This is a genomic window from Streptomyces sp. NPDC055966 (genome assembly GCF_042269865.1).
In the GTDB taxonomy this organism is placed as follows: Bacteria; Actinomycetota; Actinomycetes; order Streptomycetales; family Streptomycetaceae; genus Streptomyces.
Genome location: NZ_JBHJYK010000002.1, coordinates 551723 through 594936, shown reverse-complemented (window position 1 = coordinate 594936; position 43214 = coordinate 551723). Strand labels below are relative to the sequence as shown.

Genomic DNA, 43214 nt, shown 5'->3' with positions numbered 1-43214 from the left:
CACCGTGAGGTGTGGAGGTGACCGGTACTAATAGGCCGAGGGCTTGTCCTCAGTTGCTCGCGTCCACTGTGTTGGTTCTGAAACCACGAACAGCCAACGGTTGTTGATTGTTTCATAGTGTTTCGGTGGTCATAGCGTGAGGGAAACGCCCGGTTACATTCCGAACCCGGAAGCTAAGCCTCACAGCGCCGATGGTACTGCAGGGGGGACCCTGTGGGAGAGTAGGACGCCGCCGAACAATTCTTCCAAAAAGGTCGGATCCTGAACTTCGGTTCGGGGTCCGACCTTTTTACGTTCTGCTTAACGTGTCGTTCACCCTGCGCGCCGAACATCCAGCACATGGGAACTGCTGCAATGCTCAGGGCCGCGGGTGTCGGAGTCGGTGACGAGGTCGTCGTACCGGCCTTCGGGAACGTCGAAGTCGCCGAGGCCGTGACCCTGGCCGGCGCGCTCCCGGTGTTCGCCGACATAGACCCGTTGACGTACTGCATCGATCCCGGTGCCGTCGAGGCGGCCGTAACTTCGCGTACTGCGGCGGTCGTTGCCGTGCATCGCTTCGGACGGCGGGCCGACATCGGGCGGTTGCACGCGTTGGGGCAGCGGCAGGGCCTGCTCATGCTGGAGCAGGGCGAGTCCGAGGCGCCGCACGACGAGATAGCGCAGCGTCGGCAGCGGGCCGCCTACCTGGACGCCAAGCTCAAGGGCGTACGGACGCCGGACGGGGGCGACGGGCACACGTATCAGCAGTACGTGGTGCGGGTGCCGGGGAACGGCCGTCCGGACCGGGACGCCTTCGCACGAGCCCTGCGAGCCAAGGGAGTTGAGTGCCGGGTGCCCGTGAAGACACCGGTGCACCGGTTGCCGGAGTTCCGGCGGTGCGTGTCGCTGCCCGAGACCGAGCTCGCGGCCGACGAGACGCTCGCGCTGCCCGTCGACGCCACGCTCACCAAGCGGGAGATGCAGCGCATCGTTTCGGCGTGCAACGCGCTCGGAGGTCTGCTCCAGCCCGCCTTCTGAACGGCTCCCGAACGAATTTGGGAACCCGGGCCGGTTCGGGGTACAGTTTCTTCGTCGCCGCGAGGGAAACCTCGAAAACGACAGGCCCCTATAGCTCAGTCGGCAGAGCGTCTCCATGGTAAGGAGAAGGTCAACGGTTCGATTCCGTTTGGGGGCTCCAGCAGAAAAGGGCTCCACCCTCTCGGGTGGGGCCCTTTTTCATGCCCTCAAGTTCATGCCCTCAAGGCCTTGAGACCTCAAGGCCTCATGCCTCCTTGTGGATTCCCGGAACCCGCATCGCCAGAATCGCCATGTCGTCCGACGGAGCGTCGGACGCGAAGCGTTCCACGGCGCGCATGATGCGGGCCGCGACCGCTCCGGCCGTCAGGCCCGTGCACGTGGTGAGGACGTCGGCGAGGCCGTCGTCGCCCAGCATGCGCGTGCCCTCGCGGCGTTCGGTGACGCCGTCCGTGACGCAGAGCAGCACGTCGCCCGGATCGAGGGTGACGGTCTCCTCGTACAGCTCCAGGTCCTCGATGACGCCGAGCAGCGGCTGGGGTTCGGCTGCCGCGACCACCGTGCCGTCCTGACGCAGGCGCAGCGGGAGCGGGTGGCCGGCGCAGACCACCTTCAGCTCCGCGCTGCCGTCCTCCTGAAGGCGCATCTCGCCGTAGAGGAGGGTCAGGAAGCGGCTGCGGTCGCCCTCGTCGAGGATGGCCGAGTTCAGGCGCTCCAGGACCGCGGGGCCGGAGAGGCCTTCGCGCGCGAGCAGGCGCAGGGCGTGCCGGGCGAGGCCGGTGACCGCCGCGGCGTTGGGGCCCGTACCGCAGACGTCGCCGATGGCGAAGCCGTAGGCGCCGTTGCCGATCGGGAAGAGGTCGTAGAAGTCACCGCCGACCTCGTTGCCCTCGCCGGCCGCGCGGTAGATGACCTCCACCTCGACGCCGTCGATGTGCGGGGTGCCGGGCGGCAGGAGGCTGCGCTGGAGGGCCTGGCTGATGGCCGTGCGCTCCGAGTACAGGCGGGCGTTGTCGAGAGCGAGTGCGGCCCGGCGGGACAGATCCTCGGCCAGTTCCAGGATTTCCTGGCGGAAGTGTTCGTCGGTGGGCTTGCCGAGGACGAGCATGCCGATGACGCGGTTGCGGGCGACGAGCGGCAGGACGACCGTCTCGCCGCCGACCGCGGAGGCGGTGGCCAGGGTCGGGCCGATGCTGGAGGAGATCCGGTGGGTGGGGCTGCCGGACAGACCGAGGGTGCGCATGGAGGTGCGCAGGGCCGCTTGGTGGGCCACCTCGGCGGGGACCGTCCACACGCGGGCGCCGGGGGTCGGCACCGGGTCGGGCGGGGCGATCTTCGAGAGCAATGACTTGATGCCGTCGATGAGTTCCTCGTCCTCGTGCAGGACGTAGGACAGATAGGGGTCCGAGGCCTGGTCGGCGATCGTGTAGACGGCGCACCAGGTGGCCAGGGTCGGGACCGTCATCTGGGCCATGAGGGCCAGCGTCTGGTCGCGGTCGAGCGTGCCGGCCAGCAGGTCGGAGGCTTCGACGAGGAAACTGAGGGAGCCGCGGCGCAGGCGTTCCAGTTCGCCGAGGCGGGCCGACTCGACGGCCAGGGCGATGCGGTCGGCGGCGAACTGGAGGCGCAGCGCCTCCTCGTTGGAGTATCTGCCGGCTCCCTCGGCGGCGACGCCGAGGGAGCCGGTGAGGCGGCCTTCGACCTTCAGCGGGACCGTGACGACCGAGCGCATGCCGGTGCCGGACAGGAGGGGTACGGCGCCGGGTACGGTCGTCAGGTCGTCGTGGACGGCGGGCATGCGCGCGGAGCCGTAGCGTCCGGGGCCGGCCTCGACGGGCACGCGCGCGAAGCGCTGGCGGGCGGAGGGCAGGCCGGTGGAGGCGCGGACCTCCAGCTCGGTCTCGTCGTCGGTGGCCAGCAGCAGGAAGGCGGAGTCGCCGTCGAGCATGTCACGCGCGCGTTCCACCGTGCGCTGGAGCAGACCGTCGAGGTCGTCCGGGGCGGGGGAGCCGATGAACACCTCGAAGGGGTCGGCGTTCGGGCCGTCGGAGGGCTGATTCTGGTCGCTTGCCGGGACGCGCAGCGGCGTCTGGAGGACGGCGCGCTCGTGGTCCCGTACCAGGAGGCACACGGTGGAGGGCTCGCCGCCGGTGTCGCGGACCCGGAGGTGTGAGGCGTAGACCGGGGCCACGCGGCCGTCGGCGCCGCGGATGCCGTAACTGCCCTCCCAGCGGGAGAGCTGGAGGGCCTCGGCGACGCCGGTGCTGGTGCCCGGGGTGTGCGGCCAGGCCGCGAGTTCGGTGAGGGGCCTGCCGATGACCTCGGACGCGGGGTAGCCGAAGAGTTCCTCGGCGTCCTCGTTCCAGGCGGTGAGGGAGCCTTTTCGGTCGACCTGGAGGACGGCGACGCGGACCCGGCCGTCGGCCAGCGGCAGCAGCTCGGCGGGCAGGGACGGCCCGGCGGAGCGGGTGCCGACCGGGCGCTGGGGGAGATTGAGCTGGAACCAGACGTTCTTGTGGGTGGGGGTGTAGTCCACGCCCCAGCGGGCGGCCAGGGCCGCGCAGAGCTGGAGGCCGCGGCCGCCCTCGCGGTCGGGGCTGCCCATCGTGGCGGCGGCGCTCTGAAGGGGGACCTCGCGCTCGGGGTAGTGGTCGGAGACCTCGATGCGCGCGCCGTCGTCGGTGCGCAGGCACAGGACGTCCGCGTGTGTGCCCGCGTGGACGACCGCGTTGGTCACCAGTTCGCTGGTGAGGACGACGGCGTCGTCGACGATGTCGGCGAAGCCCCAGCCCTGGAGCGTGTCGCGGACGAAGGACCGGGCGGTCGCGACGGACCGCCCGACGGGCTCGAACGTGGCGGCCGCACGCGCGGTGATCACAGAACTCCTCGGCCGGTTGTCGACGTGCAGGGCAGCATGGCCGGCCGGCTCGCTTCGCTGCTGGGGCAGCAGCTCGCCCGTCGGCTGTGGCTCCGGGGGCTGTCCCCCGGGGATGACTCCGGTGGTCATGGTCTGCGGCCGCCCCTCCGATGCCCCTCGTGCTCGTGCCACCGCCCAGGCCGGTCGGACCGGTGCGGCTGGACAGCCGGATGCAAGGTTACTTACCTTCGCCGTCCGTGCGGATGCCGGTCGCCGGTGTTTACCCCCCACGGTGTGCGGGCGATGTGCGAAGCTGCCGAACTGTTATGGCCTGGTTCGGCCCGGGTGAAACACTGGGCAAGCTTCTGATGAAGGTCGGGTCGGGCTGCGTGTGTTCCGTGTACGGCGGGCAGCAGCCTCTGGTGCGGCCGGATCTCGTCTGGCAGAAATACGCAGCAGTAATGGGTACGCGGAAGTATCCGGTATGCCGATGACCGGCGACCGGTGCCGAAGCGGCAGAGCACGGCAGTAGCGGTCTACCCCTCCGGGAGGGACACAGTGGAGTCTGGCGCGGCGACGCGTGGCACGAAGACGCGCGCGAAAGGCGGACCGTCCCTGGGCAGGAGCGGCGGCACCACCGCCGTGGACACGGCTGCCCTGAACCGGCTGCTGGCGGCTCTCGTATCGATGCGTGACGGAAACTTCCGCAAACGGCTCACTGTGTCCGGTGACGGCGTGATGTCGGAGATCGCCGCCGTCTTCAACGAGGTGGCCGACCGGAACATGCATCTGACCGGGGAGCTGTCCCGGGTACGGCGCATGGTGGGGCGTGAGGGAAAACTCACGGAGCGGCTGGAGACGGGGGCGTGCGAGGGCTCGTGGGCGACCGCCATCGACGCCTCCAACGCGCTGGTCGACGATCTCGTCTGGCCGGTGTCGGAGGTCAGCCGGGTGCTGACGGCGGTCGCCGAGGGTGATCTGTCGCCGCGGATGGAGCTGCGCACGCAGGCGCCTGACGACGGTGCCGGGCATCCGCTGCGCGGCGAGTTCCTGAAGGTCGGCCGTACCGTCAACAACCTGGTGGACCAGCTGTCGACGTTCACCGACGAGGTCACGCGCGTGGCCAGCGAGGTCGGCACCGAGGGCAAGCTCGGCGGGCAGGCCCGGGTGCGCGGGATGTCGGGTTCGTGGAAGGACCTGACGGAGTCCGTCAACACGATGGCCGACCGGCTGACGGCGCAGGTGCGGGACATCGCGCTGGTGACCACGGCGGTCGCCAAGGGTGATCTGTCACGCAAGGTGACCGTCCACGTGGCCGGCGAGATGCTGGAGCTGAAGAACACCGTCAACACGATGGTGGACCAGCTGTCGGCCTTCTCCTCCGAGGTCACGCGCGTGGCCCGGGAGGTGGGCACCGAGGGCATCCTGGGCGGTCGGGCGCAGGTGCCCGAGGTGGCCGGTGTGTGGAAGGAGCTGACCGACTCCGTCAACACGATGGCGGGCAACCTGACCGCGCAGGTGCGGGGGATCTCGCAGGTCACGACGGCTGTCGCGAACGGTGATCTGTCGCAGAAGGTGACGGTTCCGGCGCGTGGTGAGGTCGCGCAGCTGGCCGAGACGATCAACCAGATGACCGAGACGCTGCGTATCTTCGCGGACGAGGTCACGCGCGTGGCGAACGAGGTCGGCGCGGAGGGGCGGCTCGGCGGTCAGGCGAACGTGCCGGGCGCGGCCGGGACCTGGAAGGACCTGACGGACTCGGTCAACACGGTCTTCCGGAACCTGACGACTCAGGTGCGGGACATCGCCGCCGTGACGACCGCCGTGGCCAGTGGTGATCTGTCGCAGAAGGTCACGGTGGACGTGGCCGGCGAGATGCTGGAGCTGAAGAACACCGTCAACGGGATGGTGGACCAGCTGTCGGCGTTCGGTGCCGAAGTGACCCGTGTCGCGCGGGAGATCGGTGTCGAGGGTGAACTGGGCGGTCAGGCACAGGTGCCCGGTGCCGCCGGTGCATGGAAAGACTTGACGGACTCCGTCAACACTGCATTCCGCAACCTCACCGGCCAGGTGCGCAACATCGCCCAGGTGACCACGGCGGTGGCGAACGGCGACCTCTCGCAGAAGGTCACCGTCGACGTCTCCGGCGAGATGCTCCAGTTGAAGAACACCGTGAACACGATGGTGGACCAGCTGTCGAGCTTCGCCGACCAGGTCACGCGGATGGCCAGGGACGTGGGCACGGAGGGCCGGCTGGGCGGTCAGGCCCGGGTGGACGGCGTGTCGGGCACGTGGAAGGAGTTGACGGACTCCGTCAACTTCATGGCCGGCAACCTGACCTCGCAGGTACGGCAGATCGCCCAGGTGACGACGGCGGTGGCGCGGGGTGACCTGTCGCAGAAGATCGACGTCGACGCGCGCGGTGAGATCCTTGAGCTGAAGAACACGATCAACACGATGGTTGATCAGCTGTCCGCCTTCGCCGACCAGGTCACCCGGGTGGCCCGGGACGTGGGTACCGAGGGGCGCCTCGGCGGCCAGGCGCAGGTGCCCGGTGTGGCCGGTGTGTGGCGGGACCTGACGGACTCCGTGAACGGCATGGCCGGCAACCTGACGGCCCAGGTGCGCAACATCGCGCAGGTCGCCACGGCGGTGGCCCGCGGTGACCTCTCCCAGAAGATCACCGTGGACGCGCGCGGGGAGATCCTGGAGCTGAAGAACACCCTGAACACGATGGTCGACCAGCTGTCGTCGTTCGCGGAGGAGGTCACCCGGGTGGCCCGTGAGGTGGGCACGGAGGGCATCCTCGGCGGTCAGGCCGAGGTGCAGGGCGTCTCCGGCACCTGGAAGGACCTCACGCAGTCCGTGAACTTCATGGCGAACAACCTGACGATCCAGGTGCGCAACATCGCCGAGGTCACGACGGGGGTGGCCAAGGGCGACCTGTCCAAGAAGATCACTGTTGACGCCAAGGGTGAGATTCTTGAGCTGGTCACGACGGTCAACACCATGGTTGATCAACTGTCCAGCTTCGCCGAGCAGGTGACCCGGGTGGCCCGTGAGGTGGGCACCGAGGGCATCCTGGGCGGTCAGGCGCACGTGCCGGGCGTCACCGGCATCTGGAAGGACCTGAGCAACAACGTCAACCTGATGGCCAACAACCTGACCATGCAGGTGCGCAACATCTCGCAGGTGTCCGCGGCCGTCGCCAACGGCGACCTGACGCGGCAGGTGACGATCGAGGCGCGCGGTGAGGTGGCGCAGCTCGCCGACACCATCAACACCATGGTGAAGACCCTGAGTTCGTTCGCCGACCAGGTCACCAAGGTGGCCCGCGAGGTGGGTACGGACGGCATCCTGGGCGGCCAGGCCCACGTCCCGGGTGTGGCCGGCACCTGGAAGGACCTCACCGAGTCCGTGAACCAGATGGCGTCCAACCTGACCGGCCAGGTGCGCAACATCGCCATGGTCACCACGGCCATCGCCAAGGGTGACCTGACCAAGAAGATCGACATTGACGCCCGCGGCGAGATCCTTGAGCTGAAGACGACGATCAACACGATGGTTGATCAGCTCTCAAGCTTCGCCGAGGAGGTCACGCGCGTGGCGCGTGAGGTGGGCACCGAGGGGCAGCTGGGCGGTCAGGCACGCGTGCGTGACGTCGACGGCACCTGGCGGGACCTGACCGAGTCGGTGAACGAGATGGCCGGGAACCTGACCCGGCAGGTGCGGGCCATCGCGCGCGTGGCGACCGCGGTGACCCGCGGCGACCTGAACCTGAAGATCGACGTGGACGCGTCCGGCGAGATCCAGGAACTCCAGGACTACATCAACAAGATGATCGCCAACCTGCGCGACACCACGATCGCCAACAAGGAGCAGGACTGGCTCAAGGGCAACCTGGCCCGGATCTCCGCCCTCATGCAGGGCCGCCGCGACCTGGAGGACGTCGCGTCGCTGATCATGAGCGAGCTGACGCCGGTGGTGTCCGCGCAGCACGGCGCGTTCTTCCTCGCGATGCCGATGGTCGAGGGCAAGGCCGTGGGCAACGGCGAGGACAACTACGAGCTGCGGATGCTGGGTTCGTACGGCTACTCGATGGGCTCGATGCCGACGTCGTTCCGGCCCGGTGAGGCGCTGGTCGGCACGGCCGCCGAGGAGAAGCGCACGATCCTGGTGTCGGACGCGCCGAGCGGCTATCTGAAGATCTCCTCCGGGCTCGGCGAGGCCCCGCCCGCGCAGGTGATCGTGTTGCCGGTGCTGTTCGAGGGCAAGGTGCTCGGCATCATCGAGCTGGCCTCCTTCACGCCGTTCACGCAGATCCAGAAGGACTTCCTCAACCAGATCGCCGAGATGATCGCGACGAGCGTCAACACCATCTCGGTCAACACCAAGACAGAGCTGCTGCTGAAGCAGTCGCAGGAGCTGACCGAGCAACTGCGCGAGCGGTCGGCCGAGTTGGAGAACCGGCAGAAGGCGCTGCAGGCCTCCAACGCCGAACTGGAGGAGAAGGCCGAGCTGCTGGCCCGGCAGAACCGCGACATCGAGGTGAAGAACACCGAGATCGAGGAGGCCCGCCAGGTCCTGGAGGAGCGCGCCGAGCAGCTCGCGGTGTCGATGCGCTACAAGAGCGAGTTCCTCGCCAACATGTCGCACGAGCTGCGCACCCCGCTCAACTCGCTGCTGATCCTGGCGAAGCTGCTCGCCGACAACGCCGAGGGCAACCTCTCGCCGAAGCAGGTCGAGTTCGCCGAGACCATCCACGGCGCCGGTTCGGACCTGCTCCAGCTCATCAACGACATCCTCGACCTGTCGAAGGTCGAGGCGGGCAAGATGGACGTGTCGCCGACGCGTATCGCGCTCGTGCAGCTCGTGGACTACGTGGAGGCCACCTTCCGCCCGCTGACCGCGGAGAAGGGCCTGGACCTGTCCGTACGGGTCTCCCCGGAGCTGCCCGCGACCCTGCACACCGACGAGCAGCGGCTGCTTCAGGTGCTGCGCAACCTGCTGTCGAACGCGGTGAAGTTCACCGACTCGGGTTCGGTGGAGCTGGTGATCCGGCCGGCCGGCGCGGACGTGCCGGTGGGCATCCGGGAGCAGTTGCTGGAGGCCGGTGCGCTGACCGATCCGGAGGCGCCGCTGATCGCGTTCTCGGTGACGGACACGGGGATCGGCATCGCGGCCAGCAAGATGCGGGTGATCTTCGAGGCGTTCAAGCAGGCGGACGGCACGACCAGCCGCAAGTACGGCGGCACCGGCCTGGGCCTGTCGATCTCGCGGGAGATCGCGCAGCTGCTCGGCGGTGAGATCCACGCGCAGAGCGAGCCGGGTCGCGGCTCGACGTTCACCCTGTACCTGCCGCTGCACCCGAGCGAACTGCCGCCGCAGGGCTACCAGCAGTCCGTGCCCCCGCTGGGGGCGGGCGAGCTGCTGGCCTCGGAGGCGAAGCCGTCCTCGGAGCTGTCCGCGGTGGAGATCGAGACGCCGGCCGAGGTGAAGTCGTACCGCGAGACCCAGAACGGCCCCGCGGCGCTCTTCCGGCGCAGGCGGCGCGCCCTGCCACAGGGTGAGCTGCGGGCGGAGCGCTGGTCGGCCCTCGAACACGACGGCACGGCGCACCCCGCGCACGTGGTGCGGTTCGGCGGCGAGAAGGTACTGATCGTCGACGACGACATCCGCAACGTGTTCGCGCTGACCAGCGTGCTGGAGCAGCACGGTCTCTCGGTGCTGTACGCCGAGAACGGCCGCGAGGGCATCGAGGTGCTGGAGCAGCACGACGACGTGGCGGTCGTGCTGATGGACATCATGATGCCGGAGATGGACGGGTATGCGACGACCACGGCGATCCGCAGGATGCCGCAGTTCGCCGGCCTGCCGATCATCGCGCTGACGGCGAAGGCCATGAAGGGCGACCGGGAGAAGGCGATCGAGTCGGGTGCCTCGGACTACGTGACCAAGCCGGTCGACCCGGACCACCTGCTGGCCGTGATGCAGCAGTGGATGGGCGCGAGGTGACGCTCGGACGCGAGGTGACGCGAAAAGAGGTTCTCCGGGATGTGAACACCCGGGGAACCTCTGGCGGGCGTCGGGAGTTGCCCCTGTGGGGTGGCTGCGAAGGTAGGGCCCGAGAGGGCTGTGCGCGTATGGGAATGCCGGATTCCGGGAACCATCCGGGCCTCCGAGGCGTTTCCGCTACGTGCACAGTGACATCGCGGTGACAGGGTGTGGCGACGGGCGGGGTGCGGCTACGATGACCGGCACAAGGACGGGCGGCGATAGGGAGTCGTCCCCTGGGGCGGCGCCCGGTGTACCGCCGGGGCGAGGAGGGCGGGCCATGGTGCAGAAGGCCAAGATCCTCCTGGTCGATGACCGGCCGGAGAATCTGCTGGCGCTGGAGGCGATCCTCTCGGCGCTCGATCAGACGCTGGTGCGGGCATCGTCCGGGGAGGAAGCGCTCAAGGCACTGCTCACGGACGATTTCGCGGTCATTCTGCTGGACGTCCAGATGCCTGGCATGGACGGTTTCGAGACGGCCGCACACATCAAGCGGCGGGAGCGGACGCGGGACATCCCGATCATCTTCCTCACGGCGATCAACCACGGCCCGCACCACACCTTCCGGGGCTACGCGGCAGGCGCGGTGGACTACATCTCCAAGCCGTTCGACCCGTGGGTGCTGCGCGCGAAGGTCTCGGTCTTCGTCGAGCTGTACATGAAGAACTGCCAGCTGCGCGAACAGGCGGCGCTGCTGCGGCTCCAGTTGGAGGGCGGCGGCAAGGGCGCGGTCGGCGGCGGCAAGGAGTCGGCCGGGCTGCTCGCGGAGCTATCGGCGCGGCTCGCGGCCGTCGAGGAGCAGGCCGAGGCGCTGTCCAAGCAGCTGGACGACGACTCGGCGGACGCGGCCGCGGTGGCCACGGCGGCCCATCTGGAGCGCAAACTCACCGGGTTGCGCCGTGCACTCGACGCCCTGGAACCGGGCGCCGGGGCCGGCGGTCCGTCGGTGCCGGCGCAGAACTGACGTGATCCCGGGCGCCGGTTGCCCATGAGCACACGTCAGTTCCGAGTCCCCGTAAGGGCGACACGAACGGGTGAAGCTGTGGGCACACGTGTCCCCTGTCGTCTCCCCCGGTAACCTCACACCCATGGCCTCACGTCCCTCCGCAGCCAAGAAGCAGACCGCCAAGAAGGCGGCGGCTCCCGCGAAGGCTCCGGCGAGGAAGGCCGCCGCGAAGAAGACCCCGGCCAAGAAGGCGCCCGCCAAGAAGAAGGCGCCGGCGAAGAAGGCCGTGCCGCCGAAGCCGGCACCCAGCCCCACCGGGGGCGTGTACCGGCTTGCGCGCGCCCTGTGGCTCGGCGTCGCGCACGCCGTCGGCGCCGTCTTCCGCGGCATAGGGCGGGGCGCGAAGAACCTCGACCCGGCGCACCGCAAGGACGGCATCGCGCTGCTGCTGTTCGGTATCGCGCTGATCGTCGCCGCCGGCACCTGGGCCCACCTGAAGGGCCCCGTCGGCGATCTCGTGGAGATCCTCGTCACCGGCGCCTTCGGCCGGCTCGACCTGCTGGTGCCGATACTGCTCGCGGTGATCGCCGTACGGTTCATCCGGCACCCGGAGCAGCCGGAGGCCAACGGGCGGATCGTGATCGGTCTGTCCGCGCTCGTCGTCGGCGTGCTCGGGCAGGTCCACATCGCCTGCGGCTCGCCTGCGCGCGCCGACGGCACGCAGGCGATAAGGGACGCCGGCGGCCTCATCGGCTGGGCGGCGGCGACCCCGCTGACGTACACCATGACCGACGTGCTCGCCGTACCCCTGCTGGCGCTGCTCACGATCTTCGGTCTGCTGGTGGTGACCGCCACCCCCGTCAACGCCATCCCGCAGCGCCTGCGCACGCTCGGCGTACGCCTGGGCGTGCTGCACGACCACGAGGCCGAGGACTTCACCGAGGACGACGAGCGCTACGACGAGCAGTGGCGCGAGGCGCTGCCCGCGCGCCCGCGCAGGCGCTCTGCCGCCCCCCAGCCATACGACCCCGACGGCGCCGAGGAAGAGGCCCTCTCGCGGCGTCGCGGGCGTCCCAGGCGTTCCGCGGTGCCCCAGCCGGATCCGCAGCGCCAGATGGACGCTGTGGACGTCGCGGCGGCCGCCGCTGCCGCGCTCGACGGCGCGGTGCTGCACGGCATGCCGCCGTCCCCGCTGGTCGCCGACCTCACCCAGGGCGTCGGCACGGGCGGGCGCGAAGAGACCACCCCGGTGCCCACGCCGACGCCCACGCCCGAGCCCGGGCCCGCCGCGGCTCCCGCGCCCTCGCCGGTGCCGGCCGCGCGCCCCAAGCAGGAGAAGCTCACGGCCGGGACCGTCCCGGACCTGACCAAGAAGGCCCCCGAGGAGCCCCGCGATCTGCCCCCGCGCGCGGAGCAGCTCCAGCTCGCCGGGGACATCACGTACGCGCTGCCCTCCCTGGACCTCCTCACCCGCGGCGGCCCCGGCAAGGCGCGCAGCGAGGCCAACGACGCGGTCGTCGCCTCGCTCACCCAGGTCTTCTCCGAGTTCAAGGTCGACGCGGCCGTCACGGGCTTCACCCGCGGCCCGACGGTCACCCGCTACGAGGTGGCGCTCGGCCCCGCCGTGAAGGTCGAGCGGATCACCGCCCTGACCAAGAACATCGCATACGCGGTCGCCAGCCCGGACGTGCGGATCATCAGTCCCATCCCGGGCAAGTCCGCGGTCGGCATCGAGATCCCGAACACCGACCGGGAGATGGTCAACCTCGGCGACGTGCTGCGGCTCGCGGAGTCCGCCGAGGACGACGACCCGATGCTGGTCGCCTTCGGCAAGGACGTCGAGGGCGGGTACGTGATGCACTCGCTGGCGAAGATGCCGCACATGCTGGTCGCGGGCGCCACCGGCTCCGGCAAGTCGTCCTGCATCAACTGCCTGATCACCTCGGTCATGATCCGGGCGACCCCGGAGGACGTCCGGATGATCCTGGTCGACCCCAAGCGCGTCGAGCTGACCGCGTACGAGGGCATCCCGCACCTGATCACGCCGATCATCACCAACCCCAAGCGGGCCGCCGAGGCGCTCCAGTGGGTCGTCCGCGAGATGGACCTGCGCTACGACGACCTCGCGGCCTACGGCTACCGGCACATCGACGACTTCAACCAGGCCGTGCGCGACGGCAAGGTCAAGCCGCCGGAGGGCAGCGAGCGCGAGCTCCAGCCGTATCCGTACCTGCTGGTGATCGTGGACGAGCTGGCCGACCTGATGATGGTCGCGCCGCGGGACGTCGAGGACTCGATCGTGCGCATCACGCAGCTCGCGCGCGCGGCCGGCATCCACCTGGTGCTCGCCACCCAGCGCCCCTCGGTCGACGTGGTCACCGGTCTGATCAAGGCCAACGTGCCCTCCCGGCTGGCCTTCGCCACCTCCTCGCTGGCCGACTCCCGGGTCATCCTCGACCAGCCGGGCGCCGAGAAGCTGATCGGCAAGGGCGACGGCCTGTTCCTGCCGATGGGGGCGAACAAGCCGACCCGTATGCAGGGCGCGTTCGTCACCGAGGCCGAGGTCGCGGCCATCGTGCAGCACTGCAAGGACCAGATGGCGCCGGTCTTCCGGGACGACGTCACCGTGGGCACCAAGCAGAAGAAGGAGATCGACGAGGACATCGGCGACGACCTCGACCTGCTGTGCCAGGCGGCCGAGCTGGTCGTCTCCACGCAGTTCGGGTCGACCTCCATGCTCCAGCGCAAGCTGCGCGTCGGCTTCGCCAAGGCCGGGCGGCTCATGGACCTCATGGAGTCCCGCAACATCGTGGGGCCCAGCGAGGGCTCCAAGGCGCGTGACGTTCTCGTGAAGCCCGACGAGCTGGACGGCGTGCTCGCGCTGATTCGCGGGGAGTCTTAGGGGCAAGGGCGTGGGGCCGCCCGCCCGATGCGGGTTGGTCCGGGTGGCGGCCACGCCGTGATCCACCCGTTAGAGATCGGCGGGCAACCGTTTCCCTTTGCGGTACGTCAAGTTGAGCGAAAGGGCAGCCGCGGACCCCGGGCCCGGGGACGTGTCTGTCCCGCCATTGGGATGAGCGGTTGTTCTGATGGCGTACAAATAGCACCGCCCTGTCGCCCCAACCTTTCGTACCCCCCTAGACTGAACCTCCAGCACAGGTGGCTCACCCGCTCGAAAGGCGCCCCCGTGTCCATCGGCAACTCCCCTGAAGACGAGCGTCCGTTCCCAGACGAGTCCCAGGAAGCCCGTGTCTCCGTGGGCCGCGCTCTCCAGCAGGCGCGGATCGCGGCCGGGCTCACCGTGGACGACGTCAGCAGTGCCACTCGGGTCCGTATCGCCATCGTGCACGCCATCGAGGCGGACGACTTCGCCCCCTGCGGCGGTGACGTGTACGCGCGCGGGCACATCCGCACGCTGGCCAAGGCCGTCCACCTGGATCCCACGCCGCTGATCGCCCAGTACGACGCCGACCACGGCGGCCGCCCCGCACCCACCCCTGCCGCACCTCTGTTCGAGGCGGAGCGGATCCGCCCCGAGCGGCGCGGGCCGAACTGGACCGCGGCCATGGTCGCCGCGATCGTCGTCGTGATCGGCTTCGTCGGTTTCACCGCGCTCAAGAGCGGCAGTGGCGCAAACGACTCCAAGACGCAGGTCGCCGAGGGCACCTCGCCGTCCACGACCAGGTCCGCCTCGCCCACTCCGACGAAGGACAAGCCCGCCGCGCCGAGCACCGAGCCCTCCGACAGCGCCATCGCCGCGGCCCCGCAGGACAAGGTGACCGTGCAGGTCAGCGCGCCGAACGGGCGCAGTTGGATCAACGCCAAGGACCACAACGGCAGGATGCTGTTCGACGGGCTGCTGAAGAAGGGCGAGTCCAAGACCTTCCAGGACAGCTCCAAGATCAACCTGATCCTCGGCGACGCCGGCGCGATCGAGCTGTACGTCAACGGCAAGAAGATCGACGACAAGTTCCAGCCGGGCGCCGTGGAGCGCCTCACCTACACGAAAGGCGACCCGGTGGCGGGCTGACCGGTCCCGCCGGATCGCAGATGTGACGGGGTTGGCCAAGATCGGCCAACCCCGTCGACGTGGGCTGTCAGTGAGACAAAGTAGTCTTGAGCCCATGCCTGAACGCCGTACCGTCGCACTCGTCACTCTCGGCTGCGCTCGTAACGAGGTGGACTCCGAGGAGCTCGCAGGCCGTTTGGAGGCGGACGGCTGGCAGCTCGTCGAGGACGCCGCGGACGCCGACGTCGCCGTGGTCAACACCTGTGGCTTCGTCGAAGCCGCGAAGAAGGACTCCGTCGACGCCCTCCTGGAGGCCAACGACCTCAAGGACCACGGAAGAACCCAGGCCGTCGTGGCGGTGGGCTGCATGGCCGAGCGGTACGGCAAGGAGCTGGCCGAGGCGCTGCCCGAGGCCGACGGCGTGCTCGGCTTCGACGACTACGCGGACATCTCCGACCGCCTCCAGACCATCCTGTCCGGCGGCATCCACGCTTCCCACACCCCGCGGGACCGCCGCAAGCTGCTGCCGATCAGCCCGGCCGAGCGGCAGGAATCGGCCGCCGCCGTCGCGCTGCCCGGCCATGCCCCGGCCGACCTCCCGGAGGGCCTCGCGCCCGCGTCCGGCCCGCGCGCGCCCCTGCGCCGCCGGCTGGACGGCTCCCCGGTCGCCTCGGTCAAGCTCGCTTCCGGCTGCGACCGCCGCTGCTCCTTCTGCGCCATCCCGTCCTTCCGCGGCTCCTTCATCTCACGCCGCCCGAGCGACGTGCTGAACGAGGCGCGCTGGCTGGGCGAGCAGGGCGTGAAGGAGATCATGCTGGTCTCCGAGAACAACACCTCCTACGGCAAGGACCTGGGCGACATCCGCCTGCTGGAGTCCCTGCTGCCGGAGCTGGCCGAGGTCGACGGCATCGAGCGGGTGCGGGTGAGCTACCTCCAGCCGGCCGAGATGCGCCCGGGGCTCATCGACGTCCTGACCTCGACCCCCAACGTCGTCCCGTACTTCGACCTGTCCTTCCAGCACTCCGCGCCGGACGTGCTGCGCGCGATGCGCCGCTTCGGCGACACCGACCGCTTCCTGGAGCTGCTCGACACGATCCGCTCCAAGGCCCCCGAGGCCGGCGTGCGCTCCAACTTCATCGTCGGCTTCCCCGGCGAGAGCGAGGCCGACCTGGCCGAGCTGGAGCGCTTCCTGACCGGCGCCCGCCTGGACGCCATCGGTGTCTTCGGCTACTCCGACGAGGAGGGCACGGAGGCGGCGACGTACGAGCACAAACTCGACGAGGACGTCGTCGCCGAGCGGCTCGCGCACATCTCCCGGCTGGCCGAGGAACTGGTCTCGCAGCGCGCCGAGGAGCGCGTCGGCGAAAGCGTGCGCGTCCTGGTCGAGTCCGTGGACGAGGAAGAGGGCGTCTACGGCCGCGCCGCGCACCAGGCGCCCGAGACCGACGGCCAGGTGCTGCTCACGAGCGGCGAGGGCCTGAGTGTCGGACGTATGGTCGAGGCGAAGGTGGTCGGTACGGAAGGTGTCGACCTGGTGGCCGAGCCGCTGGCCGGTTCGCTCGCGTGTAGTGAGGAGGCGGGCAGATGACCGGAGTCCCGGCATCCGCCGCGGGCGGCTCCTCCGGTGCGCAGGGCGCCCGGGGTCCCGCCGCCGCTGCCGACGGCGCACGGTCCGAGGTCTCCGGTTCTGCCCCAGGCCCCGACAGCGGCAGCGGCGGCAAGCCCGCGCGCGGCGGGAAGATCACGGCCGCGGCCGTCAACCAGGCGAGTGTCTGGAACGTCGCCAATCTGCTGACGATGCTCCGGCTGGTCCTGGTGCCGGGTTTCGTGGCGCTGATGCTGGCGGACGGCGGCTACGACCCGGCCTGGCGCTCGCTGGCCTGGGCGGCCTTCGCCATCGCCATGATCACCGACCTGTTCGACGGGCATCTGGCGCGCACCTACAACCTGGTCACCGACTTCGGAAAGATCGCCGACCCCATCGCCGACAAGGCGATCATGGGGGCGGCGCTCGTCTGTCTGTCGGCCCTGGGCGATCTGCCCTGGTGGGTCACCGCGGTGATCCTCGGCAGGGAACTCGGCATCACACTGCTGCGCTTTCTGGTCATTCGCTACGGCGTGATCCCCGCCAGCCGGGGCGGCAAGCTCAAGACGCTCACCCAGGGCGTCGCCGTCGGGATGTACGTCCTGGCACTGACGGGGTGGCTGGCGACTCTGAGGTTCTGGGTGATGGCCGTGGCGGTCGTCCTCACTGTCGTCACCGGTCTCGACTACGTAAGACAAGCCATTGTGCTGCGCCGCCAGGGAATCGCCGAGCGTGCGGCAGCGTTGGAGGATGAGGAATCGTGAGCTCCACGGCCACCGAACTGGTGCGACTACTGACGGTGAGGGGCGAGAGCCTCGCCGTCGCCGAGTCGCTCACCGGTGGTCTGGTGGCGGCGGAGATCACCGGAGTCCCCGGAGCCTCCAAGGTGTTCCGGGGTTCGGTCACCGCCTACGCCACGGAGCTGAAGCACGAGCTGCTCGGTGTCGACCCCGCCCTGCTGGCACGGCAGGGCGCGGTGGATCCGCAGGTCGCGGCGCAGATGGCGGCCGGAGTGCGCAAGGCTCTGGGTGCCGACTGGGGCATCGCGACCACCGGAGTCGCCGGGCCCGATCCGCAGGACGGCAAGCCCGTCGGGACGGTGTTCGTCGCGGCCGACGGGCCCGTCACCGGCCGTGCTGGTTCTGCCGGTGGCGGAAAAGTGGAGGCTCTGCGGTTGAACGGCAGCCGTGCGGAAATTCGTATGGAGAGTGTACGGAGCGTACTCGCACTGCTGCTTGAGCAGCTTGCGGGCGAACAGACCGGGAATGAGCGGGCACAGGATACGGAACGGAACGGGGGGTTTTGATGTTTGCAGCCCTGAGTGAACACGACATCGCTCCCCGCACGGCCGCAGCGCGAGGCGGTACGGTGGGGCGAGAAGGATGCGGCTACGCGGTCCGAGGAGGGAGCCACCGATGATTCTGCTCCGTCGCCTGCTGGGTGACGTGCTGCGTCGGCAGCGCCAACGCCAGGGCCGTACTCTGCGCGAAGTCTCCTCGTCCGCCCGAGTCTCACTCGGCTATCTCTCCGAGGTGGAGCGGGGGCAGAAGGAGGCTTCCTCCGAGCTGCTCTCCGCCATCTGCGACGCGCTGGACGTACGGATGTCGGAACTCATGCGAGAGGTGAGCGACGAGCTGGCGCTCGCCGAGCTGGCCCAGTCCGCCGCGGCCACCGAGCCCGTGCCCACGCCGGTCCGTCCGATGCTGGGTTCGGTGTCGGTGACCGGTGTGCCACCGGAACGGGTGACCATCAAGGCGCCCGCGGAGGCTGTGGACGTGGTCGCCGCGTGAGGTTCGCGCGCGTGGCCTAGCCGTCCGAAGACGAGTGAAGCCCCGGCCGGCTGCTCCAGGGAGACCTGGGGGAGCCGACCGGGGCTTCTGCCGTTCGTGTCCGGCCATGCGTCCATTTGCCCGATGTGTGCGGTGCGGTCATGGTGGGAGGGACGTGACCGCGCCGAAGCACCGGAGGAAGACGGATGTACGTCGTGAAGAGCCCGTTGGCCGACGCGGACCTGAAGACCGTGTCCGAGGCGCTCCAGGGTGCCCTCGTCGACCTGGTGGACCTGTCACTGGTCGCCAAGCAGATCCACTGGAACGTCGTCGGACCCCGCTTCCGGTCCATCCACCTCCAGCTCGACGAGGTCGTCGCCTCCGCGCGCACCCACTCCGACACGGTGGCGGAGCGGGCCTCGGCCCTCGGTGTCCCGCCCGACGGGCGCGCTGCCTCGGTCGCCTCGGGCAGCGGCATCGGCGCCACTCCGGCGGGCTGGATCAAGGACGGCGACGCGGTCAGGGCGATGGTGGACGCGCTCGGCGCGGTGATCACCCGGATGCGGGAGCGGGTGGCGGCGACGGGGGAGCCGGACCCCGTTTCCCAGGACATCTTCATCGGGGTCACCGCGGATCTGGAGAAGCATCACTGGATGTTCCAGGCGGAGAACGCGTAAGCGGCCGGCCGGGGTTCGGCGTTCCGCGCCGTGTGGTTGCCCTGTGCCGGGCGTGCCGCCTGGGGTGCTGCATCCATGAGCCCTCAGTGCGCCTCCCGCGCCGGGCGGGCGGCGGTCTAGCGTCGCGCAGGAGGTGGTGGCGGCCATGGTGGCGCGGACAGTGCGCTGGGCGCTCGGGCTGGGACTCACGGCCGTGTGGTGGTGGGCCGGGCTGCGGCTCGTGCTGGGGCAGGGCTCGGGTGTGCTGGAAGGGGCCGTCGTGGTCGGCGGGTGGGGGCTGAGCGTACTGCCCGTGCACTGTGTGCCCGAGGGGCAGGCGGCCGGAGCGGTGCGGACGGGACGCTGGGCGGCGGCCTGGCGGGCCGGAGAGGTCACCAGGGCATCGCCACACCCCCGTTCGGGCGAAGTATCTGACCCGTCGTGAACGCCGAGGCGTCCGACGCCAGATAGAGCACCGCGTGCGCCACGTCGTCCGGCTCGCCGACCCGGCCGAGGGGCGCCAACCGGGCCATCGTGCCCTCGGTGTGCGCCTGTGCCTCCCGGTCGTGGCGTTCGGTCATGGGGGTGCGGATCCAGCCCGGTGCGACCGCGTTGACCCGGATGCCGTGCCGGCCGACCTCGGTGGCGAGGGTCTTGGTCAGCTGGACCACGGCGGCCTTGGCGGCGCCGTAGCAGAGCAGCCCCGGACCGCCCGTGTCGACCGCGCCTGACGCCATCGTGACGATGCTGCCCCGGACGTCCTGGGCGAGCATCAGGCGGGCGGCCTCCTGGCATGCGTACAGCACGCCCTTGAAGTTGACGTTCAGGACCCGGTCGAGGTCCTCGTCGCGGGTCTCCAGCACGGGGCTGCTGTGCATGATCCCGGCGATCGCGGCCATCACGTCCAGGCGTCCGCAGGACCGTACGGCCTCGGCGAGCCGGGCCCGGTCGGTCACGTCCAGGACATGCACGACGGCCGTGCCGCCACGGTCCTTGACCAGCGTGGCCGTGCCCTGCAGTCCGTCCGGGTCCCGGTCGGCACAGTGCACCGTCGCGCCCGCCTCGGCGAGCAGAACGGCGGAGGCCCGGCCGATGCCGCCGGCGGCTCCGGTGACGAACGCGGTCCGTCCGGTGAGGTCGTACGCCGTGAGGGCCATGAAGCGACCGTACGAGCGTTTCTGACGGATCGTCAATTAGCTGGCGGGGATCGGCCGGTGACCGGATGAGTGAGGCGGGGCGCGGGTGTGGCGTCAGCCGGGGTGGTGGGGGCCGCGGGCCGGGCGGCGTTGCGGCGGGCCGGGGGAGGGCGCGGGGCCCGTCTGGCAGGTGGGGCACCAGTAGGTGGGGCGGGCCCGGGAGCCGTCGCCCTGGTCGGCCTCGCGGACGGGGGTGCGGCAGCGCAGGCAGGGGCGGGGTGCGCGGCCGTAGACGAACAGGTCGTGGCGGTGCAGGCCCGTGGTCTGGCGGACCGGGCGGTCGCGGTTCGCCTCCAGCAGCCTCCTGGCGAGCGGCGGCAGCTTCTGCGCGCGGTCCGCGGGCAGGGCGCCTACGGGCAGCCAGGGGGTCACCCCGAGCAGGAAGCACAGCTCGCTCTTGTAGATGTTGCCGATACCGGCCAGGTTGCGCTGGTCGAGCAGGGCCTCGCCGAGCGGACGGGCGGGGTCGGCGAGGAGGTTGGCGAGGGCGCGCTCGGGGTCCCAGTCCGGACCGAGCAGGTCGGGGCCGAGATGGCCGACCACCCGCTCCTCCTCCCGTGTGCGCAGCAGCTCCAGGACCTGGAGGCGGTAGCCCACGGCCGTGCGGTCGGCGGTGCCGAGGACCACGCGGATCTGGTGTGCCGGACCGCCCCGCCAGCGCTCGCCCGTGCCGTACACCTTCCAGGCCCCCTCCATCCGCAGATGGGTGTGCAGGGTCAGGCCGCCCTCGAAGCGGGTGAGCAGGTGTTTGCCGCGCGGGAGCGTGCCGAGCACCGTGCGGCCGGTGAGGTCGACCGTCGCGTACCTCGGCACCCGGAAGTCGCTGACGGTCAGTGCCTTGCCCGCGAGGGCCTCGTGCAGCCGCCGCGCGGCCTGCCAGACCGTGTCACCTTCGGGCATGCGTCCAGGGTGCCACGGTGCGGTACGGCGGGGGCACGGCCGCTGTCACGCTCTCAGCCGCAGGCCGCGCGGCGTCGCCACGAAGCCCGCTCCTTCCAGCAGGGTGCCGGTCGGCGAGGTCAGGGCCGGGGCGCCGTTGATCCGCTCGACGGTGACCGTGCCCAGCGAGCCCGCGCGGGCCGCCGCGGCCAGGGCCTCGGCCGCCGTACGCAGGCGGGGGTCCTCGGGCGCCGGGGTGTCCGGGGTGGCGGGCCAGGCGAGCAGGGTCTTTCCGCCGCGCTCCATGTACAGCGTCAGCTCGCCCTCCACGAGGACGACCAGCGAGCCCGCCTTGCGGCCCGGCTTGTGCCCGGCCCCGGTCGGCGACTCCGGCCAGGCGAGGGCGGCGCCGTAGGCGTTGGCGGGGTCGGCCGCGGCGAGGACCACGGCCCGTGGGTCGGGTGCCGACGAGCCCGTACGACCGCCGCCGTGGAGCCGGTTCGCCGGTGAGCCGTAGGCCGTGGTGCCGCCTCGGGGGCCGCCGTAGCCGGGGGAGGCGAAGGGGTCGGCCAGGTCGCGAGGGGAGACGTACTCGCCGGGGGCGGGCGGGGGGTCCGTCGGCGGCCACGCGAAGTCGCCGTCGAGGCCGGGGTGGGCGAATCCGCCGTCCGAGCCGCCGAAGGCATCGGAGAGGGTGTGGTCGTGGGGCGCGACGTCGCCCGCGCCGAGACCGTCCGGGAAGCCCGGGAAGCCGTTCCGGAACGAGCCGTTCTGGAGGGAGCCGCTCCGGTGGGCCGGGGAGGGCAGGCCCTCGCTCCGGTCGCGGGCGTTCGCCACCGCGCGGAGGCGGTCCACCGCGCCGTCCATGGCGAACTGGGCGGCGCCCAGGCCCTCGACCACGTAACCGCGGCGTGCCTGGCCGCTCTCCTCGAAGGCGGACAGCACCCGGTACACCGCCGAGAAGCCGCCCTCGACACCCTCCGCCGCGACCGCCCCGCGCGTGACCACGCCGTGTCGGTCCAGCAGGGTGCGGGCCAGTGCGTGGGCGCGCACGGTGGCGTCCGGCTCCCCCGTGGGCAGCAGCGACCAGCGGCCGGCGACGGTCGGCGGGCCCGAGCGGGAGGCGGGACGGGCGGCGGCCGTCAGGGAGCCGTAACGCCCCCGCGGGACCGACCGTTTGGCGCGGTGCGCGGTCGAACCCGCCGTACGGCCCGAGCCCAGCAGGGAGCGCATCGGGGCGAGGGTGTCGTTGGTGAGCCGTCCGGACCAGGCCAGGTCCCAGAGCACGTCGGCCAGCTGGGGGTCGGTGACGTCGGGATGGGTGGTGACCCGCACCTGGTCGGCGATCTGGCGGAAGAACATGCCGTAACCGCCGGAGAGCGCGTCCTGGACGGACTGGTGGAGCGCGGTCAGCTCCAGGGGGTGCGGCGGCGGGAGGAGCAGGGGGGCTGCGTCGGCCAGATAGAGGGAGACCCAGCCGTCCTTGCCGGGCAGGGCGCCCGCACCGGCCCACACCACCTCACCGGCGGCGGTCAGTTCGTCGAGCATCGCGGGCGTGTAGTTCGCCACGCGGGAGGGCAGGACCAGCTTCTCCAGCGCGGAGGCGGGCACGGACGCGCCCTGCAACTGCTCGACGGCGCGCACCAGTCCGTCGATCCCGCGCACCCCGTGGCCCTTGCCGATGTGCTGCCACTGCGGCAGGAACTGCGCGAGCGCGGCGGGGGGCACGGGCTCCAACTCGTGCCGCAGCGCCGCCAGGGAGCGGCGGCGCAGACGGCGCAGTACGGCCGCGTCGCACCACTCCTGGCCGATGCCTGCCGGGTGGAACTCGCCCTGCACGACCCGGCCGCCCGCCCCGAGCCGGTGCAGGGCGCCCTCGGTCACCGCGACGCCCAGCCCGAAGCGGGCCGCCACCGTGGCCGACGTGAACGGGCCGTGCGTACGGGCGTAGCGGGCGAGGAGGTCGCCGAGCGGGTCCTTGACCGGCTCGGTGAAGGCTTCGGGCACACCGACCGGCAGCGCCGTGCCGAGCGCGTCCCGCAGCCGGCCCGCGTCCTCGATCGCCGCCCATTGGTCGGCGCCGGCGATCCGGACCTTGATGGCCCGGCGGGCCCCGGCCAGCTCCCGCACCCAGTTCGGATCCGCGCCGCGCGCGACCAGCTCGGCGTCGGTCAGCGGGCCGAGCAGCCGCAGCACGTCGGCCACGCCCTCCACGTCCTTGGCCCGGCGGTCCTCGGTGAGCCACTGGAGCTCGCGCTCCAGCTCGGTCAGTACCTCGGCGTCGAGCAGCTCGCGCAGCTCGGCCTGGCCCAGCAGCTCGGCCAGCAGCCGGGAGTCCAGGGACAGCGCGGCGGCCCGGCGCTCGGCGAGCGGGGAGTCGCCCTCGTAGAGGAACTGGGCGACGTACCCGAAGAGGAGGGAGCGGGCGAACGGGGACGGCTCCGGCGTGGTGACCTCGACGAGACGGACCTTGCGGGACTCGATGTCGCCCATCAGCTCGACGAGCCCGGGGACGTCGAAGACGTCCTGGAGGCATTCGCGGACCGCTTCCAGGACGATCGGGAACGAGCCGAACTCGCTCGCCACCTGGAGCAGTTGGGCCGCGCGCTGGCGCTGCTGCCACAGCGGGGTGCGCTTGCCGGGGTTGCGGCGCGGCAGCAGCAACGCGCGCGCGGCGCACTCACGGAACCGGGAGGCGAACAGGGCGGAGCCGCCGACCTGGTCGGTGACGACCTGGTCGACCTCGCCCTTGTCGAAGGCGACGTCCGCCGCGCCGACGGGCGCCTGCTCGCTGTCGTACTCCGTGCCGGTCTTCACGGGTGCCTGGTCGAGCAGGTCCAGGCCCATCAGATCGGCGTCGGGCAGACGCAGCACGATGCCGTCGTCGGCATGCATGACCTGGGCGTCCATGCCGTACCGCTCGGACAGGCGGGCACCGAGGGCGAGGGCCCAGGGGGCGTGGACCTGGGCGCCGAAGGGGGAGTGGACGACGACCCGCCAGTCGCCCAGCTCGTCGCGGAAGCGCTCCACGACGATCGTGCGGTCGTCCGGGACATGGCCGCAGGCCTCGCGCTGCTCGTCCAGGTACGACAGCACGTTGTCCGCCGCCCAGGCGTCCAGCCCCGCCGCCAGCAGGCGCGGCCGCGCGTCGTCCTTGGGCAGCGAGCCGACCTCGCGCAGGAACGCGCCCACCGCGCGGCCCAGTTCGAGCGGACGGCCCAGCTGGTCGCCCTTCCAGAAGGGGAGGCGGCCGGGCACACCGGGAGCGGGGGAGACCAGGACGCGGTCGCGCGTGATGTCCTCGATGCGCCAGGAGCTGGTGCCCAGGGTGAAGACGTCGCCGACCCGGGACTCGTACACCATCTCCTCGTCCAGCTCGCCGACCCGGCCGCCGCCCTTCTTGGGGTCGGAGCCGGCGAGGAAGACTCCGAACAGACCCCGGTCGGGGATCGTGCCGCCGGAGGTGACGGCGAGGCGCTGGGCGCCCGGGCGGCCGGTGATCTCGCCGGTCACGCGGTCCCACACGACGCGCGGGCGCAGCTCCGCGAACGCGTCCGACGGATAGCGGCCCGCGAGCATGTCGAGGACCGCCGTGAACGCCGACTCGGGCAGCGACGCGAACGGGGCCGCGCGGCGGACCGTGGCGAGCAGGTCGTCGAACTGCCAGGTGTCCAGGGCCGTCATGGCGACCACTTGCTGGGCGAGCACGTCCAGCGGGTTCGCGGGCACCCTCAGGGACTCGATCGAGCCCGTGCGCATCCGCTCGGTGACCACGGCCGCCTGGACGAGGTCTCCGCGGTACTTGGGGAAGACGACACCGGTGGAGACGGCACCCACCTGGTGTCCCGCGCGGCCGACGCGCTGGAGCCCGGAGGCGACCGAGGGCGGGGACTCGACCTGGACGACGAGGTCGACGGCGCCCATGTCGATGCCGAGCTCCAGGCTGGACGTGGCGACCACCGCGGGCAGCCGGCCCGCCTTGAGGTCCTCCTCGACCAGGGCGCGCTGCTCCTTGGAGACCGAGCCGTGGTGCGCGCGGGCGATCACCGGGGGAGCGCCCTGGGCCGCGCCCGAGCCGCCCATCAGCTGCGCGGGGGCGTGATGCTCCGCCAGGGGCTCGCCGGTCACGCGCTCGTACGCGATCTCGTTGAGCCGGTTGCACAGGCGCTCCGCGAGGCGCCGGGAGTTCGCGAAGACGATCGTGGAGCGGTGCGACTGGACCAGGTCGGCGATCCGCTCCTCCACCTGCGGCCAGATCGACGGCCGCTCGCCGCCCTCGGCCGCGTCGGCCGCCGGGGAGCCGCCCAGCTCGCCCATGTCCTCCACCGGAACGACCACCGACAGGTCGAACTCCTTGCCCGACTCGGGCTGGACGATCTCCACCTTGCGGCGCGGCGAGAGGTAGCGGGCCACCTCGTCGACCGGGCGGACCGTCGCCGACAGGCCGATCCGGCGCGCCGGCTTCGGCAGCAGTTCGTCCAGCCGCTCCAGGGAGAGCGCGAGATGGGCGCCGCGCTTGGTGCCCGCGACCGCGTGCACCTCGTCCAGGATCACCGTCTCCACGCCCGTCAGCGCGTCACGCGTGGCCGAGGTCAGCATCAGGAACAGCGACTCGGGAGTGGTGATCAGGATGTCCGGCGGACGTGAGGACAGCGCGCGGCGCTCGGCGGCAGGGGTGTCGCCGGAGCGGATGCCCACCCTGACCTCGGGCTCGGGCAGGCCCAGGCGCACGGACTCCTGGCGGATGCCGGTCAGCGGGCTGCGAAGATTGCGCTCGACGTCGACCGCGAGGGCCTTCAGCGGTGACACGTACAGCACCCGGCAGGCCTTCTTCGGGTCGGCCGGGGGCGGGGACGAGGCCAGCTGGTCCAGGGCGGCGAGGAACGCGGCCAGCGTCTTGCCGGAGCCGGTCGGGGCCACCACCAGCACGTCCGAGCCCGCACCGATGGCCTGCCACGCACCCGCCTGGGCCGCGGTGGGCGCGGAGAACGCCCCCGTGAACCAGCCGCGGGTCGCGGGTGAGAAGCCGTCGAGGGCTCGGTGTGCGGAGCTGACCATGCGTCCATCCTGCACCCGGCCACTGACAATCGCTCTGACCTGGGAAAACGCCGTGCGTCGGGTGCGGACGGAGCCGGTCGCGGGCGGTGAGGCGGAGAATGGAGACGTGGCGGGCGCGACCGGGCGGGGCGAGGAACGAACGGGTGGCCGGACGCACGGGCACCGGCCGGTGGAGCGTGCGCGGCACTGGCGGTACGACGACCTGCCGGGCGTGGACCTGCTGCGGGCCCGATACGTCCGCAAGACCTTCGTCCGGCACACCCACGAGCACTTCGTGATCGCCGCGATAGCCGACGGCGTCGAGATCTTCCACCACCACGGCTCCGACGTGTCCGCGGGCGCCGGAGCCCTCGCCCTGGTCAACCCGGACACCGCGCACACCGGCCGCGCCGGCGTTCCCGAGGGCTGGCGGTACGGCGCGGTCTACCCCTCGCCCGAGACGGTCGCCGCGATCGCGGCCGAGACGACCACGCTCCGCGGCACCCCGGGCTTCGTCAGCCCCGTTCTCGACGACCCCTACGCCGTGCGCCTGGTCCATCAGGTGCTGCGCGCCGCCGAGGAGGGCAACGCGCTCGCAGCCGACACCCTGCTGCGGGTTGCCGTGACGAGGCTGCTGCGGCTGAACGGCGGACCGTTGCCGCAGCGCCCGGTCCGCACGGCCGGAGCCGGCATCGCGGCACGCGCGCGTGCCGTGCTGGACGAGCGGATGACCGCGCCGCCGACCCTGGAGCGGCTCGCCACCGACCTCGGCACCAGCCCGTTCGCGCTGCTGCGGGCGTTCCGTGATGCCTACGGGATGCCGCCGCACGCCTGGCTGACCGACGCGCGGGTGCGCCGCGCGCGGCTCCTGCTGGATGCGGGGGCGCCGCCCGCCGAGGTGGCCGTCGCCGTCGGATTCACCGATCAGCCCCACCTCAACCGGCACTTCGCGCGCATCGTCGGCGTGCCCCCGGGGGCGTACCAGCGAGAGCGCAGACCGGCGAGCGGGCGCAAGAACGTACAAGACCCGCACGGAAGGACGCCCGTACCGTCCGGCGCGTGGCACAGCAGACAGCACACGGGGACATGGCCGCCGACGGCACCGGCGACGACGACACGGGCACCGGCGACGACGACACGGGCACCGGCACCGACGCCGTGGTGAAGCCCGACCGGGCCGTCGTACGGGACGCCCTCGGAGTCGGTGTCGCCGTGGGCCTGTCCGGATTCGCCTTCGGGGTGACGTCGGCGGGCAGCGGGCTCGGGCTGCTCCAGACCTGCGCGCTCAGCCTCCTGGTGTTCACCGGAGCCTCCCAGTTCGCCCTGGTCGGGGCGCTCGCCGCCGGAGGAGGTCCGTTCACGGCGGCCGCCGGCGCCTTCTTCCTCGGCGTGCGCAACGCCTTCTACGGGCTGCGGCTGTCGCAGTTGCTGGCCCTCCCGCGCGCGGTACGGCCGTTCGCCGCCCAGTGGGTGATCGACGAGACCACGGCGGTCACCCTGTCCCAGCCGGACCGGCGCGCCCGGCGGATCGGCTTCACCGTCACCGGGCTCTCGCTGTACGTGCTCTGGAACCTGACCACGCTGCTCGGCGCGCTCGGTGCCGAAGCCATCGGCGACACGCGCGCGTGGGGCCTGGACGCGGCAGGGCCCGCCGTGTTCCTCGCCCTGCTCGCGCCGATGCTGAAGACGACCACCGAGCGTGCGGTGGCGGGCCTCGCGCTCCTGCTGGGCCTGGGCCTGCTGCCCGTCCTGCCGACCGGCGTGCCGGTCCTGGTGGCGGCGCTGGCGGCACCGATCGCCCTCCTCACGGGATCGAGGGAGGACCGGTGAACACCTGGATCGCGATCGGGTTGACCGCCATCGGCTGTTACGCCGTCAAGCTCGCCGGGCTGCTGGTGCCGGCCGGGGCCATGGAACGGCCGTTCGTACGGCCGCTCGCCGCCCTGCTGCCCGTCGCCCTGCTGGCCGCGCTCACGGCCCAGCAGACATTCGCCGACGGGCACGCGCTCGTGCTGGACGCCCGGGCGGAGGGGCTCGGCGCGGCCGCCGTGGCGCTGGTGCTGCGTGCGCCGTTCCTGGTGGTCGTCATGGCGGCCGTCGTGGTGACGGCGGGCGTACGGGCCCTCGGAGGGTGACGCGAGGACGCCGCCGGCCCAGGGCGGCTCAGCCCACGAAGCGGCCGTACGACCTCAGCGTGCGCAGCGCCGCGATCGTCACCAGGGAGCGTGTCTCCAGGGCGGGGGCCGGGGCCCACCGGCGCCGGCGGACGAGCCAGCCGCCGTCGTCCTGCTGCTCGGCCGCCAGGTGGTCCAGGGAGCGGGACATCTCGTCGTCCGTGAACCACGCGCGCGCGAGCGAGTCCGGGCCGCGCGCGAAGTCGTGCGGGAAGTGATGCTCGGCGGGCGCGTAGCCGGGCGCGACCGGATACGCGTCGAGCCGGTCCGGGTCCAGTGCCGCGAGACGCTGCTCGCGCACCATGCGGCCCAGCCGGTCGGCGGCGGCCTCGGCGCGCGAGCGGTCGGGAGCGGAGTCCAGGAAGAGCACGGCCGCCTCCACCTCGTAGGGGTGGGACTTCTCCAGGGACTCCACGGCCTGCCAGCAGAAGTCGGTCGCCCGGAACAGCCAGGCGTGCCACACCTCGTTGCGGTGCAGCAGCCCGACCACCGGCCCGGTGGCGAGCAGATCGCTGGGCGGGTCGTCGACGACCGGCACGAACGGGGCCGCCGGGTAGCCGTGCTGGCTGGGATGGATCGCCGGCAGCGCGCCGTCCGCCGTGGAGACGGCGGTGAGATAGCGGCACACGCGTTCCACCCGCTGTCCGCCGCAGCGCCCGATGGCGTCCAGGACGTGCAGCGCGTGCGCGGTGTGCAGAGGCTGGCTCACGGGTCCGCGCAGATCGGGCTCCAGCGCGTGCCCGTACCCGCCGTCCTCGTTGCGGTAGGCGTCGAGTGCCGTCTCCACCGCGTCCGCGGCGCCGTGCAGGAAGTGGTGGGCGAAGAGGCGCTGCTCCAGCACGCGCGCGGTGAGCCACACGAACTGTTCGGCGCGGAAGAGCGGGGAGCGCGCCTGGGGCGTGGAGGGGAGTGGGGAAGCTCCGATGTCGGCCATGCGTCAGACCGTAGGACGGAAAGCGGTCTCGGCAAGCGGTCACGGCCGGGGCCCACCCTCAGGGGCGGGATACTGGAGTCATGCGGTTGACGACCTTCTGGCAGCGGATGGCGGAACATTTCGGTCCGGGGTACGCCGACACCTTCGCGCGTGATCACGTCATGTCGGAGCTGGGCGGGCGCACGGTGAACGAGGCGCTGGACGCCGGCTGGGCGGCGAAGGACGTGTGGCGCGTGGTCTGCACGGTCATGGACGTGCCGGGCGAACGCCACTGACGTCCTGCCCCGACACACTGCCGCCTTCCGACCGATGTGCCAATAGGTCGTGAAGGTGGCTGCGGTACGGCACTGGTCGGTCACGAAATCGCAGGTGGGCGCTGGTTGTCGGTGGCCTCGGCGACACTTGGCTCGTGGCACCCACCGACGAGAACCTCGTGGCACCCGCCGACGAGGCCACCGAGCCGCTGACCCGGCACGCGGCACCCACCGGTACGACAGCGCCCGACCGGCCCCGCTCCCGGACGCCGCCGTTCCGGGCGGCCGCATGCCGCGCTGCTCAAGGCACTGAGTGTGCCGTACGCGCCCGTGCTCGGTGTCTGGGTCGGGCTGGTGTCGCAGTTCATCCCCACCATCGGGACGTACCTCGCGGGCGCGCTGCCGATGCTGATCGCCTTCACCGTCGCCCCACTGGTATGCGGTGTGGGTGCTGGCCTTCGTCGTGGTGAAGCGGTACGCCGTCACGGACGATCCCCGGGTGCACGGGCATCGCGGCCGCAGCCCGGGCGGACCCGGGATACGCGCGCGTACGCCGGCTGAGGGCCGGGGAGCCCGAGGCCGCCGAGGAGTCGTAGACCGCGTCCGCCGAGCCATTCCCGTAGGGACGGACCTCAGTACGTCAGTACCGCCCACACACCCGCACCGGCGACGGCCACCACGTAACAGCCGACCGCCGCGGCCACGATGCGCCGGCGCGTCCGCCCGCTCCAGGACGAACTCCGGGGCGAGCGGGACAGCAGCCGGGACAGCAGCGGCAGCACGAGGACCGCGTGCAGGCTGACGGCGTGCAGGGGCTTGAGCGGGGCCGTCGAGTGATAGGCGGCCTGCTGGTGGCCGGTCCGGGTCAGCACGACCCCGCGTGCGATCATCGCCGCGCCCGAGGCCAGCCCCACCAGCAGGATCGCGAATCCGGAGCGCACCGCCAGCGGCATGCCGGCGGGCCCCGTCGGCCGCTGCCGGAACGACGCGACGGCGAAGAGCGTGAGCACGACGACCAGGACACCGCCGCCCACCGCGAGCGTCATGGACACGGCCGTGTCGAAGGGGGTCTCCATGTTCAGATGCGAGGGCACCCGGCGCCACGCCTGCACGGTGATCCCGCCGACCTCCACCACGCAGTCGGCGGCGAACACGACCAGCAGGACCGCGCGCAGCCGGTCCGCGACGCGCAGATACGACGTGACCCAGGTGATCGCGATCAGCGTCAGCCCGAAGGAGAGCCCGAACGTGAAGGGCTTGCGCCAGGAGACCGGGCCGTACCAGGGGCCGCCGTCCACCGCGAACACCACCAGGTGCACGAGACCGGACAGGACGAGCAACAGCCCCGTCGCATGACAGAGGCGGTCGACGGATCGGCCGGCGGATCGGTTGACGGGTAGGCCGACGGATCGCTCGACGAGACGGGCGGTGACGCGGCCGGCGGCGCGCGGAGTCCTCATGCGCCAAGGCTCCCGGCGGCCGCCCGCGAGGTCGTCGTCCGGCCGAAGGCACCCGCCGTACGCCACGGGGAGTATCGCCGGGAACAGCGGCATCCGGCGCCCGGAAGGCAGCGGTCAGGGGGACACCGTGGCGGCGGGCGGGGTCCAGCGCCTGGTGCGGGGGACCGCGTCGGTGACGCCGTAGTCCTTCTTGAGGTGCTCGGGGATGGCGTAGTGCATCACGCGCCCGCGCGTGAGGGAGGACAGTTCGAGGACCGTCGTCAGATGGCCGAGCCGGTCCAGGGCCCAGGCGCCGAGCGGGGAGCGGTCCTCGATGGTCTCCAGCACCCCGAGGAGGTGCGGGACGGCCTTCACCAGCGTGTCCCAGCGGGTGCGGGGCACCTGGAGCCAGTCGGCGCAGGTGTCGCCGACCAGATGGCGGACGAGGGCGGAGACGATCGGGTCGAAGAGAGTGCCGGGCACGACCTCCTCGTAGAGGTCGATGAGCTGCCGCGTCAGCTCCGCGCCCTCCGCCGAGGGGCCCATGTGACGGATCATGTACAGGTCGAGGAAGCTCCGTGCCTCCTGAAGGGTCTTCGGCACGGCCTCCTGGTCGACACCGAGCATGGCGCCGACCACCCGCCAGGCGTAGTAGTAGGCCTCCGCTCCCTCCGTGGTCATGTGGATGCCCAGCCGGTGCAGGCTGTCGAGGACGAGCAGCGAGAAGAACATCTGCCCGCCGATCATGTCCTCCTGGCAGATCGGCGTGCCCAGGGCCGCCGTGTCCCAGCGGTTCTCGCGCTTGAGGTGGTGCCGGATGGACGCGTGCAGCAGCCGGACCTTCTGGGCGGCCGGGATGAAGCGGCTGCCCGCCTCGAAGGCGTCCGGCCGCATCAGATAGACCGTGAACTGGCCGGTCTCCGCCATCCGCTTGGAGGGGTACTTCAGCGAGTGCGTGGCCGACAGCAGCCGCGCCACGTGCGGGACGACGTAACAGGCGGGCATGGAGGCGAAGGACAACGCCGTGGAGATGTGCACGTTGTTGTCGATGAAGAACAGCCGCGCCTTCTCCATCTCGCCCCAGTCCACCCACGACGGCGGCACGCTCGTCGCCCGGAGGTACTCGCGGGCCACGTCGGGCAGGCCGTCCGGCAGCGGAGCGCCGGCGGTGGAGACGTACCGCATCAGCGAGTTGAAGGTGCCGACCTCCCCGCGCGCGAAGAGGGTGGCGACGGTGGCGTCGGCGAGTTCGTCGCCGGCCTCCCGCAGGGCGTCCATCGATGCCTCGGTGACGGTCATGGCAGGGGGCTCCTTGTCCGGGAAGTCATGGGCGTGCGGCGAGTTGTGGGCATACGGGACGTCAGGGCCCGGGCCGTGGGCGGTCGCAGCCGTACGGGCGGGGAGGGCGGGGCAGACGGTCAGTACGGGCGGACCGTCGCCGCATGCGCCAGTTCGGCCAGGGCGTCGGCGGCGCGCGCGGACACGTCCAGGTCGTGGAGGGCGTCGAGTGCCTCCGCCACGCGCGCGGAGATCATGTTCTCGACCCGGTCCGGTGCCCCGAGCCGGCGCATCACCTCCCGTACGGCGTCCAGGCCGGCCCGGTCCGGCTCGCCCTGGCCCAGCAGGACCCGAAGCCGCTCGCGCTCGTCCGCGCCGGCGATGCGCCAGGTCTCCGCCAGCAGTGCGGTGGGGCGATGGCCGCGTACGTCGTCGGTGTCGGCCTTCCCGGTGCGCTCCGGGTCCCCGAACAGGCCCAGCAGGTCGTCGCGCAGCTGGAAGGCCTCGCCGAGCGGCAGCCCGTACGCCGAGTAGCCCGCCCGCAGCCGTTCCCCGGCCCCGGCCAGGGTGCCGCCGATCAGCAGGGGCTGCTCGACGGTGTACTTGGCGGTCTTGTACCGGATCACCTTCAGCGACGCCGTGGTGTCCGGGACGGCCCCGGTGTGCAGGATCTCCAGGCACTCACCCGCGATCAGCTCACGGGCCAGCAGCGACCACAGCGGGCGGGCGCGGCCCAGATAGGCGGCGGGCAGCCCGCACGTGGCGAACAGCTGCCCGGCCAGCGACATCAGCAGATCCCCGACCAGCATCGCCAGCGACCGCGCGGCGGCGCCGGGGCGCGGATGCCCGGTCACGGCACCGCGCAGGGCCAGGTGGGCGGTGGGCCGGCCGTGCCGCAGGGGGCTGTCGTCGATCAGGTCGTCGTGCACGACCGCGGCGGCGTGCACCAGTTCCATGGAGGCCGCGGCCCGCACCAGTGCGTCACTGTCCGGCTGGCCGGCCGCACGCCAGCCCCAGTAGCAGAACGCCGCCCGCAGCCGCTTGCCGTCCGCGACCGCCGACTCCAGCTGGCCGGCCACCGGTCCGAGGGCCGGATCGACCTCGGTCAGCAGATCGGCCTCCTGGGCGACGAACGTGTGCAGCACCTGGTCGACGCGGGCCCGGAACCCGGCCGCGTTCCACCGCTCAGCCGCCATCGGCACCCCGGTGTACGCGCGCGTGCCGGGCGAGGATCTCCAAATGGGCCGGGGGTACGGTCGCGTAGCGGTCCAGCGCCAGCCGGCCGCGGGCCACCAGGTCCTGCTCGGCCGCCGATGCCAGCTCCGCGGTGTCCGAGCGGCGCAGCAGCCCCCGTACGGTCGTCACGGCCGAGCCCAGCGCGCTCACCGCCAGGTCCGCCACCCCCGCCACCAGCAGTACGGCCTGTTCGTCCAGACCGCCGCGGCGCCCCGCTCCCTCTGTCATGCCTCTCCCGCCAGTACGCCCGGTCTCCCGCCGGTGCCTCCGGGCGATGCCGGTCACGCATCGCCGTCACGTGAGCATGACGGCCCCGGACAGGCGGAGGTGGTGGATTCGACGCCGGGTGCACCAATGGGTGACCGGTTCGGCAGGCCGTACGGTTCCGGTCCGCGTCCGCCCGCCGTCGCGCTCGTCGCCGCCGGTATGGCCACGCCCGCCTACGCCGACGGCGACAGCGGCTTCGGCGCCGGCGTCGACGCCGCGAACAACGTGCTCGACCAGGCCGGCCGACCAGACTGGGCAGCAGCCGGGGCTCGCGGCACCGTCTCGTCCTGGGCGCGGCGCAGGGCCGCGGGATCCGGGGCGGGCCGACGGACGGCGTGGCGGCGGTCGCCGTGGGCCCACAGAGCCGGGCCTGTCCGGGCGGATACGGAGACGGGGGCTCGCCGAGACACTGCGGGACGGGCGCGACCAGGCGCGGGGAGGGGCGAGCAGACAGGCGTGCCCGTTGCGCAGCAGCGCGTCCGCGACCTGTGCCGCTCGTGCCCGCTCGTGCCGCCCGGGGGGCAGCAGGACGGCGGGAGCGTGTCACCGAGTCGCCGGAGCTGGCCGCCCCACCCCCGCGCACCGCGTCCCCCGAGGTCCGCTTCCTCCAGGAGCGCCGGTCGCACTCGGCCGTACCTGCGGGGTGCGCTTGACACGAAAATCGAACATCCATTCTTATGGAAGCTCAGGCAAGGCTCTAGGTGGTGGATTTCGACACGTTTTGCGGGGAGATGTCCCCCGGTTATCCACAGGCTGGGCCTGCGTCGGGGCGCATTGTCAGTGGCAGGCGTTAGCGTCTTTGACGTGAAGCGATCGACTCAAGCAAACCGGGTGGAACCCATGGCAGGAACCGACCGCGAGAAGGCGCTCGACGCCGCGCTCGCACAGATTGAACGGCAATTCGGCAAGGGCGCAGTCATGCGCATGGGCGAGCGGTCGAAGGAGCCCATCGAGGTCATCTCGACCGGATCGACCGCGCTCGACGTCGCCCTCGGCGTCGGTGGCCTGCCGCGCGGCCGTGTCGTGGAGATCTACGGACCGGAGTCCTCCGGTAAGACGACCCTGACCCTGCACGCCGTGGCCAACGCCCAGAAGGCCGGCGGCCAGGTCGCGTTCGTGGACGCGGAGCACGCCCTCGACCCCGAGTACGCGCGCAAGCTCGGCGTCGACATCGACAACCTGATCCTCTCCCAGCCGGACAACGGCGAGCAGGCCCTGGAGATCGTGGACATGCTGGTCCGCTCCGGTGCCCTCGACCTCATCGTCATCGACTCCGTCGCCGCGCTCGTCCCGCGCGCGGAGATCGAGGGCGAGATGGGCGACAGCCACGTCGGTCTCCAGGCCCGGCTGATGAGCCAGGCGCTGCGGAAGATCACCAGCGCGCTCAACCAGTCCAAGACCACCGCGATCTTCATCAACCAGCTCCGCGAGAAGATCGGCGTGATGTTCGGCTCCCCGGAGACCACGACCGGTGGCCGCGCGCTGAAGTTCTACGCCTCGGTGCGTATCGACATCCGCCGCATCGAGACCCTGAAGGACGGCACCGAGGCGGTCGGCAACCGCACCCGCTGCAAGGTCGTCAAGAACAAGGTCGCGCCGCCCTTCAAGCAGGCCGAGTTCGACATCCTCTACGGCCAGGGCATCAGCCGCGAGGGCGGTCTGATCGACATGGGCGTGGAGCACGGCTTCGTCCGCAAGGCCGGCGCCTGGTACACGTACGAGGGCGACCAGCTCGGCCAGGGCAAGGAGAACGCGCGCAACTTCCTGAAGGACAACCCCGACCTGGCCAACGAGATCGAGAAGAAGATCAAGGAGAAGCTGGGCGTGGGGGTCCGGCCGGAGGAGCCCGCCGCCGAGCCCGGCGCGGACGCGGCGGTCACCGCCGCGGCCGACGACGACGCCAAGACGGCGCCCGCCGCCAAGGCCGCCAAGCCCAAGGCTGCCGCAGCCAAGAGCTGACCCGTGACACGACGAACCGACTGGGCCGAGTACGAGTACGCCACCCCCGGTGCCCCACGGGGGAGGGGCACCGGGGGCTGCCCGGACTCCGCCCCGGACGGTGACGACGGACACCGGGCCGGCGGGTACGGCGGGCGCGGAGGCTACGGCGCGAACGGAGAGTTCAGCGGGTACGGCGAGTCCGACGCCTCCGGCGAGCGCCGCGGCAGCGGTGGGTACGAGGGCGACGGCGGAGCCCGCCGGGGCGGCAAGGGCGGCCGGAGCCGGCGGCGGCGCGGCTTCGGGGACGCGCCCGGGGAGGACGAAGGCACCCCTTCCTCGTCGAGGGCCGAGCGGGGGGAGTCTTCAGGGGACCCGGCTGAGCGGGCACGGGCGATCTGCCTGCGCCTGCTCACCGGGACCCCGCGCACCCGCAAGCAACTCGCCGACGCCCTGCGCAAGCGGGAGATCCCCGAGGACGTGGCCGAGGAGGTGCTGTCGCGGTTCGAGGAGGTCGGACTGATCGACGACGGCGCGTTCGCGGACGCCTGGGTGGAGTCCCGGCACCACGGCCGCGGGCTCGCCCGCCGGGCACTCGCCCGGGAGCTGCGCACCAAGGGAGTGGACTCGGCGCTGATCGACGAGGCCGTCGGTCAGTTGGACACCGAGCAGGAGGAGGCGACCGCCCGCGAGCTGGTCGACCGCAAACTGCGTGCCACCCGCGGCCTCGACCGCGACAAGCGGCTCCGCCGCCTCGCCGGCATGCTCGCCCGCAAGGGCTACCCCGAGGGCATGGCCCTCCGCGTCGTCCGCCAGGCCCTGGAAGAAGAGGGCGAGGACACCGAGTTCCTGGGGGACGCGGACATCTGAGGCCCCCCGGGGCGGGGTTCTCTCGGCCGGCCGGCCCGACGGTGGCAGCGCACGCCGGGACGGCTCGTGGGTCTCCCGCGGTGGGGTTAGCCCCCGTTGAAGACGCGGGTTCGCCGCAGTGCTGTGCCGGGCCCGTCCGGGCGAGTCTGGAGGCACGCTGCGGGCCACGGCACGGACACACCGGCCGGAGGGCCCGGACGCGTACGACACCGCCGACGCGTACAACAGAAGAGAGCCCGCCCCGATGATGCTGCGTTACGCCCTCCAGACAGTGCGCGCCCGGAAGGCGGGCTTTCTCGGTGCCTTCCTCGCGCTGATGTGCGCGGCCGCTCTGATCACGGCCTGCGGCACCCTCCTCGACACCGGCCTGCGCGGCACCATCCGCACCGAGCGCTACGCCGCCACCCCCGTCGTGGTCACCGGAGACCCGTACGTCCACCAGACCACCGTCGAGCACAAAAAGGGCAAGACCAAGGTCAAGCACAAGGCGAAACCCGTCGCCGAGCGCGCCTGGGTCGACGAGGGACTGCGCGGCCGACTCGCCAGCGTCCCCGGAGTGTCCCGGGTCGTGCCCGAACTCACCTTCCTCGCCCAGCCGTTGACCCCGGCCGGGACCGGCGGACGTACCGCCTACGGGCACGCCTGGGACTCCGCCGCGCTCACGCCGTACCGGCTGACCGCGGGCAGCGCGCCCCGGTCCGACGGTGAACTGGTCGTCGACGACTACCTCGCCGCACGCGCCCGGTTGCACCCCGGCGACCGGCTCACCGTGCAGTCCACCCGGACCCCGCGCAGCTACCGGATCACCGGTATCGCCGCCCCCGCCAGCGTCGTACGCCACCAGACGTCCCTCTTCTTCTCGGCCGCCGAGGCCCGCCGGCTGGCCGGGCGTCCGGGGCAGGTCAGCGCGTTCGGGGTGCTGCCGGTCCGGGGGACGGATCCCGGACGGATGCGACAGGCCGTGGCGGCGGTGCTTGACGGCACCTCCGTCCAGGTCGCGGGTGGCGACGCCCGGGGGCCGGCCGAGTTCCTGGACGCGGCGAACGCCCGCACCCGGCTGGTCAGCATGGGCGGTGCCATGGGCGGCACCGCGCTGCTGGTGGCGGTGCTCGTGGTCGTCGGCACCTTCGGACTCACCGTGCAGCAGCGCCACCGGGAACTCGCCCTGCTCCGCGCCATCGCCGCCACCCCCGGGCAGATCCGCGCCCTGCTCGGCCGGGAGGCGCTGATCGTCGGCGCGGCGGCGGGCACCGTGGGCGCGCTGCTCGGGCTGCCGCTCGGCGGCGCGCTGTACGCCAGGTTCGTCGCCCTGGGCGCCGTACCCGCCACGCTCGAACGCACCGTCAGTGTCTTCCCGCCGCTGGCCGCTCTCGCCGCCACCCTGCTCGGAGCCTGGGCCGCGGCCCGGATCGCCTCCCGCAGGATCACCCGCATCCGCCCGACCGAGGCGCTGGCCGAGGCCAGGATCGCACCCGGTCGTCCCCCGTGGGGCCGGACCGCGGCCGGGCTGCTGCTTCTCGCCGGCGCTGCCGTCCTCGTCGTCGTCCTCACCTCCCTGCGCACCGAGCCCGCCTCGACTCCCGTGACGTTCCTCGCCGTCGTCGTCCTGTCCACCTCCGTCGCCCTGCTCGGCCCGCTCCTCGTCAGGGCGGCCGCCCTGCTGCTCGCCGGCCCGCTCCGGCTCACCGGTCACGGCGGCCGCCTCGCCACCGCCAACCTGCGCGGCAACGCCGCCCGGATGGCCTCCGTCGTCACCCCCCTCACCCTGCTCGTCGGCATGACCTGCACCGTGCTGTTCGTCCAGTCCACCCTCGGCGACGCCGCCCGCGCCCAGGTCCGCGACGGGGTCCGGGCCGACTGGGTCGTCGCCGCGCAGGGGCCCGGCGTCCCCCACGAGGCCGCCCAGCGGCTGCGCGCGGGGCACGACACCGTCACCGAGGTCGTCCGCACGACCGTGCGCATCGGTCTCGACAAGTACCCGGCGCAGGGTGTCACCCCGGCCGGTCTGACCCGTACCTGGGACCCGGACGCCACCGCCGGCTCCCTCGACCGGCTCGGCCCGGACACGGTCGCCGTCAGCCGACTGGCCGCCGATCAGCACCACTTGGCGCCCGGCAGCACCCTGAAACTCACCCTCGGCGACGGCACGCCCGCCACGCTCACCGTCGCCGCCGTCTACGCCCGGGGTCTGGGCTTCGGCGATCTCACCTTCGCCCACGACCTCCTCGCCCGGCACGTCGACAACCCGCTCGTCTCCTCCGTCCTCGTCAGCACAGCCCGTACACAGACACAACTCGCGACTACGCTCCGTGAGTTCCCGGGGCTGCGAGTTTTCTCCCCGGCCGACGCCGACGCCCTCCAGGCCGACCGGCAACAGACGAACGCCGAGGTCAACTACCTCGCCATGGGGCTGGTGCTGGCCTTCACCGCCATCGCCGTCGTCAACACGCTCGCCATGTCGGTGGCGGAGCGTGTCCGGGAGTTCGCCCTGCTCCGGCTCGCCGGGGCGACCCGCCGCCAGGTGCTGCGCATGCTGCGCACCGAGGTGCTGAGCCTGCTGCTCCTCGCCACCTCGCTCGGCAGCGGGATCGCCCTCGCCGTGCTCACGGCGTTCAGCGTCGGCATGACCGGCCGGGCCGCGCCCACGGTCACGCCCCTGCTCCATCTCACCGTCGTCGCGGTGGCCGCTCTGCTCGCACTCGTCGGCAGCGCGGTCCCGGGGCGGGCGGCGCTGCGGGTGCGGGCGGTGACGGTGGCCACCGCCCGGGAGTAGCACCCAGGAGCCGGGGCGGCCGTCGTCAGTGCGCCGGCGGCTCCACCGGCAACCCCTGTGCCCGCCACGCCTGGAAGCCGCCGACCAGGTCGGTCGCCCGGTGCAGGCCCAGTTGGTGCAGGGAGGCGGCGGCGAGAGTGGAGGCGTAGCCCTCGTTGCAGAGGACCACGACGCGCAGATCGTGGCCGGTGGCCTCGGGGACGCGGTGACTGCCTAGTGGATCGAGGCGCCACTCCAGTTCGTTGCGCTCGATGACGAGAGCGCCGGGGATCAGCCCGTCCCGCTCGCGCAGGGCCGCGTACCGGATGTCCACCAGCAGCGCCGCCCCGGTGCGCGCCGCCTCGTGCGCCTCCTGTGCCTCGATACGCCGGTAGCCCGCGCGCACCCGCTCCAGCAACGCGTCGATGCCGAGCGGCCGCTCGCCCGCGTCCGCCGCCGGGCCGGTGCCGCCCGCCGGGGTCTCCTCCGTGCCGCTCACTGCCAGTCCTCCGGCCGCTCCACCTGCTCCAGGCGCAGTACCTGACCCGTGCGGCTGTAGCGGCGGATACGGGGAAGGGGCGGGTGGTAGGCGTGGACGGAGATCGCGTGCTCGGTGCGGGACGCGTTGAGGACCTCATGGACGTGGTGGCGACCGAAGGCACGGCCCTCGCCGGCGGGGAGGCGGCGTACGCGGTCGACGCCCTCGGAGAGTTCCAGGGTCTGCCAGCCGTCGGTGGGCAGCCGGGCGGCGAGCGAGTTCTCCTTGAGCCCGCCCGAGGCCGTGACGAACGCGCCGACCGACTCGGCGTGGTCGTGCCAGCCGGTACCGGTGCCGGGCGGCCAGCCGATCAGCCAGGCCTCGCTGCCGCCCGGCCCCTCCAGCCGCACCCAGGTACGGCCCTCCGGGTCGAGCGGAAGGGAGGCGATCAGCGCGGCGTCGGTGGCCGTACGCCGGGCGAAGGCGAGCAGGTCCGCCTGCGTGGGCGCCGAACGGACACAGGGCGAGGCAGGACGCACGGAAGCAGCGGCAGGGGACGCGGAAGCAGGGGAGACAGACACGAGCACCGTCCTGGAAGTTCGCGGAAACGGGCGCACGACGGCGCCCGGAGAGGGAGGGGGAGCGAATTCAGCAGGACGGACGACACACACAGCCCGCGTAGCGGACGAGGTCCATGTGGACCCTCCGCCACAGGCGCACACAGGTGTCGGTCATGGTCCGGAGTACAGCATGCGCGTGCACTCCGGTCAACTCACCGTCACCATGTGGACAGAGCGTGATCGGTGTACGGGTCAGCGCGCGCCGGAGGCGGCCTCCGCCTCCTCCATCACCGCGCCGCCCACCGCCGCTTCCGCCGCCGAGTACAGGGCGGCCGGACGGACCCCGCTCAGCGCCGTGACCAGGTGGCCGTCGGGGCGTACGAGCAGCACGCTGTGCGCCGGCGCACCCGGGTACTCCTCGGCGACCAGCAGCTCGGCGGGGTGCGGCAGCGCGGTCACGGCCGCCGCGAGCCGGGGCATCACCCCGGCGGACATCCAGTGCTTACGGTCCCACACGCCCGTGCCCGGCGCGATCAGCACGACGAGCAGGGCGCCGCGGCCGAGCCGGTCGCGCAGCCGGACGAACGAGCCGTCCTCCGCGGTGACCCGGACGTCGGTGACCTGCGCGCCGGGTGCGGTCCCGACCGGGATCCGGCCGTCCAGCGGCGGGGGCGCGAGCGGTGAGTCGGCGTACGTCCCCGGTGCGCCGAGCGCCCCGCGCCCCAAGTGACCGTCCGCCAGCAGCGCGTCGTGGCCCCGGGCGGTGCCCGGCACCATCTGGCGCAGCCCGCCTCCGCCACGCAGCACCGGCAGTACCTGGTCGGCGGCCCGCAGCCGGGCGGAGACGGCGGCGCGCCGCTCGGTCTGGTAGCTGTCCAGCAGCGCCTCGTGGTGCCCGTGGTGCCAGGCAGGCGCCAGCTTCCAGGCGAGGTTGTCGGCGTCCCTCAGGCCCTCGTCGAGCCCCTGGGTGCCGAGCGCGCCGAGCAGATGCGCGGCGTCCCCGGCGAGGAGGACCCGGCCCGCGCGCCAGCGGCGGGCCAGCCGGTGGTGCACGGTGTGGACACCGGTGTCGAGCAGGTCGTACGGCGGTGTGGTGCCGTCCGTCCAGCCCGCGAGCGTCTCGCGGATCCGGGCCACCAGGGTCTCGGGCGTGACCAGGTCCCTGCCGGGCGGCAGCAGCCAGTCCAGGCGCCACACGCCGTCCGGGAGGGGGCGGGCGGTCACCTCCACGGCCGAGGGCCCGGACTGCCGCCACGGCGGCGTCCGATGGATCAACGCTCGGCCCTCCCACGGAAGTTCCGCGCGCAGCGCGGCGACCGCGTGCCGCTCCACCGCCGTACGGCCCGGGAAGCGGATGTCCTGGAGTTTGCGCACCGTGGAACGCGGTCCGTCGCAGCCGACCAGGTAACTGCCGCGCCACCAGGTGCCCTTGGGGCCGCGGGAGTGCGCGGTGATGCCGGAACGGTCCTGCTCGATCGCGTCCAGGCGGCTGTCCACGGCCATTTTCACCAGGGGATCGTCGGCGACGGCCGTGCGCAGGGCGGCGGTGAGGACGTGCTGGGCGATGTGCAGCGGGGCGGCGGGGCCCGCCTCGGTGAAGTCGACCTCGTTCATCACCTGCTTGCGCCTGAGGGACCGCCATCCGGCCCAGCGCATGCCGTAGGTGTCGAGCGGCACTCCCGTCAGCCGCTGCAGCAGCGCGGCCGTGTCCTCGCGCAGCACGACGGTGCGCGCCGGGCGGGGTTCGTCCTTGCCGGGGCCCTCGTCCAGGACGACGGACGGCACCTCCTGGCGGGCCAGCGCCAGGGCGAGCGTGAGCCCGACGGGCCCGGCTCCGACGACGATCACCGGGTCCACGGCGTGGCGCCCCCTGCCCGCAGCGGTGCCTCGACGGACGACGGTGAACAAGAAGGTGAAGCGGGGTGCACGATCACAGAACGTATGCAACCCATTGGCAGAGTTTGCGTCAAGCGACAAGGGGCAGTGGCGATCATGCCACTGCCCCAGGGGCCCGTACGGGTGAGTGCCGAGGTGTCAGGCGGCGCTGCCGGTACCGACGGTGCCACCCACCGCGGCCGGATTCAGCTCCTCCAGGTCCTCCGCGCCGAGCACCGCGCCCGTGCTGCGCTTGCTGCGCCGCAGCCGGCGCTCCAGCCAGCTCGCGAAGGAGGTCAGGGCGAAGTTGAGCACGATGTAGATGGCGGCGACGACGACGAAGCTGGCGAAGACGTTCGCGTAGTTGGCCGCGAGCGTGCCGCGGTTGTTGAGCAGTTCGGTGAAGCCGAGCATCACACCGCCGAGCGCGGTGTCCTTCACGATGACCACGAGCTGGCTGACGATGGCCGGCAGCATCACGGTGACCGCCTGCGGGAGCAGGATGCTGGTCATCGTCTGCCCCTTGCGCAGACCGATCGCGTACGCCGCCTCCGTCTGGCCCTTGGGCAGGGCCAGGATGCCGGCCCGCACGACCTCGGCGAGCACCGAGGCGTTGTAGAGCACCAGGCCGGTGACCACCGCGTACAGGGGCCGGTCGTCGCTGCTGACCTGCGTGTAGAGGTTGTAGAACTCGCTGGCGAACAGCATCAGCAGCAGCACCGGGATCGCCCGGAAGAACTCGACCACCACGCTCGCCACCGCGCGCACCCAGCGGTGGTCCGACAGCCTGGCTATGCCGAAGACGGCGCCGAGCGGCAGGGCGATGACCATGGACAGCGCCGCGGCCTTGAGGGTGTTGCCGAGTCCGGGCAGCAGGTACGTCGTCCAGGCCTCGGACGTGGTGAACGGCTGCCACAGCGCCCACTTCAGCTGCTGCTTGTCGTCCATCGTCGTCCAGACCCACCAGGCCAGCGCGGCCAGCAGGACGACGAAGACGACGGACAGGAGCGCGTTGCGCAGCCTGGCGCGGGGGCCGGGCGTGTCGTAGAGGACGGAACTCATCGCTTCACCGCCAGTCGCTTGCCGAGCCAGCCCAGGAGCAGGCCGACCGGCAGGGTCAGGACCACGAAGCCGAGGGCGAAGACGGCGCCGATCGC

The 43214-nt window shown here is 72.0% G+C and carries 32 protein-coding genes, 1 tRNA gene, 1 rRNA gene and 1 pseudogene (1 of these 35 cut by a window edge); 20 read left to right on the top strand and 15 right to left on the bottom strand.

Annotation, left to right across the window (positions count from 1 at the left end; all coding sequences use genetic code 11):
* Window positions 1–121 precede the first annotated feature (121 nt).
* From rrf to ACFC8N_RS06875, 3 genes are all read left to right on the top strand, one after another.
* Window positions 122–238, top strand: a 5S ribosomal RNA gene (gene rrf / locus ACFC8N_RS06885).
* Window positions 239–354: 116 nt separating this feature from the next.
* Window positions 355–1017, top strand: a complete 663-nt coding sequence (locus ACFC8N_RS06880; RefSeq protein ID WP_358658226.1) for a DegT/DnrJ/EryC1/StrS family aminotransferase — start codon at window positions 355–357, stop codon at window positions 1015–1017.
* 84 nt (window positions 1018–1101) lie between these two features.
* Window positions 1102–1177: transfer RNA gene (locus ACFC8N_RS06875), tRNA-Thr, on the top strand.
* A gap of 84 nt (window positions 1178–1261) precedes the next feature.
* Here the strand turns inward: ACFC8N_RS06875 and ACFC8N_RS06870 are convergent.
* Complete coding sequence (locus tag ACFC8N_RS06870; protein WP_376287082.1) at window positions 1262–4021, bottom strand: SpoIIE family protein phosphatase; 2760 nt, start codon at window positions 4019–4021, stop codon at window positions 1262–1264.
* 408 nt (window positions 4022–4429) lie between these two features.
* Between ACFC8N_RS06870 and ACFC8N_RS06865 the strand changes: the two genes are divergently transcribed.
* The 9 genes from ACFC8N_RS06865 (at window position 4430) to ACFC8N_RS06825 (ending at window position 18911) form a co-directional block, all read left to right on the top strand.
* Window positions 4430–9886 (top strand): HAMP domain-containing protein, encoded by a 5457-nt coding sequence (locus ACFC8N_RS06865; protein ID WP_356033554.1) that lies wholly within the window; start codon window positions 4430–4432, stop codon window positions 9884–9886.
* Window positions 9887–10205: 319 nt separating this feature from the next.
* The gene (locus tag ACFC8N_RS06860) at window positions 10206–10889 is read left to right on the top strand and encodes a response regulator (protein ID WP_356033557.1); all 684 of its coding nucleotides are present in this window, start codon (window positions 10206–10208) and stop codon (window positions 10887–10889) included.
* Between the two features lie 124 nt (window positions 10890–11013).
* The gene (locus tag ACFC8N_RS06855) at window positions 11014–13773 is read left to right on the top strand and encodes a DNA translocase FtsK (RefSeq protein WP_376287078.1); all 2760 of its coding nucleotides are present in this window, start codon (window positions 11014–11016) and stop codon (window positions 13771–13773) included.
* Between the two features lie 285 nt (window positions 13774–14058).
* Window positions 14059–14901 (top strand): RodZ domain-containing protein, encoded by an 843-nt coding sequence (locus ACFC8N_RS06850; protein ID WP_356033562.1) that lies wholly within the window; start codon window positions 14059–14061, stop codon window positions 14899–14901.
* 94 nt (window positions 14902–14995) lie between these two features.
* Window positions 14996–16468 (top strand): 30S ribosomal protein S12 methylthiotransferase RimO, encoded by a 1473-nt coding sequence (gene rimO, locus ACFC8N_RS06845; protein ID WP_376287075.1) that lies wholly within the window; start codon window positions 14996–14998, stop codon window positions 16466–16468.
* Window positions 16465–17229 (top strand): CDP-diacylglycerol--glycerol-3-phosphate 3-phosphatidyltransferase, encoded by a 765-nt coding sequence (gene pgsA, locus ACFC8N_RS06840; protein WP_356033567.1) that lies wholly within the window; start codon window positions 16465–16467, stop codon window positions 17227–17229. Before rimO ends, pgsA begins: the two co-directional genes overlap by 4 nt.
* Window positions 17226–17771, top strand: a complete 546-nt coding sequence (locus ACFC8N_RS06835; protein WP_356033570.1) for a CinA family protein — start codon at window positions 17226–17228, stop codon at window positions 17769–17771. The genes pgsA and ACFC8N_RS06835 overlap by 4 nt, the downstream gene beginning before the upstream one ends.
* Before the next feature lie 109 nt (window positions 17772–17880).
* Window positions 17881–18255, top strand: a complete 375-nt coding sequence (locus ACFC8N_RS06830) for a helix-turn-helix domain-containing protein (RefSeq protein WP_030178264.1) — start codon at window positions 17881–17883, stop codon at window positions 18253–18255.
* Between the two features lie 185 nt (window positions 18256–18440).
* Window positions 18441–18911, top strand: a complete 471-nt coding sequence (locus tag ACFC8N_RS06825; protein ID WP_071383380.1) for a Dps family protein — start codon at window positions 18441–18443, stop codon at window positions 18909–18911.
* 371 nt (window positions 18912–19282) lie between these two features.
* Here the strand turns inward: ACFC8N_RS06825 and ACFC8N_RS06820 are convergent, their stop codons facing one another.
* The 3 genes from ACFC8N_RS06820 to ACFC8N_RS06810 form a co-directional block, all read right to left on the bottom strand.
* Window positions 19283–20047 (bottom strand): SDR family NAD(P)-dependent oxidoreductase, encoded by a 765-nt coding sequence (locus ACFC8N_RS06820; RefSeq protein ID WP_356033577.1) that lies wholly within the window; start codon window positions 20045–20047, stop codon window positions 19283–19285.
* Between the two features lie 93 nt (window positions 20048–20140).
* A complete protein-coding gene (locus ACFC8N_RS06815; RefSeq protein ID WP_362822890.1) occupies window positions 20141–20986 on the bottom strand; it encodes a DNA-formamidopyrimidine glycosylase family protein in 846 nt (281 codons plus the stop codon).
* A gap of 45 nt (window positions 20987–21031) precedes the next feature.
* Complete coding sequence (locus ACFC8N_RS06810; RefSeq protein WP_376287070.1) at window positions 21032–26023, bottom strand: ATP-dependent helicase; 4992 nt, start codon at window positions 26021–26023, stop codon at window positions 21032–21034.
* Window positions 26024–26192: 169 nt separating this feature from the next.
* Here ACFC8N_RS06810 and ACFC8N_RS06805 point away from each other — a divergent pair, with 169 nt between their 5' ends.
* The 3 genes from ACFC8N_RS06805 to ACFC8N_RS06795 are packed head-to-tail and all read left to right on the top strand — an operon-like array spanning window position 26193 to window position 28137.
* Window positions 26193–27167, top strand: a complete 975-nt coding sequence (locus ACFC8N_RS06805) for an AraC family transcriptional regulator (RefSeq protein WP_376287125.1) — start codon at window positions 26193–26195, stop codon at window positions 27165–27167.
* A complete protein-coding gene (locus tag ACFC8N_RS06800) occupies window positions 27062–27832 on the top strand; it encodes an AzlC family ABC transporter permease (protein WP_376287067.1) in 771 nt (256 codons plus the stop codon). The genes ACFC8N_RS06805 and ACFC8N_RS06800 overlap by 106 nt, the downstream gene beginning before the upstream one ends.
* Entirely contained in the window at window positions 27829–28137 is a 309-nt protein-coding gene (locus tag ACFC8N_RS06795; RefSeq protein ID WP_376287064.1) for an AzlD domain-containing protein, read from the top strand. The genes ACFC8N_RS06800 and ACFC8N_RS06795 overlap by 4 nt, the downstream gene beginning before the upstream one ends.
* Before the next feature lie 28 nt (window positions 28138–28165).
* On the opposite strand, the gene ACFC8N_RS06790 is transcribed toward ACFC8N_RS06795, so the two are convergent.
* Window positions 28166–29110 (bottom strand): hypothetical protein, encoded by a 945-nt coding sequence (locus ACFC8N_RS06790; protein WP_362822893.1) that lies wholly within the window; start codon window positions 29108–29110, stop codon window positions 28166–28168.
* Between the two features lie 80 nt (window positions 29111–29190).
* Between ACFC8N_RS06790 and ACFC8N_RS06785 the strand changes: the two genes are divergently transcribed.
* Window positions 29191–29385 (top strand): DUF3046 domain-containing protein, encoded by a 195-nt coding sequence (locus tag ACFC8N_RS06785; protein WP_356033591.1) that lies wholly within the window; start codon window positions 29191–29193, stop codon window positions 29383–29385.
* 255 nt (window positions 29386–29640) lie between these two features.
* A pseudogene (locus ACFC8N_RS06780) lies at window positions 29641–29941 on the top strand (AI-2E family transporter); the annotation flags it as partial.
* Between the two features lie 55 nt (window positions 29942–29996).
* Here ACFC8N_RS06780 and ACFC8N_RS06775 read toward each other — a convergent pair.
* From ACFC8N_RS06775 to ACFC8N_RS06760, 4 genes are all read right to left on the bottom strand, one after another.
* Window positions 29997–30824: a hypothetical protein gene (locus tag ACFC8N_RS06775; protein WP_356033594.1), complete on the bottom strand. Its 828-nt coding sequence runs from the start codon at window positions 30822–30824 to the stop codon at window positions 29997–29999.
* 114 nt (window positions 30825–30938) lie between these two features.
* A complete protein-coding gene (locus ACFC8N_RS06770) occupies window positions 30939–32102 on the bottom strand; it encodes an oxygenase MpaB family protein (protein ID WP_362822895.1) in 1164 nt (387 codons plus the stop codon).
* Window positions 32103–32221: 119 nt separating this feature from the next.
* On the bottom strand, window positions 32222–33277 hold the full coding sequence (locus ACFC8N_RS06765) for a polyprenyl synthetase family protein (RefSeq protein WP_376287059.1): 1056 nt from the start codon (window positions 33275–33277) through the stop codon (window positions 32222–32224).
* Window positions 33267–33545 (bottom strand): polyprenyl synthetase, encoded by a 279-nt coding sequence (locus tag ACFC8N_RS06760; RefSeq protein WP_356033602.1) that lies wholly within the window; start codon window positions 33543–33545, stop codon window positions 33267–33269. The genes ACFC8N_RS06765 and ACFC8N_RS06760 overlap by 11 nt, the downstream gene beginning before the upstream one ends.
* An 879-nt stretch (window positions 33546–34424) precedes the next feature.
* Between ACFC8N_RS06760 and recA the strand changes: the two genes are divergently transcribed.
* From recA to ACFC8N_RS06745, 3 genes are all read left to right on the top strand, one after another.
* A complete protein-coding gene (recA, locus tag ACFC8N_RS06755) occupies window positions 34425–35543 on the top strand; it encodes a recombinase RecA (RefSeq protein WP_071381803.1) in 1119 nt (372 codons plus the stop codon).
* Window positions 35544–35546: 3 nt separating this feature from the next.
* The gene (gene recX, locus ACFC8N_RS06750) at window positions 35547–36392 is read left to right on the top strand and encodes a recombination regulator RecX (RefSeq protein WP_376287056.1); all 846 of its coding nucleotides are present in this window, start codon (window positions 35547–35549) and stop codon (window positions 36390–36392) included.
* A 244-nt stretch (window positions 36393–36636) separates the two neighbouring features.
* Complete coding sequence (locus ACFC8N_RS06745; RefSeq protein ID WP_376287054.1) at window positions 36637–39165, top strand: ABC transporter permease; 2529 nt, start codon at window positions 36637–36639, stop codon at window positions 39163–39165.
* 25 nt (window positions 39166–39190) lie between these two features.
* On the opposite strand, the gene ACFC8N_RS06740 is transcribed toward ACFC8N_RS06745, so the two are convergent.
* From ACFC8N_RS06740 to ACFC8N_RS06715, 6 genes are all read right to left on the bottom strand, one after another.
* Complete coding sequence (locus ACFC8N_RS06740; RefSeq protein WP_362822898.1) at window positions 39191–39643, bottom strand: rhodanese-like domain-containing protein; 453 nt, start codon at window positions 39641–39643, stop codon at window positions 39191–39193.
* Entirely contained in the window at window positions 39640–40203 is a 564-nt protein-coding gene (locus ACFC8N_RS06735; RefSeq protein WP_376287051.1) for a cysteine dioxygenase, read from the bottom strand. Before ACFC8N_RS06735 ends, ACFC8N_RS06740 begins: the two co-directional genes overlap by 4 nt.
* A gap of 67 nt (window positions 40204–40270) precedes the next feature.
* Window positions 40271–40318 (bottom strand): hypothetical protein, encoded by a 48-nt coding sequence (locus ACFC8N_RS06730; protein WP_309506048.1) that lies wholly within the window; start codon window positions 40316–40318, stop codon window positions 40271–40273.
* Window positions 40319–40434: 116 nt separating this feature from the next.
* The gene (locus ACFC8N_RS06725) at window positions 40435–42039 is read right to left on the bottom strand and encodes an FAD-dependent monooxygenase (RefSeq protein ID WP_376287048.1); all 1605 of its coding nucleotides are present in this window, start codon (window positions 42037–42039) and stop codon (window positions 40435–40437) included.
* A 177-nt stretch (window positions 42040–42216) separates the two neighbouring features.
* Complete coding sequence (locus ACFC8N_RS06720) at window positions 42217–43119, bottom strand: amino acid ABC transporter permease (protein WP_362822902.1); 903 nt, start codon at window positions 43117–43119, stop codon at window positions 42217–42219.
* A protein-coding gene (locus ACFC8N_RS06715) for an amino acid ABC transporter permease (RefSeq protein WP_356033621.1) crosses the window boundary here: on the bottom strand, window positions 43116–43214 show its end. 567 nt of this gene lie beyond the right edge of the window; only the last 99 of its 666 coding nucleotides appear in the window; its start codon lies off the right edge, out of view; it ends in the stop codon at window positions 43116–43118. Before ACFC8N_RS06715 ends, ACFC8N_RS06720 begins: the two co-directional genes overlap by 4 nt.

Bases quoted from the DNA above. Each gene is read 5' to 3' on its own strand.
- ACFC8N_RS06790 (WP_362822893.1), bottom strand. From the start codon at position 29,110: ATGGCCGACATCGGAGCTTCCCCACTCCCCTCCACGCCCCAGGCGCGC.
- ACFC8N_RS06815 (WP_362822890.1), bottom strand. From the start codon at position 20,986: ATGCCCGAAGGTGACACGGTCTGGCAGGCCGCGCGGCGGCTGCACGAG.
- ACFC8N_RS06760 (WP_356033602.1), bottom strand. From the start codon at position 33,545: ATGACAGAGGGAGCGGGGCGCCGCGGCGGTCTGGACGAACAGGCCGTA.
- ACFC8N_RS06770 (WP_362822895.1), bottom strand. From the start codon at position 32,102: ATGACCGTCACCGAGGCATCGATGGACGCCCTGCGGGAGGCCGGCGAC.
- ACFC8N_RS06825 (WP_071383380.1), top strand. From the start codon at position 18,441: ATGTACGTCGTGAAGAGCCCGTTGGCCGACGCGGACCTGAAGACCGTG.
- ACFC8N_RS06775 (WP_356033594.1), bottom strand. From the start codon at position 30,824: ATGAGGACTCCGCGCGCCGCCGGCCGCGTCACCGCCCGTCTCGTCGAG.
- pgsA (WP_356033567.1), top strand. From the start codon at position 16,465: ATGACCGGAGTCCCGGCATCCGCCGCGGGCGGCTCCTCCGGTGCGCAG.
- ACFC8N_RS06830 (WP_030178264.1), top strand. From the start codon at position 17,881: ATGATTCTGCTCCGTCGCCTGCTGGGTGACGTGCTGCGTCGGCAGCGC.
- ACFC8N_RS06810 (WP_376287070.1), bottom strand. From the start codon at position 26,023: ATGGTCAGCTCCGCACACCGAGCCCTCGACGGCTTCTCACCCGCGACC.
- ACFC8N_RS06870 (WP_376287082.1), bottom strand. From the start codon at position 4,021: ATGACCACCGGAGTCATCCCCGGGGGACAGCCCCCGGAGCCACAGCCG.
- ACFC8N_RS06860 (WP_356033557.1), top strand. From the start codon at position 10,206: ATGGTGCAGAAGGCCAAGATCCTCCTGGTCGATGACCGGCCGGAGAAT.
- ACFC8N_RS06820 (WP_356033577.1), bottom strand. From the start codon at position 20,047: ATGGCCCTCACGGCGTACGACCTCACCGGACGGACCGCGTTCGTCACC.
- ACFC8N_RS06745 (WP_376287054.1), top strand. From the start codon at position 36,637: ATGATGCTGCGTTACGCCCTCCAGACAGTGCGCGCCCGGAAGGCGGGC.
- rimO (WP_376287075.1), top strand. From the start codon at position 14,996: ATGCCTGAACGCCGTACCGTCGCACTCGTCACTCTCGGCTGCGCTCGT.
- ACFC8N_RS06765 (WP_376287059.1), bottom strand. From the start codon at position 33,277: ATGGCGGCTGAGCGGTGGAACGCGGCCGGGTTCCGGGCCCGCGTCGAC.
- recA (WP_071381803.1), top strand. From the start codon at position 34,425: ATGGCAGGAACCGACCGCGAGAAGGCGCTCGACGCCGCGCTCGCACAG.
- ACFC8N_RS06880 (WP_358658226.1), top strand. From the start codon at position 355: ATGCTCAGGGCCGCGGGTGTCGGAGTCGGTGACGAGGTCGTCGTACCG.
- ACFC8N_RS06785 (WP_356033591.1), top strand. From the start codon at position 29,191: ATGCGGTTGACGACCTTCTGGCAGCGGATGGCGGAACATTTCGGTCCG.
- ACFC8N_RS06855 (WP_376287078.1), top strand. From the start codon at position 11,014: ATGGCCTCACGTCCCTCCGCAGCCAAGAAGCAGACCGCCAAGAAGGCG.
- ACFC8N_RS06720 (WP_362822902.1), bottom strand. From the start codon at position 43,119: ATGAGTTCCGTCCTCTACGACACGCCCGGCCCCCGCGCCAGGCTGCGC.